The 56,863-nt window shown below is 60.8% G+C and carries 51 protein-coding genes (2 of these 51 running past the window's edge); 35 read left to right on the plus strand and 16 right to left on the minus strand.

The genetic code is table 11. The features are described 5' to 3' along the window. Positions 1 to 1,299, plus strand: the 3' portion of a protein-coding gene (locus tag CKW25_RS17925) for a type II toxin-antitoxin system HipA family toxin (protein ID WP_095081306.1). Its footprint begins 27 nt before the window's first position; 1,299 of the gene's 1,326 nt are visible here — the last part of the coding sequence; its start codon lies beyond the left edge, outside the window; the stop codon is at positions 1,297 to 1,299. Further along, a complete protein-coding gene (locus CKW25_RS17930; RefSeq protein ID WP_095081187.1) occupies positions 1,296 to 1,574 on the plus strand; it encodes a helix-turn-helix domain-containing protein in 279 nt (92 codons plus the stop codon). Before CKW25_RS17925 ends, CKW25_RS17930 begins: the two co-directional genes overlap by 4 nt. A gap of 139 nt (positions 1,575 to 1,713) precedes the next feature. Here the strand turns inward: CKW25_RS17930 and CKW25_RS17935 are convergent, their stop codons facing one another. Genes CKW25_RS17935 through CKW25_RS17945 form a run of 3 tightly spaced genes read right to left on the minus strand, consistent with a single transcriptional unit; the run spans position 1,714 to position 3,481 of the window. Beyond that, a complete protein-coding gene (locus CKW25_RS17935) occupies positions 1,714 to 2,385 on the minus strand; it encodes a GNAT family N-acetyltransferase (RefSeq protein WP_095081189.1) in 672 nt (223 codons plus the stop codon). Positions 2,386 to 2,402: 17 nt separating this feature from the next. Next, positions 2,403 to 2,849, minus strand: a complete 447-nt coding sequence (locus tag CKW25_RS17940; RefSeq protein ID WP_095081190.1) for a GNAT family N-acetyltransferase — start codon at positions 2,847 to 2,849, stop codon at positions 2,403 to 2,405. A gap of 2 nt (positions 2,850 to 2,851) precedes the next feature. Further along, a complete protein-coding gene (locus CKW25_RS17945) occupies positions 2,852 to 3,481 on the minus strand; it encodes an FMN-binding negative transcriptional regulator (RefSeq protein ID WP_095081191.1) in 630 nt (209 codons plus the stop codon). Positions 3,482 to 3,584: 103 nt separating this feature from the next. Here CKW25_RS17945 and CKW25_RS17950 point away from each other — a divergent pair, with 103 nt between their 5' ends. Continuing rightward, entirely contained in the window at positions 3,585 to 5,144 is a 1,560-nt protein-coding gene (locus CKW25_RS17950) for a PLP-dependent aminotransferase family protein (protein WP_095081193.1), read from the plus strand. A 265-nt stretch (positions 5,145 to 5,409) separates the two neighbouring features. After that, positions 5,410 to 5,871, plus strand: a complete 462-nt coding sequence (locus tag CKW25_RS17955) for a hypothetical protein (RefSeq protein ID WP_095081194.1) — start codon at positions 5,410 to 5,412, stop codon at positions 5,869 to 5,871. A 55-nt stretch (positions 5,872 to 5,926) separates the two neighbouring features. Here the strand turns inward: CKW25_RS17955 and CKW25_RS17960 are convergent, their stop codons facing one another. Next, positions 5,927 to 7,027, minus strand: coding sequence for a polyamine ABC transporter substrate-binding protein (locus CKW25_RS17960; RefSeq protein WP_095081196.1), 1,101 nt, complete (start codon positions 7,025 to 7,027; stop codon positions 5,927 to 5,929). A gap of 12 nt (positions 7,028 to 7,039) precedes the next feature. Continuing rightward, entirely contained in the window at positions 7,040 to 8,071 is a 1,032-nt protein-coding gene (locus tag CKW25_RS17965) for a histone deacetylase family protein (RefSeq protein ID WP_095081198.1), read from the minus strand. Between the two features lie 687 nt (positions 8,072 to 8,758). Here CKW25_RS17965 and CKW25_RS17975 point away from each other — a divergent pair. From CKW25_RS17975 to CKW25_RS18040, 14 genes are all read left to right on the plus strand, one after another. Further along, on the plus strand, positions 8,759 to 8,941 hold the full coding sequence (locus tag CKW25_RS17975; protein WP_095081199.1) for a hypothetical protein: 183 nt from the start codon (positions 8,759 to 8,761) through the stop codon (positions 8,939 to 8,941). Between the two features lie 455 nt (positions 8,942 to 9,396). After that, complete coding sequence (locus CKW25_RS17980; RefSeq protein WP_095081201.1) at positions 9,397 to 10,707, plus strand: nucleotide sugar dehydrogenase; 1,311 nt, start codon at positions 9,397 to 9,399, stop codon at positions 10,705 to 10,707. Positions 10,708 to 10,796: 89 nt separating this feature from the next. After that, on the plus strand, positions 10,797 to 12,278 hold the full coding sequence (locus CKW25_RS17985; protein ID WP_095081202.1) for a glycosyltransferase family 2 protein: 1,482 nt from the start codon (positions 10,797 to 10,799) through the stop codon (positions 12,276 to 12,278). A 64-nt stretch (positions 12,279 to 12,342) separates the two neighbouring features. Beyond that, entirely contained in the window at positions 12,343 to 13,518 is a 1,176-nt protein-coding gene (locus CKW25_RS17990) for an alginate biosynthesis protein Alg44 (RefSeq protein WP_305883200.1), read from the plus strand. Continuing rightward, positions 13,515 to 14,900, plus strand: a complete 1,386-nt coding sequence (locus tag CKW25_RS17995; RefSeq protein ID WP_095081204.1) for an SEL1-like repeat protein — start codon at positions 13,515 to 13,517, stop codon at positions 14,898 to 14,900. Before CKW25_RS17990 ends, CKW25_RS17995 begins: the two co-directional genes overlap by 4 nt. Then, positions 14,897 to 16,330 (plus strand): alginate export family protein, encoded by a 1,434-nt coding sequence (locus tag CKW25_RS18000; RefSeq protein ID WP_172736562.1) that lies wholly within the window; start codon positions 14,897 to 14,899, stop codon positions 16,328 to 16,330. The genes CKW25_RS17995 and CKW25_RS18000 overlap by 4 nt, the downstream gene beginning before the upstream one ends. Positions 16,331 to 16,366: 36 nt before the next feature. After that, complete coding sequence (gene algG, locus CKW25_RS18005) at positions 16,367 to 17,926, plus strand: mannuronan 5-epimerase AlgG (RefSeq protein WP_095081312.1); 1,560 nt, start codon at positions 16,367 to 16,369, stop codon at positions 17,924 to 17,926. 11 nt (positions 17,927 to 17,937) lie between these two features. Beyond that, positions 17,938 to 19,350, plus strand: a complete 1,413-nt coding sequence (locus tag CKW25_RS18010; protein WP_172736563.1) for an alginate O-acetyltransferase — start codon at positions 17,938 to 17,940, stop codon at positions 19,348 to 19,350. Positions 19,351 to 19,422: 72 nt separating this feature from the next. After that, entirely contained in the window at positions 19,423 to 20,907 is a 1,485-nt protein-coding gene (locus CKW25_RS18015; protein ID WP_095081314.1) for an MBOAT family protein, read from the plus strand. A 12-nt stretch (positions 20,908 to 20,919) separates the two neighbouring features. Beyond that, positions 20,920 to 22,089, plus strand: a complete 1,170-nt coding sequence (locus tag CKW25_RS18020) for an alginate O-acetyltransferase (RefSeq protein ID WP_095081207.1) — start codon at positions 20,920 to 20,922, stop codon at positions 22,087 to 22,089. Between the two features lie 10 nt (positions 22,090 to 22,099). Next, positions 22,100 to 22,747, plus strand: a complete 648-nt coding sequence (locus CKW25_RS18025; protein WP_095081208.1) for an alginate O-acetyltransferase AlgF — start codon at positions 22,100 to 22,102, stop codon at positions 22,745 to 22,747. Positions 22,748 to 22,756: 9 nt separating this feature from the next. After that, a complete protein-coding gene (locus CKW25_RS18030; RefSeq protein ID WP_095081210.1) occupies positions 22,757 to 23,863 on the plus strand; it encodes a mannuronate-specific alginate lyase in 1,107 nt (368 codons plus the stop codon). 94 nt (positions 23,864 to 23,957) lie between these two features. Next, a complete protein-coding gene (locus tag CKW25_RS18035; RefSeq protein WP_095081211.1) occupies positions 23,958 to 25,415 on the plus strand; it encodes a mannose-1-phosphate guanylyltransferase/mannose-6-phosphate isomerase in 1,458 nt (485 codons plus the stop codon). Between the two features lie 589 nt (positions 25,416 to 26,004). Beyond that, a complete protein-coding gene (locus tag CKW25_RS18040) occupies positions 26,005 to 26,826 on the plus strand; it encodes a MinD/ParA family protein (protein WP_095081213.1) in 822 nt (273 codons plus the stop codon). Positions 26,827 to 26,919: 93 nt separating this feature from the next. Here CKW25_RS18040 and CKW25_RS18045 read toward each other — a convergent pair whose 3' ends face one another. From CKW25_RS18045 to aspA, 4 genes are all read right to left on the minus strand, one after another. Further along, on the minus strand, positions 26,920 to 27,918 hold the full coding sequence (locus CKW25_RS18045) for an AraC family transcriptional regulator (RefSeq protein WP_095081214.1): 999 nt from the start codon (positions 27,916 to 27,918) through the stop codon (positions 26,920 to 26,922). Between the two features lie 337 nt (positions 27,919 to 28,255). Beyond that, the gene (locus tag CKW25_RS18050; protein WP_095081216.1) at positions 28,256 to 29,260 is read right to left on the minus strand and encodes an asparaginase; all 1,005 of its coding nucleotides are present in this window, start codon (positions 29,258 to 29,260) and stop codon (positions 28,256 to 28,258) included. A 98-nt stretch (positions 29,261 to 29,358) separates the two neighbouring features. Beyond that, a complete protein-coding gene (locus CKW25_RS18055; RefSeq protein WP_095081218.1) occupies positions 29,359 to 30,819 on the minus strand; it encodes a sodium:alanine symporter family protein in 1,461 nt (486 codons plus the stop codon). A 441-nt stretch (positions 30,820 to 31,260) separates the two neighbouring features. After that, positions 31,261 to 32,685, minus strand: a complete 1,425-nt coding sequence (gene aspA, locus CKW25_RS18060) for an aspartate ammonia-lyase (protein WP_095081221.1) — start codon at positions 32,683 to 32,685, stop codon at positions 31,261 to 31,263. A gap of 180 nt (positions 32,686 to 32,865) precedes the next feature. Between aspA and CKW25_RS18065 the strand changes: the two genes are divergently transcribed. The 5 genes from CKW25_RS18065 to CKW25_RS18085 all read left to right on the plus strand — a co-directional run bounded on the left by CKW25_RS18065 (position 32,866) and on the right by CKW25_RS18085 (position 36,579). After that, positions 32,866 to 33,783, plus strand: coding sequence for a LysR substrate-binding domain-containing protein (locus CKW25_RS18065; protein WP_095081223.1), 918 nt, complete (start codon positions 32,866 to 32,868; stop codon positions 33,781 to 33,783). Between the two features lie 234 nt (positions 33,784 to 34,017). Next, positions 34,018 to 34,509, plus strand: coding sequence for a 5-(carboxyamino)imidazole ribonucleotide mutase (gene purE, locus CKW25_RS18070; protein ID WP_095081226.1), 492 nt, complete (start codon positions 34,018 to 34,020; stop codon positions 34,507 to 34,509). Positions 34,510 to 34,520: 11 nt separating this feature from the next. After that, on the plus strand, positions 34,521 to 35,606 hold the full coding sequence (locus tag CKW25_RS18075; protein ID WP_095081228.1) for a 5-(carboxyamino)imidazole ribonucleotide synthase: 1,086 nt from the start codon (positions 34,521 to 34,523) through the stop codon (positions 35,604 to 35,606). Positions 35,607 to 35,710: 104 nt separating this feature from the next. After that, positions 35,711 to 35,956: a GlsB/YeaQ/YmgE family stress response membrane protein gene (locus CKW25_RS18080; protein WP_007928514.1), complete on the plus strand. Its 246-nt coding sequence runs from the start codon at positions 35,711 to 35,713 to the stop codon at positions 35,954 to 35,956. A gap of 86 nt (positions 35,957 to 36,042) precedes the next feature. Beyond that, positions 36,043 to 36,579, plus strand: a complete 537-nt coding sequence (locus CKW25_RS18085; RefSeq protein ID WP_095081230.1) for a DUF3299 domain-containing protein — start codon at positions 36,043 to 36,045, stop codon at positions 36,577 to 36,579. 251 nt (positions 36,580 to 36,830) lie between these two features. Here the strand turns inward: CKW25_RS18085 and CKW25_RS18090 are convergent, their stop codons facing one another. Both CKW25_RS18090 and CKW25_RS18095 read right to left on the minus strand, forming a co-directional pair. Next, positions 36,831 to 37,730, minus strand: coding sequence for a D-hexose-6-phosphate mutarotase (locus CKW25_RS18090; protein WP_095081316.1), 900 nt, complete (start codon positions 37,728 to 37,730; stop codon positions 36,831 to 36,833). A 73-nt stretch (positions 37,731 to 37,803) separates the two neighbouring features. Next, positions 37,804 to 38,208: an acyl-CoA thioesterase gene (locus CKW25_RS18095; protein ID WP_095081231.1), complete on the minus strand. Its 405-nt coding sequence runs from the start codon at positions 38,206 to 38,208 to the stop codon at positions 37,804 to 37,806. Between the two features lie 368 nt (positions 38,209 to 38,576). Between CKW25_RS18095 and CKW25_RS18100 the strand changes: the two genes are divergently transcribed. The 8 genes from CKW25_RS18100 (at position 38,577) to CKW25_RS18135 (ending at position 49,253) form a co-directional block, all read left to right on the plus strand. After that, positions 38,577 to 39,875, plus strand: a complete 1,299-nt coding sequence (locus tag CKW25_RS18100) for an MFS transporter (protein WP_095081233.1) — start codon at positions 38,577 to 38,579, stop codon at positions 39,873 to 39,875. A 160-nt stretch (positions 39,876 to 40,035) separates the two neighbouring features. Continuing rightward, positions 40,036 to 41,037, plus strand: coding sequence for a phosphate ABC transporter substrate-binding protein PstS (locus tag CKW25_RS18105; RefSeq protein ID WP_095081235.1), 1,002 nt, complete (start codon positions 40,036 to 40,038; stop codon positions 41,035 to 41,037). Between the two features lie 164 nt (positions 41,038 to 41,201). After that, complete coding sequence (locus tag CKW25_RS18110) at positions 41,202 to 43,484, plus strand: ABC transporter permease subunit (RefSeq protein WP_095081237.1); 2,283 nt, start codon at positions 41,202 to 41,204, stop codon at positions 43,482 to 43,484. Positions 43,485 to 43,499: 15 nt separating this feature from the next. After that, positions 43,500 to 45,170: a phosphate ABC transporter permease PstA gene (gene pstA / locus CKW25_RS18115; RefSeq protein ID WP_095081239.1), complete on the plus strand. Its 1,671-nt coding sequence runs from the start codon at positions 43,500 to 43,502 to the stop codon at positions 45,168 to 45,170. A 164-nt stretch (positions 45,171 to 45,334) separates the two neighbouring features. After that, on the plus strand, positions 45,335 to 46,168 hold the full coding sequence (pstB, locus tag CKW25_RS18120) for a phosphate ABC transporter ATP-binding protein PstB (RefSeq protein ID WP_095081241.1): 834 nt from the start codon (positions 45,335 to 45,337) through the stop codon (positions 46,166 to 46,168). Between the two features lie 121 nt (positions 46,169 to 46,289). Further along, positions 46,290 to 47,051 carry a phosphate signaling complex protein PhoU gene (phoU, locus tag CKW25_RS18125; RefSeq protein WP_095081243.1) on the plus strand — a complete coding sequence of 254 codons (762 nt, stop codon included), beginning with the start codon at positions 46,290 to 46,292 and terminating at the stop codon, positions 47,049 to 47,051. A gap of 163 nt (positions 47,052 to 47,214) precedes the next feature. Next, positions 47,215 to 48,153: a response regulator gene (locus CKW25_RS18130; RefSeq protein WP_095081245.1), complete on the plus strand. Its 939-nt coding sequence runs from the start codon at positions 47,215 to 47,217 to the stop codon at positions 48,151 to 48,153. A 203-nt stretch (positions 48,154 to 48,356) separates the two neighbouring features. Further along, complete coding sequence (locus CKW25_RS18135; protein ID WP_095081249.1) at positions 48,357 to 49,253, plus strand: peptidoglycan DD-metalloendopeptidase family protein; 897 nt, start codon at positions 48,357 to 48,359, stop codon at positions 49,251 to 49,253. A 182-nt stretch (positions 49,254 to 49,435) separates the two neighbouring features. On the opposite strand, the gene CKW25_RS18140 is transcribed toward CKW25_RS18135, so the two are convergent. The 3 genes from CKW25_RS18140 to phoB all read right to left on the minus strand — a co-directional run bounded on the left by CKW25_RS18140 (position 49,436) and on the right by phoB (position 53,018). Continuing rightward, complete coding sequence (locus CKW25_RS18140; RefSeq protein ID WP_095081252.1) at positions 49,436 to 50,776, minus strand: hemolysin family protein; 1,341 nt, start codon at positions 50,774 to 50,776, stop codon at positions 49,436 to 49,438. A 124-nt stretch (positions 50,777 to 50,900) separates the two neighbouring features. After that, complete coding sequence (phoR, locus tag CKW25_RS18145) at positions 50,901 to 52,187, minus strand: phosphate regulon sensor histidine kinase PhoR (RefSeq protein WP_256577062.1); 1,287 nt, start codon at positions 52,185 to 52,187, stop codon at positions 50,901 to 50,903. Between the two features lie 141 nt (positions 52,188 to 52,328). Beyond that, positions 52,329 to 53,018 carry a phosphate regulon transcriptional regulator PhoB gene (phoB, locus tag CKW25_RS18150; protein ID WP_095081256.1) on the minus strand — a complete coding sequence of 230 codons (690 nt, stop codon included), beginning with the start codon at positions 53,016 to 53,018 and terminating at the stop codon, positions 52,329 to 52,331. Positions 53,019 to 53,168: 150 nt separating this feature from the next. On the opposite strand from phoB, the gene CKW25_RS18155 reads away from it, so the two are divergent. Next, positions 53,169 to 53,555, plus strand: coding sequence for a hypothetical protein (locus CKW25_RS18155; protein WP_095081258.1), 387 nt, complete (start codon positions 53,169 to 53,171; stop codon positions 53,553 to 53,555). 55 nt (positions 53,556 to 53,610) lie between these two features. On the opposite strand, the gene ubiA is transcribed toward CKW25_RS18155, so the two are convergent. Both ubiA and CKW25_RS18165 read right to left on the minus strand, forming a co-directional pair. Continuing rightward, a complete protein-coding gene (gene ubiA / locus CKW25_RS18160; RefSeq protein WP_095081260.1) occupies positions 53,611 to 54,501 on the minus strand; it encodes a 4-hydroxybenzoate octaprenyltransferase in 891 nt (296 codons plus the stop codon). Further along, positions 54,501 to 55,064, minus strand: coding sequence for a chorismate lyase (locus CKW25_RS18165; protein WP_095081262.1), 564 nt, complete (start codon positions 55,062 to 55,064; stop codon positions 54,501 to 54,503). The genes ubiA and CKW25_RS18165 overlap by 1 nt, the downstream gene beginning before the upstream one ends. A gap of 201 nt (positions 55,065 to 55,265) precedes the next feature. Between CKW25_RS18165 and CKW25_RS18170 the strand changes: the two genes are divergently transcribed. The 3 genes from CKW25_RS18170 to CKW25_RS18180 form a co-directional block, all read left to right on the plus strand. After that, positions 55,266 to 55,433: a rubredoxin gene (locus CKW25_RS18170; RefSeq protein WP_007954349.1), complete on the plus strand. Its 168-nt coding sequence runs from the start codon at positions 55,266 to 55,268 to the stop codon at positions 55,431 to 55,433. 19 nt (positions 55,434 to 55,452) lie between these two features. Further along, on the plus strand, positions 55,453 to 56,601 hold the full coding sequence (locus tag CKW25_RS18175; protein ID WP_095081264.1) for an NAD(P)/FAD-dependent oxidoreductase: 1,149 nt from the start codon (positions 55,453 to 55,455) through the stop codon (positions 56,599 to 56,601). A 189-nt stretch (positions 56,602 to 56,790) separates the two neighbouring features. Continuing rightward, positions 56,791 to 56,863, plus strand: the beginning of a protein-coding gene (locus CKW25_RS18180) for an HU family DNA-binding protein (RefSeq protein WP_003213368.1). It continues 203 nt past the right edge of the window; the window shows 73 of its 276 coding nt (coding positions 1-73); its start codon is at positions 56,791 to 56,793; its stop codon lies beyond the right edge, outside the window.

Here is a 56,863-nt window from a genome sequence, read left to right on the forward strand (position 1 = left end):
GCCGCCGGAAATTGGCTAGACGCCATGACCCTGGTTTTTGCCGAGCCGCAAAAAGGCTTCGAAGGCCCGTGCCGGTTTGCGTACAAACGGGATTACATCACCGGGAACTTCGACTGCATCCAGTCGCCCTTCGCAAGCGCTGTCAGCGCCAGGTTGCCATTGGATTGGGACAGCGTGTCGCTGAAAAAAGCCCCTGCCTTCCTGCATGACATCGCACCAGCCGGGGCCGCGAGGCGATTCCTGATGGCGCGTATGGGTCAGGAAAAGCCTGAAGAGGTGAGTGCCGATCTGTTTTTGTTGTGCCGAAGCACTCCGGCACCTATTGGCAACATGCGTATCAAGGAGTCGGCTGACGCGCTGGATAGCCGTCCACCGATGGGGTTCCGACGGGAAGAAGTGATTGCCCGTGATAACAGCTTTCTCGAATACGCCTATGAACAAGGCGCGGCCATTGGTGGAGCGACGGGGGCGGGTGGGGAAGCCCCGAAACTGTTGATGAGCGAAAATCCTGAGGGGTTGCTGTACCCCGACGCGGTGTTGGATGACGCAAGAACAGTGCGCCATTGGTTCGTGAAGTTTGCCCGTCACAAGGCAGGCCAGGCTGATCAGGACATTCTCAGAAGCGAATTCCATTACTACAAGGCCTTGCAAGCCCTGGGAATAGAGACCATTGCGGCAGAGGGCCTGGCACTGGAGGAGGCGAACAAACCCAGTTTGTGGATGCAGCGCTTTGACCGAAAAGTAACCGAACAGGGCGTTGAGCGCCTGGCTGTTGAGTCGATTTACTCACTGGCCGGTGTTACAACCCCCGGCAGCTATATGAACCATCTGGAGGTGATTCAGCTTCTTGCCAATCTATGGACGCAGGCTGGTCAAGCAGAGCAGATCCCGGACCTGATGGCGGATTATCTGCGACGTGATTTGATCAACAAGATCCTTGGCAACTCGGATAATCATGGGCGCAACACGGCGATCATCCGCGATGTGGACTCCTTTCGTCTTGCGCCGATCTATGACCTGGCGCCTATGGTGATGGACGAGGACGGTGTGACGCGTACGACCAAGTGGCCGAAGGAACTGGAGGTTGCCGGGGACATTGATTGGCGGGGGGTATGTGAAGCGGTGGAGAGCATCGCCAACTCTCGGCAAGTGTACGAGCGTCTTCGACAAGATGCTGACCATTTACGGGCGTTGCCGGACATTCTGGCCGCCAGCGGCTTGCCTGGCGTCACCCTGAATCACCCGAGTATCGCCTTGAAAAACCTTGAACAACGCTTGAAAAGCTGGGGCTTGAAATGACGCTCACCATAGACGCTCGGGCCCTGTTGATTGAGAGCATTGAGCAAGGACTTGCCGAAGGTATTCTGGAAATAGGTGAGGCCGTTCGACGCTTGCGGGTTGAGGTGACGGGGTTGCATCAGAGTCAGTTTGCAAAGATGTGCAAGATTTCAGTGCGCACGTTGGTGCATATCGAACATGGAGAAGGAAACCAGACGCTCAAATCACTCAACGCTGTGTTCCGCCCGTTCGGGATGAAAATGGGCGTGGTGAGGGTTCGCCGAACGATTAGCTGACGGATGCCAGCCAGTAAGAAGCACCATCGTGGGCAAGCGACACTCTCGTCGATAAAAGTGAAGCTGCCCCCTGTCTGTAGAGAGATGTGCCGATCATTCAGGTGCTGGTGCAACCTGTAATCGTTTACTGTGGGGAGGGTTAGCCTCGGCACTCCACCAGCGTTTTCACCTGCCCCGAGCTCGTCTGATTTTCATCTGACAACCACTTCTCGAACCCCGCGCCAATCACCGGCCACTCCGAATCCAGGATCGAATACCACGCCGTGTCGCGGTTCTGGCCCTTGACCACCATGTGCTGGCGGAACACGCCCTCGAAGCTGAAACCCAGGCGTTCGGCGGCGTACTTGGAGCGGGCGTTGGCGTTGTTGCACTTCCATTCCAGTCGACGATAGCCCAGGGCGAAGGATTCCTTGGCCAGCAGGTAAACCGCTTCGGTACTTTTCGGCGAGCGTTGCATCGGTGCGCCGAAGGTGACGTGGCCGATTTCGATGCGGCCCTGGGCCGGGACGATCGACATCAGGCTGAGCATGCCCTGGACGTCGCCGCTGGCGCGGTCGATGACGCAGAAGAAATACGGGTCGCTGTTGGCTGCATGGTTGTTCAGCCAGTCATTGAAGGCGCTACGCTGCGGGAATGGACCGTAAGGCAGGTAGTCCCAGAGCTTCGGGTCGGCGCCAGGGCCCTGCAGGGCGTTGAACAAACCTTCGGCGTGACGCGCCGGGTCGAGCTTTTCCAGGCGGATGAAGCGCCCTTCGAGCGATTGGGCCGAGGGCGGGGGGACGCCTTTCCAGTCGGCGAGTGAAATCGACATGGTGTTCTCCTTGAACGTTAGAGGCCTTTGCGAAACTGGATGAAACCCGGACGTTCGGCAATGCGCTCGTAGAGCTGGATTGCTGTCGCGTTGGTTTCGTGGGTCAGCCAATGCACCTTGCAGCAGCCGTCGGCCTTGGCGGTACTGTAGACGTACTCGATCAGCTTGCGGCCGACACCGGTACCGCGTGTTTCGGGCGTCACCAGCAGGTCTTGCAGGTAGCAGGAGTTTTCGACGCTCCAGTTCGAGCGATGGTAGATGAAATGCACCATGCCCACCGCTTTACCGTCAGCCCAGGCGAGGGCTGCGTGGGTCGGTTCACCGGGGTCGAGAAAGCGTTGCCAGGTGCTGTGGGTGACCGCCTCTGGCAGTTCTGTGTTGTAGAAGCGCAGGTAGGCTTGCCATAACGGCAGCCAGGCGGCCTGGTCGTCGGCGGTGACGCGGCGTATCTCGATCTGACTCATGTTCATTCCTTGGGCATCAAGTGGGCGAGCGCCTGGTCATGCGGGTCGGGGCTGGTGGCCAACCCTTCGCGCACGCCGGCGATGTCTGCGGTACTGCGGTTCTGGCTGAGCTTGCGCTTGCCTTCCAGGCGCTGGATGGGCAATGCGAAACCGACGATGGCCTTGAGCATGCCGTCGATGTAATGAGCAGGCGCGTCGTCGACTTTCCAGGGTTGGCCCCGGCCCTTTTCGTGGCGATCGGTCAGGGCACTGACCAGGTCGCGCAAGCGCTGGGCGTCGTTGAACACTTCGGCCCGGCCATAGGCGTGCACGGCGATGTAGTTCCAGGTCGGTACGACTTTGCCGTGTTCGGCTTTGGCGGGGTAGAAAGACGGGCTGACGTAAGCCTCGGCCCCCGGGAATATCACCAGCGCCTCGGCACCGCCTTCCAGTTCCCGCCATTGTGGGTTGGCGCGGGCCAGGTGGCCGTAGAGCGTGCCGTTGGCGCCTTGTTCGGGGCTCAGCAGCAGGGGCAGATGACTCGCTTGCAAGCCGTTCTCGCCATGGGTAACGAGCATGGCCAGGCGTGTGTCGAGGATCTGTCGATGCAGGGTGGCGAGGTCGTCGATGGCAAAAGCGCTGGGGGTATACATGGAAATTTTCCTTGGCGAATGCCTGCATCCTAGGCAGGCTATTGGTCTGTTGTAAGAGCCATTACCGGCTAATTTCATAGGTCCATTGCCAAGGTGTCGTGCCATGAGCAACCCGTCACTGTTGCTGTCGTTCAATCCCGCCGGCATCGAGCTTGATCGCCGTCAGGGCCTGAGTCGCCAGCTCTATCAGGCATTGCGCCTGCGCGTGCTCGACGGTCGACTGGCCAGTGGCACCCGTTTACCGGCCAGCCGCGATCTGGCGGCGGCGTTGTCGATTTCGCGCAACAGCGTGGTGCGTGCCTATGACCAACTCTACGCCGAAGGCTTCATCGAGGGGCGGGTGGGTGATGGCACCTATGTGGCGCAATTACCGGCAAACATCCTGCTGGCGGAAAAACTATCCACAAAAGTATCCACAGGGTTTTCAACAGGCTTACCCACAGGGTTATCCACAAAACACCCGGATTTACCTGTAGTTTCATCCAGTAAAGTTATCCACAGCGATGCGCTTCAACGAGTCGAGAAGCACCATTTGCCCAAGCCGCCGAGTGGGCCGCCGAGGGCGTTTCGGGTGGGGGTGCCGGCGTTTGACCTGTTCCCGTTCGAGGTCTGGGCCAAGCTGAATGCGGCTTTCTGGCGCAAGCCGGATTTACAGCAGCTGTGTTATGGCGCACCGGAGGGCGATGCGCGTTTGCGCGGGATGATCGCGGCCTATTTGCGCAGTTCCCGAGGCATGCAGTGCAACGCTGAGCAAATTGTGATCACCAGTGGCGCGCAGCAGGGGATTAGCCTTTGTGCACAGCTGCTGGTGGCGCCTGGTGACGGGGTGGCTGTGGAAAACCCCGGTTACCGTGCGGCGGGTCATGCGTTCGCGCTGGCAGGCGCTAAGTTGCACGGTGTTTCGGTGGACAGCGATGGCATCGATTGCGCCGAACTGGCCGGTCTAAGCGATTGCCGACTGGCCTATGTCACACCATCACATCAATACCCGACCGGTGTGATCATGAGCCTGGCCCGGCGTCTGGAGTTGCTGGCGTGGGCCGAGCGGACAGACGGCTGGATCATCGAGGACGACTACGACGGCGAGTACCGCTACAGCGGTGCCCCGTTGGCCCCCTTGGCGGCGTTGGACCGGCAAGGGCGGGTGCTCTATGTCGGCACGTTCGGCAAGGTGGCGTTTCCGGCATTGCGTCTGGGCTACCTGGTGCTGCCCGTCGACCTGGTGGAAGCATTCGCCCAGCGTCGTGCCGTGGATGTACGTCATTCCGAGGTGAGCACCCAGGCGGTAATGGCCGAGTTCATGGCGGCCGGGCATTTCCAGCGGCATATACGGCGTATGAGGCGCGCAGCGCTGAGCCGGCGCAATACCCTGCTCAATGGTTGGCCTACGGATATCCCGGGAGTTGGCCCGTTGCCTACGGTGACGGCCGGGTTGCACATGACCGTACCGGTCGACGGCGTGGCCCGTGAGCGTGAGTTGATCGAGTTGGCGAGTAGTGTCGATGTCGAGATCAATGGGCTGAGCAGCTATTGGCTGCCGGAGTCCACGACCCCGATCGATCAACGCTCCGGGTTGGTGCTGGGGTTTTCAGCTGTGCCGGAAGCCGCTATCAAGGCAGCGATAGCACGGTTGCGAGGAGTTTGGACCTGTTCGAAAAGTTGACCGAACTATCAGGGCGTCAAACAAGTGGGCATTCACTACATGTCCACTTCATTAGATTTTCAGTTACAAGTTTAATGCTGGGCAAAATTGACACTGTTCGCTCAAGCCTATAAATATTTAGTGAGAGTGCTTAATAAGCACTTTACTCAATGTCATCTAGACGTTCGAATTTTCTTTCGGGAAATTTTACTGGTCACATACTTTCATCGCTCAAGGATGAGGCAATGAGCTGGTTGGATTTTTCCCGGAATAGCCAGGAAAAACTATGAAACTTTCGCACAAAAAATGTATGAAGTTTGCGCTCGACGAACTTAAGAAAGAAACCATTATGCTGTGCGGGCAGCAGGTAGAGGGTGGCCATTTAACGGCACTGATTGATGGCGTACCTTTTGTTGCAGAAGATGTTCGCGGGTTTCACAGCTACGGTGTAAGAATCATCGTGGGGTTGATCGGTGATGCGAGTTGCCGCCGATATATTACCGTGGCCGTCGACGACGACCTTGGCCCGGGTGAGTATGACGTGACTCTTGAAGGGGAAGTTACCATTGGCTATGTAATTGAAAACTCCGACGGATATAAAGAGTACTCGGCAGAACAGGGTAACGCCGGTATTTCCTGTGCGACGGATGATGAGTTTTCCGGCGTATTCTGTGTAACGCTGGGTGAAGACTCTCCCTATCATAAAATAACCGACGCCAGTTTCGCGGTAAGAAATACAACCGATTGACCTGACCGTTAACAGGAAGGAGCTCCCGCCAGTTGCGGCGGGAGTCTTTTCGCATCTACTTCCCGGATTTGATTTTCGTCCAGGCCCGGGTACGTGCCCGCTCGGCATCCCGTGGCAACGGTTGCAGGGTGTACAGCGTGCCCATCGCGGTCTCGGTCGGGTACAGGTTGGGATTGTTGCGAATGGCTGGATCGACCAACTCGGTGGCGTCCTTGTTCGGGTTCGGGTAGCCGACAAAGTCACTGACGGGTGCAATTACCTGCGGTTGCAGCAGGTAGTTGATGAAGGTGTACGCATCTTCCGTGTTCTTCGCCCCTTTCGGGATCGCGAGCATGTCGAACCAGATCGGCGCGCCTTCCTTGGGCAGGCGCATGTCGACGATCACACCGTTCTTGGCTTCCTTGGCGCGGTTGGCGGCCTGGGAGAAGCTGCCGGAGTAACCGACCGCGACGCAGATGTCACCGTTGGCAATGTCGGCCATGTACTTGGACGAGTGGAAGTAGGTGACAGACGGACGGATCTTCATCAGCAGTGCTTCAGCCTTGGCATAGTCCGCCGGCTGCTTGCTGTTGGGGTCCAGGCCCAGGTGTTGCAGGGCCAGTGGCAGGATCTCCGATGGCGAGTCGAGCAGGGCGACGCCGCACTGCTTGAGCTTGCTGATGTTCTCTTCCTTGAAGATCAGGTCCCAGCTGTCCACCGGCGCATTGTCACCCAACACCGCCTTGACCTTGTCCGGGTTGAAGCCGATCAGGATGGTGCCGTACATGTACGGCACGGCGAACTGGTTGCCTGGGTCATTGGCTTCGATCAGCTTCATCAGCTTGGGATCGAGGTGGTTCCAGTTCGGCAGTTTGCTGCGATCCAGGGGTTGGAACACGCCCGCTTCGATCTGCTTGGCGAGGAACACGTTGGACGGCACCACCACGTCATAGCCGGAGTTGCCGGTCAGCAGCTTGGCTTCCAGTGCTTCGTTGGTGTCGAAGATGTCGTAGACCAGCTTGGTCTGGGCGTTCTGTGCCTTGAAGTCTTCCAGGGCCTTGGGGGTGATGTAGTCGAACCAGTTGTATACCCGCAAGGTGCGCTCTTCGGCCTGCACGGCACTGCCGAGCGCCATGGCGCACAGGGTTGGAACGATTAAACGCTTGAATCTGTTCATGGTGCCAATTCCTCATTGGGCGCGTTCAAAACCTTCCAGGACGTTCACGGCATTGATGCCGATTTCTTCCACTGCGTAACCCCCTTCCATCACAAACAGGGTCGGTTTGCCCAAGGCCGCGATGCGCTCGCCCATGGCCAGGTAGTCCGGGCTGTCGAGCTTGAACTGGGAAATCGGGTCGTCCTTGAAGGTGTCCACGCCCAGGGAGACCACGATGATCTCGGCGCCGTATTTCTCGATCTCTGAGCAGGCCTGTTCCAGCGCGGCACTCCAGCGGTCCCAGCCTGAGCCTGCGGGCAGCGGATAGTTGAAGTTGAAACCTTCACCTGCGCCTTCACCGTGCTCGTCTGCGTAACCCAGGAAAAACGGGAACTCGGCTTCCGGGTGGCCGTGAATCGAAGTGAACAGCACGTCGCTGCGCCCATAGAAAATCGATTGGGTGCCGTTGCCGTGATGGTAGTCGACGTCGAGGATCGCGACTTTTTTGTGGCCTTGATCGAGGAACGCCTGGGCGGCGATGGCGGCGTTGTTGAGGTAGCAGTAACCGCCCATCAAGTCGCTGGCGGCATGGTGTCCCGGTGGGCGGCACAGGGCGAATGCACTGTGGGCGCCGTCCTGGATCGCCGCTTGTGCGGTGAGTGCCACTTGCGCTGCGCTGTACGCCGCTTGCCAGGTGCCGGCGGTGATCGGTGCGCCACCGTCGAAGCTGTAGTAACCGAGCTGGCCATGCAGGCTGGTGGGTAGCACACGGCGCAGGGTGCGCGCCGGCCAGGTGTAGGGCAGCAGGTCGCCGTCGGTACCGAACTCGGTCCAGCGGGCCCAGGCCCCTTTGAAGAAGTCGAGGTAGTCGCGGCTGTGAATGCGCTCCACTGGCCCCAGGCCAAAGTCCTGTGGCGCCTGCACCGGGCCCAGGTCGCGGGATTGAACGCGCGCCAGAACGTGGTCGGCCCGTGAAGGCATTTCGAAGCAGGGCTTGAGCTGCCCGTCTATCAATTCGCAGCGGCCGTGGTGCAGATGGTGATCGTCCGAGTAGATCGTCAGCATGTTCTTGTTCTCCGCAGGGCTGGTTCGGTTGAACACAGTCTTGCGGCGGACGCTGATTCAGAGAACGGCAGGAAAGGCCAGAAGGGGATCAATACGGCCAAAACATTTGACCGAAATTCGCCCATTGTTGACGCAACATACCCCCGGTTCAGAATACGGAATGAATTTAGACAATAAAAACCGTCTGGGAACAATGAAATCTGTCTCAGAGGTTCGTAGCTTGCTCGAGCCTCCAACCGCTGCAGCACTTACCTATATTTTGATAAAGTGCTTAATCAGCATCCTGGTCTGTATCGGAAAGCGTTCATTGCCCTGTCTGAATCGCCCCGCGTTACCAATACAGCTATTTACCCGTATTGGCTGCAAGTATCAAAATCGCTTCCGATTAGTATGTCGGAAGCACTAGAGCATTCCAGCACCGATACAGGAGTCTTCGCGCGGAAAATGAGCCTCAAGTGCGCCTCCTTGGCATAGCCTGTAAGCCTCTCCTCACCATCATGAAAAGTTCGGCACATTCTGAGTCCTGCCTGGGAGTCAGCCTCGTTTCCGGCTTGTCTCAGCCTTTCAGCGATGCGCATCAACTCGACAGCCGACCATTTCACGTCGCAGGCGTGCCCTTGAAGGTCGCGGCGCGGTTCTTGGTTTGGCTTAGTCATTCCGATTGCGCTATTTCCCTTGCTGGCACTAATGGATCAGTTTTCGGTCAGCGGCAACACGCTACTTCAGACCACCCTTTCCAAAGAAGTCGCGCAACTGCCCGTCGCAAGAGTCCTTGGCATTGAAGCGTTGACGAAAGCGCAGCGCCATAAAAATAGCATCGAGTGTCATATTTTAGTCGTCATTAATATGGCGAAAAACTTGGCGCGCTAATGTAGCTCGGCTACCGTAAATATATTGTCGCCATAAAGCTGGCAACTAATTTTGTCTTACTATTAAGTTTCTTTGCTGCCGTTGTTTTGGCGCCATTAAGTAAAAGTCATTATTTGTGGTTTATTTTTAATTGCTCTATTGCTTTGCGTTATTTAAGTGCTCACCATGTGTCCCGGCTTGGAGCTACTGAAGAATGGTTTCGTAGCTTCGGGAGTGCTGCACCCACTTTTCTATCGTCTGTCTTGTGCTTGCTGGTACCGTTGTTTGTTATGGCGGTAGTTGGCTCCGTGTGGGTTTTCACAAGAGATATTTAAGTTACTCAGTTGATTTATATAGGGTGGCGTAAATGGCGCGGCCCTACTGGTTACAGGTCGTGGATTCAAATTGCCTGTAAATGGATATGGGAATGTTATAGGGACATTCCATGACCTTAAGTTGCAAGGAGCGTTCGTAGCATGCGAATCAGCATATTTGGTCTGGGTTACGTCGGCGCGGTATGTGCCGGATGCTTGTCGGCAAGAGGGCATCAGATCATCGGGGTCGATGTTCAGGCTCTCAAGATCGATATGATCAACAGTGGCAAATCGCCCATTGTCGAGCCGGGTCTGGGCGAGTTGCTGCAGCAAGGGGTCGCCAGCGGCATGCTGCGTGGCACCCTGGATGTTCGCGAGGCCGTCCTCGAAACCGATATTTCCTTCCTCGCACCGCCGACGCCGAGCAAGCGCAACGGCGACCTCGATGTGTCATACATCGAAGAGGTGTGCCGGCAGATCGGCCAGGTTCTACCGCTCAAGACCACCCGTCACACGGTAGTGGTACGCAGCACGGTGCTACCGGGCACTCTGCGCAATGTGGTGATTCCGACCCTGGAACAGTATTCCGGGCTCAAGGCCGGCGTCGACTTCGGCGTGGCGGTGAACCCCGAGTTCCTGCGCGAGAGTACCGCGATCAAGGACTACGACTTTCCGGCGATGACGGTGATCGGCGAGCTGGACAGCACCTCTGGCGACCTGCTGGAAGAGATCTACCGCGAGCTGGATGCGCCGGTCATCCGCAAGACCATCGAAGTCGCGGAGATGATCAAGTACACCTGCAACGTCTGGCACGCGGCCAAGGTCACCTTCGCTAACGAGATCGGCAACATCGCCAAGGCGGTCGGCGTCGACGGCCGCGAGGTGATGGAGGTGATCTGCCAGGATCGCAAGCTCAACCTGTCCAGTTACTACATGCGTCCGGGCTTCGCCTTCGGCGGCTCCTGCCTGCCCAAAGATGTGCGTGCGCTGAGCTACCGCGCCGGTCAGTTGGACGTCGAGTCGCCGCTGATCGAGTCGCTGATGCGCAGCAACTCCGCGCAGGTGCGCAAAGCTTTCGACATCATCGCCAGTTACGACAAGCGCAAGGTCGCACTGCTGGGGCTGTCCTTCAAGGCCGGTACCGACGACCTGCGTGAAAGCCCGCTGGTGGAGCTGGCCGAGATGCTCATCGGCAAGGGCTTCGACCTCAGCATCTACGACAGTAACGTCGAGTATGCCCGTGTTCACGGCGCCAACCGCGACTATATCGAGTCGAAGATTCCCCATGTTTCGTCGTTGCTGCGGTCCAATTTCGACGAAGTGGTCGCCAATGCCGACGTGATCGTCCTGGGCAACGGCGATGAAGCCTTCGCGCCCCTGGTAGAGCGAGCTTTCGCCGACAAGAAGGTCTTCGACCTGGTGGGGTTTATGCGCCAATCCAGCGGTGGTGGGTTAGAGGGTATCTGCTGGTAGAGCCGTTGCAGTGATGCTCGTGGGGCGCCCTGGCAACAGGCGCGGCGCTCCTGTTGCCATATTGTTGATAAGTCATACAGGTCCGAAACATGGATGTTTTTCAGAGTCGCCTGCGCACTGCCGCAGGGTGGTTACTGCTGGTAACCACGCTCACGGGGATGGCAATGCTGCTGCCGCGTAGCACATTCGACCCGGAGTCCGTCGATTTCATTCTTCTGCTGGGTGTTATTGGCATCTGGCGTTATTCCATGGGCGCCGTGCATTTCGTGCGGGGGATGATCTTCCTCTATCTGGTGTTCCCCTGGTATCGGCGCAAAGTGCGGCAGCTTGGTGCGCAAGCGGCCCCGTCCCACGTGTTCCTGCTGGTCACGAGCTTTCGCATCGAAGCGCTAACCACCGCTCAGGTCTACCAATCGGTGATCCGCGAGGCCATCGCCTGCGGCTACCCGACCACCGTGGTGTGTTCCATCGTTGAGCGTTCGGACGAGCTGTTGATCGAGAGCCTGTGGCGGCAGATGAACCCACCGGAGCGGGTCAGTCTGGACTTCGTGCGCATCGCTGGAACCGGCAAGCGCGATGGCCTGGCCCATGGCTTCCGCGCCATTTCCCGGCACCTGCCCGATGACGATGCGGTGGTGGCGGTGATCGATGGCGATACCGTACTGGAGCAGGGCGTAGTGAAGAAAACCGTGCCCTGGTTCAAGCTTTTCCCCAATGTCGGTGGCCTGACCACCAACGAGTTCTGCGAGGTGCGCGGCAGCTACATCATGAGCGAGTGGCACAAGCTGCGCTTCGCCCAGCGCCACCTCAACATGTGCTCCATGGCGCTCTCCAAGCGTGTGCTGACCATGACCGGGCGCATGTCGGTATTCCGCACCAGCGTGGTGACCAATCCCGGCTTCATCGCTGACGTCGAGACCGACCACCTGGAACACTGGCGCCTCGGACGCTTCCGCTTCCTCACTGGCGACGACAAGTCCAGTTGGTACAGCCTGATGCGCCTGGGCTACGACACTTTCTATGTGCCGGACGCGTCCATCAACACCGTTGAGCACCCGCCGGAAAAAAGCTTCATCAAGGCCAGTCGCAAGCTGATGTTCCGCTGGTACGGCAACAACCTGCGGCAGAACTCCCGCGCCCTGGGCCTTGGCCCGAATCGTTTGGGCTGGTTCACCTGCCTGGTGCTGGCCGACCAGCGCGTATCCATGTGGACCAGCCTGCTGGGGCCCACCGTGGCGATCATTGCCAGCCTCAAGTACGGCTTCGCCTTCCTGATGGTGTACCTGCTGTGGATCGGCCTCACTCGCCTGGCGCTGACTTTGCTGCTGCTGGCCTCGGGGCACAAGGTGGGGCCGGCTTATCCGCTGATCCTCTATTACAACCAGATCATGGGCGCGCTGGTGAAGGTGTACGTCTTCTTCCGCCTCGACCGGCAGTCCTGGACCCGCCAGAACACCAAGCTTAATCGCGACCTGGCCAGCTTTTCGCTCTGGTTCAACACCTGGTCTTCGCGCGCTATGACCTTCTCCGCGGGCAGCGTCTTTCTTGCCCTGCTGATGTTCGTGGTGTGATCGGCGAAAAGGACCAAAAAACCTTGAAGCCAGGTTCAACTTACTAATTTGAAAGGGAAAAATTATGAGTGCAGTGATCAGCCCGGTGGGCAACGCCAATATGGTGCATGAGTCCGAGGCGCAGCGTCAGCATGCGCGCCTGAAGCTGCCGGCGAAGGTCCGGTTCCAAGGCCAGCAGGGGGGTGTCCAGGAAGTCCAACTGATAGACCTGTCCGCTGGCGGTTTCAGCTTCGAGCAGGGCAGCCAGTCGGTGGTCGAGGGCAAGCTCTATCGCGGCAAGCTGATGTTCAAAGTGGAGGGCATCGGCTTCGCCATGGATGTCGAATTCCAGGTGCGTTCCATCATTGGCGGCAAGCGCGTTGGCTGTGAATTTCACAACCTGCGTCCGCGCGAGATGTCGGCGCTGCGCTACATCATCAGCTCCTTCATCGGCGGCGAGCTGGTGAATGTCGGTGGCCTGATCAGCATTCTCCAGCGCGAGAACTTCACCAAGGCCCGTGGCGGCAAGGGGAATGAAAGGCTCAGCCTGCTCGGCCGCCTGCGCGCCATGAGTTTAACCCTGGTGATCCTGGTCGCCGGCCTGAGCGCCTTCGCCTACGTGCTGTACCAGTTCTACGACATCTACTTCGTTACTCACGCTGACTCGGCCCAAGTCAGCGTGCCCGGCACGCAGGTCGCGATGCCGCGCGAAGGGACTGTGCAAAGCCTGGTCACCGTTGGTAGCACGGTCAGCAAGGGCGCGCCGGTGGCCACCTTCACGGCGAATATGCTGGATGCCCTGAAGGGCGCCCTGCCGGAATCGGAGATGACCCCGGACAACCTGGAGCGCCTGTTCAACAAACGCTTCCAAGGCACCCTGACCAGCCCCTGTGACTGCAAAGTGGTCAGCCAACTGGTGGGTGATGGCCAGGTGGCGCCCAAGGGCACTCCGGTGTTCATGCTGGCGCCGGTGGACAGCGTCGCCACCGTCGAAGCACGCTTCCCGTACCGCGCTTTCAACAAGCTGCAACCAGGCACCCCACTGACCTTCCTGGTGGGCGGCGAAACCACCGAACGCGGCGGTCGGATCGCCAGCATCGCCCTGCAGGACGGTGGCCTGGCTTCGGACATCCGCGTGCACATCCAGCCAAACGAGCCGCTTGCCAGCGATCTGGCCAAGCGTCCGGTGGACGTGCGCATTCGCCCGTTGAACGGCGTCTTCGCCAATAACAGCCTGAACAGCCTGGTGTTCGAAAAATGAAGAGCACCGGACTAGCATGCGGGCTGCTGAGCTCGCTCAGCCTCGGTCTGCTGGCCGGTTGCGTGGCGTTGCCCGACCTGCAGTTGGCCAAGACGGCCAAGGGCAGTGGTGACCTCGCGACCGCGGAACAGAATTACCGCGTCCTCGCCAGCGAAGGTTACGTCGAGGCCCAGATCGGTCTCGCCGACCTGCTGATACGCAGTCCTTTGATCGAGCAGCGGATGCAGGGCGAGACGCTGTACCGCCAGGCCCTCGATCGCTCTCCGGCGGCGCCAGCGCGGTTGGGTAAATGGCTGGCGAGCAAGCCGCAGGCGAGTCCTGCCGAGCGCCGGGAGGCCGAGCAGTTGCTGCGCCAGAGCCTGGCGGCCGGCGACAACAGCGCGTTGCTGCCACTGGTGCAGCTGCAACTGCAGGATCCGCAAAAGCTTGCCAGCGGCGAGCTGGAACGCGAGCTGGAGCAATGGCAGGCGCAAGGCATCAGCGAAGCCCGGCTCGGCAAGGTGCTCCTGTACCGTGTGCGCGGTAACTACGAGCAGAAGCTGGACGAGATCGAAGCCATCTGTGAGGGCTGGCTGGACCAGGCCAGCGAATGCTATGTCGAACTGGCCGAGATCTTCCAGCGGCGTGGCAACAAAGACCGCCAGCAGCAGTTGCTGGCGCGGCTGGACTCGGCCTACCAGGCCGGCCTGGTGTCGCCTGAACGTGTGATGAGCGTTGCCAAGGTCCTGGCCGACAGCAGCCTGGGCGAAGCTGATCCAAAGGCTGCCCAAGTGCTCTACACGCGTATTGCGCCGGCCTACCCGGACGCCTGGTGCGGTTTGGCCGAACTGGTCCTGCGCTTCCCCGACCTGGGGGATGGGGCCGTACTCACTGGATACCTGAACAAGGGTATCGAGGCGGGTTCCAGCCGCGCCGCACTGATGCTCGGGCAGCTGTACCTCAAGGGCCAAGTCGTACCGGCCGATCCGCGGGCGGCGGAGCAGTACCTGCTGCAGGCCGCGCCCGGCCACCTCAAAGCGCACCTGCTGCTGGGCCGGTTGTACCGGGATGGCGCGCTGGGCGACATCGAGCCGGAAAAGGCGCTGGAGCATCTGCTGATTGCCGCCCGTGCGGGCGACCCGAGCGCCAACATCGCGCTGGCCCAGCTGTTTGGCGAGGGCAAGGGCGTGCGGATCAACGCCGTCTACAGCTACACCTTCGCCACGCTCGCGTCGCGTCAGGGCGTGGCCCAGGGGCAGGTTTTGATGGAGCGCCTGGCGCCGAGGCTGCAGGCGCAGGACTACCAGCAGGTGGAGAGCCTGCTGGCCCGTGAAATCGAGGCTCGCGGTGGCCAGCAGGTCACCGCCAGGAATCAAGCTGATCAAGCGCAGGAAGTGCTATGACTTCGAAATACCGTCCAGTCACCACGCTGGCCTGCATGGCCGGATTGCTGGCCAGCTCCGTCGTCCTGGGGGCGCAGCCGCAACCCGGCTTGTCTTATGGCGCCAATCTCAAACTCACCGCGCAGTCGATCGATGACCTCGATCTGGGTACCCGCGACGGTGGCGACTTCAATGGCGCCGGCCTCAGCGTGCGGCCCTGGGTCTACAACCGTCAGGGCGACTGGAGCGCCTTCGCGCTCGGCGAGGCGTTCCTCGCCACCGACACCATCGAGTCGGACACCAGCGAATCCGACACCTTCGACCCCAACGACGCCCGTGAGCGAGAGGACCAGTTCCTCGCCATGCACGAGTTCTGGGTCGACTATGGCGGTCTGAGCGCTTATCCGGGAGAGTCCTTGCGACTCGGTCGGCAGAAGATCCGCAGTGCCGACGGCCTGTGGTGGGACAGCAATATCGAAGCCTTGCGCTGGAATTTCGAGACAACCCTGCTCAGTGCCCACGTCGGCATTGCCGAACGTTTCAGTGACTACCGCACGGACCTGGATGAACTGGCGCCCGAGGACGAGGATCGCCTGCACCTGCTCGCCGACCTGTCCTGGCAGTGGCAGCCGGGTCACTGGGCCGGGCTGAAGCTCCATCACAGCGATGATCGCGGCAACCTGCCCGGCAAGGGTGCTTCTGTGGATCAGATGAGCAAGACCGCTACCGGCGAACTCAGCTGGTTAGGGGCTGAGCTCAATGGGGACTTCTACAACGAGCGCAGCAACCTACCGCTCAGCTACTGGGTCGCCGCCACTTGGCTGACCGGCAACGTCGACACCTTGCGCACCAGCACCGTAGCCGGCCGCCGCCAGGCCGATGGCCAGCTCAGCCAGGATGTCGATGCCTGGGCGGTCGACCTTGGCCTGCGCTGGAACATCGACCAGAACTGGCGCGTCGGTACCACCTACATGCGTGCCAGCGGCGGCTCCGACGGCGACGACTCCGAGCAGTTCACACAGACCGGGCTGGAGAGCAACCGCTCCAAATTCACCGGCACCGGGAGTGCCATCAACCGCTTCGGCGAAGCCTATCGCGGTGAGATGAACAACCTGCAGGCGGCCAGCGTGTTCAGCGGCTGGCAGTTGGCCGAGGACTACGACGCCAGCCTTGTCTACCACCGCTTCTGGCGGGTGGATGACCAGGCCGACAGCAGCAGCGGCCTGAAGGCCCAGTTGGTGCCTGGCGAGAAGGATATCGGGCAAGAAGTCGACCTGGTGGTGACGCGCTACCTGAACCGTGGGCAGATACCGGCCGGGATGGAGTGGCTGAGGGCATCCTCCGCGTTGGTCCGCTTCCGGGGCGGGCTGTTCTTTCCGGGCGATGCCTTCGGCAAAGGCACGGATTCGAGTATGCACCGCGCATTCGTTGATTTTGTCTGGCGCTACTGAATGCCGCCTGCCGAGCTGACCATGGAGTTGGACGCTATGTATTTACACACAAGAAACAGGCACCGCTGGGTCGCCGGCGTGGTCCTCGCGGGTAGCCTCGCGTGGGCGGTCGTGGCACCGGCCGGGGAAGACGCCGCACCCGCTTACCAGGTGTCGAGCATTCCCGTCGAGTCGCTGCTGATCGAGCCGCCGAAGCTGCCCGATCTGTCGCCCTATACGGCCGAGGCGGCCACTGCCCGGATCGTTCGCAAGCCCGCTGGCAACGTGGTGCTCAAGCGTATGATCGGCCCGAACCAATTGGTGGAGTTCACCGGTGGCGACGAGCGTCTGCGTGAGTGGGTCAAGCGCCAGGGTGAAATGCCCCAGGCGATTTTCATCGAGGGTGGCTATGTCACGCTGAAGGATCTCGCCCGCAGCCTGCCGAAGAAGTATTTCGAGGAAACCGAGCCGGGTATCTACATCGCTCGCCTGCCGATCGTCGTCAGCCAGGGCGCGACCCTGCACGTCGGCGCCGAAACCCGCGACTTGCGCCTATCCAGCGAGCGCGGCGCGTTCCTGATCAACGACGGCAAGCTGTTCCTCATGTACACCCGCCTTACCGCCTGGAGCGAGACGGAAAACCAGCAGGACTGGTTCAAGAAGAAGGGCAAGTTCCGCCCCTTCCTCAACGCTTGGGGCGGTACCGAGACCTACATCGTCAACTCGGTGGTATCGAGTCTTGGTTACACCGCGAGCAAGTCCTATGGCGTATCCATCTCCCAGTACAGCCCGGCGATGCATCCGACCATGCAGCGCGACCATCCCAGCGGCTGGCTGATTGACTCGATGTTCGACGACATGTGGTACGGCTTCTACTGCTACGAAGCCTATGACGTGGTACTCAAGGGCAATACCTACCGCAACAACCTGGTCTACGGTATCGACCCGCACGACCGCTCGCGACGCTTGATCATCGCCGAGAACACCGCCTATGGCACCCGCGAGAAGCACGGCATCATTGTCTCCCGCGAGGTGAACGACAGCTGGATCTTCAACAACCGCTCCTACGAGAACACCCTCTCCGGGATCGTGGTCGACCGCTCCAGCGTCAATAACGTGCTGGCCAACAACGAGGTTTATCGCAACGGCTCCGATGGCATCACCATCTACGAGAGTGGCGACAACCTGTTGTGGGGCAACCGGGCGTTCAACAACGCGCGGCACGGCATTCGTGTGCGCAACAGCGCCAATGTCGGGCTCTATGAAAACCTCGCGGTGGCCAACGGCCTGCTCGGCATCTACGGGCACGTCAAAGACCTCGTCGGCACACCCCGCGACCTGATACTCGACCCCTTCGACATGAACCTCTCCATGACCGTGGTTGGCGGTCGCCTGATCGGTAACCAGTCGGGCGCTATCTCCGTTGTGTCGCCGCAAAGCGTGAAGCTCTACGGTGTGGAAATGCTGATGCCGACCCAGCCCAGCGGCATCGGCATATTCGGTGCGCTTGCCAAGGAGCAGAGCCGAATCATCGACCTGCTGGTGCGACAGAAGCGGGCCGTGCTGGTCCTGCCGCTCGACAAGTTGGCGCAACTTCAAGTGAGTGACAAACAATGAAACGGAGTTCAATGGGCCGCTTAGCCCAAGGGTGGCTGGCGTGCGCCTCTATTGCGACGCTTTTCACCAGTTCCCTGAGCCTGGCTGCCGAGGCGCCCGAATACGAGATCGAGCGCTGCTGCCAGATCTGCCCGCAGGCGCTGCAGGACAGCAGCTACACCGGTGATCTGGGCGATTTCAGCCAACTGGTACAGGGGCACGAGGATTGGCTTTTTCGCAGCAAGATCGACTTCATGACCAACATCGGCACCACGCCCGAGGGTTTCAAACTGCTCCAGGATCTGCGTGATGCGCTGAAAGCCAGGGGCGTGGAACTGGTGATGGTCTACCTGCCACCGCGTGGCCTGCTCGTCACTGAGATGCTCAACCCGCAGGAGCGCAGCAGCTTCAATGCCGAACTGTCGCGCCGCAATTACCTGGCTACCATCGAGCGCCTGCGCAGCCTGGGTATACGCGTGCCGGACCTATCGGCAGTGCTGGACCTGCCGGCCGAAGTGCGCAGGAAATTCTTCTTCAAGCGCGATAATCACTGGACGCCGCAAGGCGCTGAGCTGACCGCGCAGTTGCTGGCCGCCGAGATTGGTAAGTCGAGGGTCTTCAAGGGGATTGCACGCAAGGAATTTGCCACGCGCATGGAAGGCAACCTGTACAAGGCCGGCTCACTCAACCAGGCATTCGGCAAAATCTGTGGCAGTGGTTACGCCAATGAGTATTTCACGCGCGCAGTGACGGAGCCTAAAGAAGAGAGCAATGAGCTGTTTGGCGATACCGAACGGCCCGATGTGGTGCTGGTCGGCACCAGTTTCAGTTCCGCACAGTACAACTTCGACGGCTTCCTCAAACAGTACGCCAGCGTCGACGTGGATAACCGCTCGGTGACAGGCGGTGGCTTCCACAGTGCCATGCTGCAGTACCTCGGCACCCAGGACTTCCGGGACAAACCGCCGAAGGTACTGATCTGGGAGGTCAACAGCTATTACGACCTGGCCATGGCGACTTTCTATCGCCAGGCCATGCCCCTGCTGGATAACGGTTGCCGGGACGTAACGGCGGACATAGACCAGAAGCTGACCCTGCGGCCCGGCAGGAACGAGGTGTTGGTCAACACGGGGGTCAAGCCGATCCGCAGTGAGGACGCCGTCGTCGAGATCCAGTTCAGCAAGCCCGAGATCAGCGATTTGCGCAGTACCGTCTGGTACATGAGCGGCTCGAGGGAAAACCTGTTGATCAGTCGGTCGCGGGAAGTCGAGTCGAACGGCCGCTTTGTTTTCCGCTTGCGTGAGGACGCCGAGTGGGCGGGGCAGACGCTGCTGTCCCTGGAGATCGATATGCCGGCAGACATGCCCCCGGGGCTGCAGGTCGAGGCGAAGATCTGCCGCAGGGCGGACAAACCCGCAAGCGTGATGCAAGCCAAGGCCGATTGACCTGATGGAGCCATGCGCCTGGCGCATGGGCTCCTTAGGGCAACGATGATCATTCAAAAGGAGATTGAGAGCGTGGTTTTTTCTTCCAACGTGTTCCTGTTCCTGTTCCTGCCGATTTTCCTCGGCTTGTACTACCTGGTCGGAACGCGCTATCGAAACCTGCTGTTGCTGGTCGCTAGCTACATCTTCTATGCCTGGTGGCGCATCGACTTCCTGGCGCTGTTCGCTGTCGTGACAGTGTTCAACTTCTGGATTGGCCTGCGCATCGGCGCGGCCGGAGTGCGCACGAAAACTGCGCGGAAATGGCTGCTCCTCGGCGTGGCGGTGGACCTCGGCGTACTCGGCTATTTCAAGTACGCCAATTTCGGCGTCGACAGCCTCAACGCGATCATCACCTCGTTCGGCATGGAGCCGTTCGTGCTCACGCACATCCTGCTGCCGATCGGGATCTCTTTCTACATCTTCGAGTCCATCAGCTACATCATCGACGTCTACCGCGGCGACACCCCAGCCACCCATAACCTGGTGGACTTCGCCGCCTTTGTGGCGATCTTCCCGCACCTGATTGCCGGCCCGGTACTGCGTTTCCGTGACCTGGCGGACCAGTTCAATCACCGTACCCACACGGTGGACAAGTTCACCGAGGGCTGTACGCGCTTCATGCAAGGCTTCATCAAGAAGGTCTTCATCGCAGACAGCATCGCGCCCATCGCCGACCATTGCTTCGCGCTTTCCGACCCCACCACGGGCGACGCCTGGCTGGGTGCGCTGGCCTATACCGCGCAACTGTACTTCGACTTTTCCGGCTACAGCGACATGGCCATCGGCCTGGGCCTGATGATGGGCTTCCGCTTCATGGAAAACTTCAAGCAGCCGTACATCAGCCAATCCATTACCGAGTTCTGGCGACGCTGGCACATCAGCCTTTCCACCTGGCTGCGCGACTACCTGTACATCAGCCTGGGCGGCAACCGCGGAACCGCTTTCCAGACCTACCGTAACCTGTTCCTGACCATGCTGTTGGGCGGTCTGTGGCATGGCGCCAACTTCACCTACATCCTCTGGGGCGCCTGGCACGGCGTCTGGTTGGCCATTGAGCGTTTCTGGGGCGTGAACGCCGCGCCACGGGTGCTCAACCCGCTGAAGTGGGTCTTCACCTTCATGCTGGTGGTGATCGGCTGGGTGATTTTTCGTGCCGAGAACCTCGACGTGGCCTGGCGCATGTACGTTGCCATGTTCAGCTTCGCCGACTGGCGGCTCTCCGAGCTCTACCACGCTCAGCTCACCAGCCTGCAGATCGCCACCTTGGTGCTGGCCTATGTCGTGCTGGCCATCTTCGGCATCCGTCAGTTCTACGCCCAGCCGTTGGCCGGCGGACCCAAGGCCCGCGCCCGCGAAGACCACGGCATCATGATCAACGCCAACGGCAGAGCCGCCGTGGCGCGCCTGCGGATAGGCGCCGTGGCCTTCCACGCTGCCGTGCTCCTGCTGTTCACCGTCTCGGTGCTGAAGCTCTCGGCGCAAAGCTTCTCGCCCTTCCTGTACTTCCAGTTCTGAGGGGAACCGACTATGAACAGAACCCTGAACCTGCTCTACAGCCTGCTCTTCTGCAGCCTGCTGCTGGCGCTCTGCCTGTGGTCCCTACGCGCGGTATTCGGCTTCTCCACAGCCAGTGAAACCAGCGTGCTGGACGGCAAACTGGCGCTGGCCTTCGAGAAGCACTACGACGCCCAGTTCCCGGTCAAGCAACTGGGCACCAATCTCTGGGCGCTGGCGGACTACACGCTTTTCGGCGAAGGCCGCCAGGGCGTGGTCATCGGCCAGGACGGCTGGCTGTTCTCGGACGAGGAGTTCAAGCCGGCGAGCAAACCCGATCAGTTGCAGGACAATTGGCGGTTGGTGAGCGCCGTACGGGCGGAGTTCGAGCGTCGTGGGGTGACGCTGGTGCTGGCGCTCCTGCCAGCCAAGGCTCGACTCTATCCGGAGCATCTGGATGACGAGCGACCCGTGCTGACTCAGCAGAGCCTGTACCCGAAGGTCCTCGACATGATGCGCCAAGCCGGGTTGAGCGGGCCGGATCTGTTGCCTGCGCTGCAGCAGGCGAAGGCGCAGGAGCCAGTGTTCCTGCGTACCGACAGCCACTGGACCCCCTTCGGCGCAGAGGTCGCGGCCAGGAGTCTGGCCGAGCATCTGGCGCGGCAGGGTATCTGGCAGCATGGCGACCAGACCTTCGTCACCGAGGCTGTCGCCAGCCGGGAGCACAAAGGCGACCTGCTGAGCTTCCTGCCCCTGGAGCCGTACTTCGCCGACCTGCAACCACCGGCCGAGCGCCTGCGCCCGCGTCTGACCCGGGCCGCCGAGGGACAGGAGGCGAGCGCCGAGGATGCGCTGTTCGTCGACGCCCTGCCATCGATCGCGCTGGTCGGGACCAGCTACAGCGCCAACCCGGACTGGAACTTCGCCGGTGCCCTGAAACAGGCCCTGGGCAGCGACCTGCTCAATTACGCCGAGGAGGGCAAGGGCCCACTGGTGCCCATGCTGAACCTGCTGCAGCAGGGGGAAAAAGAGCTCGCCGGGCTGCGCCTGGTGATCTGGGAGTTCCCCGAGCGCTACCTGATGCTACCAAGCGACCTGTCCGGATTCGACGCGGCCTGGCTCGCCCGGCTGAACAACGGCGAGGAGCCGGTCAGCCGCGCGCTGCACACCGCCACCTCCACTAAGTCCATCCTGCAATTCTAGGAGCACCTGTATGTCCCTTTTTTCCTCGATGTCCTACACCCTGCGTTTGGGCAGCCTGTTGCTTGGCCTGTCCGCCCCGTGGGTGATGGCTGACGAAGCGGCGCTCTACGGTCCGGCGGCACCGTATGGCTCGGCCTTCGTGCGCGGCTTCAACGCCGCAAACAGCAGTTTTGACGCCAACCTCGGCCCTGTCCGCATCAATGACCTGGGCGCCAAAAGCAGCAGCGATTTCGCCTTCCTGCCGGCCGGTAAATACACCGTCAGCGCAGATGGCAAGAGCCTGGCAGTGAAGCTCGACGCCGAGCGCTACTACACACTGGTGCAGATGCCGGATAGGGCGCTGGAGCTGGTGGAGGAGCCGCCGTTCAAGAATCGCCAGAAGTCCCTGCTGCGCCTGCAGAATCTATCCGACACCGCCCTGTCGATTAAAACCGCCGACGGTCGTACCGAGGTCATCCGCCCGGTCTCGGCTAACGCCCGTGGCGAGCGCGAGATCAACCCGGTCAAGGTGCGCCTGACGCTGTTCGCTGGCGACCGCAAGATTCGTGACCTCGACCCGCTGGTGCTGGAGCGTGGCGAAGTGGTCAGCCTGTTCGTCACCGGTTCCGCCGACAAGCTGTCTCCGGCCTGGGTCAAGCGTCCGGTCGCGACCAACTGAGGAATGGCTATGAAACCCTGGCTGATCTGTTCGCGGATGGCGCTAGCTGGCCTGGCCCTGTTGCTGGCCGCCGGCTGCAGCAAGCCCCTGGAACGTAACGCCGGCACCAGCCTGGTGCCGCCCAGCGGCTTCTACCTGGCCGCTCCGTCCCCCAAGGACAAGGTGCCGGCCTGTCCCGGGGCACCCGCGCCCTATTCGGGCGACCTGCTGTTCCCGAGCAAATACGAAGGTTCGGACTCGGCCAGGGACAAGCTCAACCCGCAGGCCGCCGCGCGCTACAAGCGGCTGACCGGCGATGTGCGTACGCTGGAAAGCGGCGTGAGCAAACTGGTCGGCAAGTATCTCGAGGATGGCCGGCAGGAATACGCCGACTGCGCCCTGACCTGGTTGAGCACATGGGCCGAAGCCGACGCGCTGCTCAGCCGAACCTACAACCACACCGGCAAGTCGGTGCGCAAATGGGCGCTGGGCAGCCTGTCTGCCGCCTATCTGCGGCTGCAGTTCGCCGGCTCCGAACCCTTGCGTGGGCATGAGGCCGAAACTCGCGCCATCGAGCAGTGGTTCGCCCGGCTCGCCGACCAGGTGGTGCACGATTGGAACGAGCAACCGCGCGAGCGGCGCAACAACCACCAGTACTGGGCTGCCTGGGCGGTGATGGCAAGCGCCGTGGTGCTCGACCGTCAGGACCTGTTCGACTGGGCGGTCGAGCAGTACCGCCATGGTATGGAGCAGGTCGACGCCGAGGGCTACCTGCCGCTGGAGTTGTCCCGGCAAACCCGGGCGCTTGCCTACCACAACTACAGCCTGGGGCCGCTGATGATGATCGCGGCATTCGCCGAGGCCAACGGGCTGGATCTGCGTGGCGACAACGGAGGTGCCCTGCAGCGGCTCGCCCAGCGGGTCGAAAGTGGCGTGCACAACCCGCGCCTTTTCGAGGCCCGGTCCGGCTACCCGCAGGAGCTGGAGGATTTGCAGGAGAACGGCAAGTTCGCCTGGCTGGAGCCCTACTGTGCACTTTATCGCTGCTCGGCCGAGACCGACGCCTGGCGGCGCTCCCTAGAGCCCCTGGAGACCTATCGGCTAGGAGGGGATGTCACCCAGTTGTTCAACCCTTGATCGCATCGATGCATTCACTCTCCCGGTAGTCCGAGGCAGGGCCTCGGCGGGGACAAGTATTAATTTGAAATGGAACTTTAATGAGGCTTCTCCCATGATTCCGGTAATCCTTTCTGGTGGTAGTGGTTCGCGCTTGTGGCCCCTTTCGCGCAAGCAGTATCCAAAGCAGTTCCTCGCCCTGACCAGCGAGCTTTCGCTGTTCCAGCAGACCCTGCAGCGCCTGGACTTCGAAGGCATGCAGAGCCCGCTGATCGTGTGCAACCATGAGCACCGCTTTATCGTCAACGAGCAACTGGAGCGGATCGGCGTCGAGGGGCACTCGACACTGCTCGAACCCTTCGGCCGCAATACCGCGCCGGCCGTGGCTATGGCCGCCTTGCAACTGCTGGCCGACGGCCGCGACGAACTGATGCTGGTGCTGCCGGCTGACCATGTGATCGAGGATCAACCGGCGCTGCGCGAGGCACTGGAAGTGGCGCGCGCGGTGGCCGAGGAAGGGGAGATGGTGTTGTTCGGCATCCCCGTCAAACGTCCCGAGACCGGCTTCGGCTACATCAAGGCGACCCGCGCAGGTGACGCCGACGGCATGCATCCCGGCGTCTACCGGGTCAGCCACTTCGTCGAGAAGCCCAATGCAGAACTGGCCCGCGAGCTCGTTCGCACGGGCGGCTATTACTGGAACAGCGGCATGTTCCTGTTCCGTGCCAGCCGTTATCTGGACGAGTTGCTCAAGCATGCGCCGGGCATCTACGACGCTTGTGCGCTGGCCCTGGAGCGCAGCCACCGCTGCGGCAATGTCATGACCATCGATACCGACACCTTCGAGTGCTGCCCGGACAACTCCATCGACTACGCGGTGATGGAGAAGACCTCCCGCGCCTGCGTGGTGCCGCTCGCCGCCGGCTGGAGCGACGTGGGCAACTGGTCCTCTCTGTGGGACGTGCATGAGAAGGACCAGGCCGGCAACGTGCTCAAGGGCGATGTGCTGACCCACGACAGCCGCAACAGCTTCGTACACAGCAGCAGCAAGCTGGTGACCTTGGTCGGTGTGGACGATCTGGTGGTAGTAGAAACCAAGGATGCGGTGATGATTGCCCACAAGAATTCGGTTCAGGACGTCAAGGCACTGGTCAACAGCCTGGATCTGAAGGGCCGTTCGGAAACCCAGAGCCATTGTGCGGTAAATCGTCCTTGGGGCTGCTACGACTCGGTGGACAACGGTATTCGCCATCAGGTCAAGCGCATCACCGTGAAGCCCGGCGCGCAGCTGTCGCTGCAGATGCACCACCACCGCGCCGAGCACTGGATCGTGGTATCCGGCATCGCCCAGGTGACGTGTGACGATAAGGTGTTCCTGCTTGCCGAAAACCAGTCCACCTACATCCCGATCGCCTCGGTGCACCGCCTGGCCAACCCTGGCAAAATCCCGCTGGAGATCATCGAGGTGCAGTCCGGCAGCTACCTGGGTGAGGACGACATCGAGCGCCTGGAGGATGTCTATGGGCGGACCGGCGAGGCGCTGCTTGCACCCAAACTGGTCGCCGGCGGTTGAGCCAAAGCACCCGAACCAGCCGGTGGATCCATGCACGCCGACCCCTTGGCTGATTACCGATGCACGTCAGGTGCTGCTCAATGCAGCGCTTGAACGTTGCCTGGCCCCTGGCGCAGGTGCTGGGCGAGCTGTGGCAGCGCAGTTGGGCGCGCTCCAAGTCGTTGCGCTGCCATTCGCAGCCAGCCTTGCAAGATTTCGGCATCGGGCAGCTGCAACGGGTCGCGACGCTGGCGCCTCTTGGCACAGTGCCATCACCCTGCGCACAATCAGGGCATGTCCGGGTGTGCTGTCCCCGTTTCAGTTTTATACATCGATGACAAGGAAGTTTACCGTTGTTAAAAAAGAAAATATTGTCCGCTTTGATCTTGGCCAGTGTGTCAGTCTTTACAGTATTCAACTTTTTCAGCCTGTTTATTTCTGGATATTAGCCATCCATTCGGCGATCAGGAGGTCTGATCGGCGAGAGCGAACTTATGTGCGGCGGTTGTGGCTGAGCAGTCGTTAAGGGCTAATCTTGGAAGACTTAGAACTTGATGCTTTAAGGATTTCAATTGCTTGTCAGCGTTAAATATGGAGTTGAAAAGTCAGTATGGATACCGTGCACTCTGTACAAGTTATCGCTATCGCCAGCGGTAAGGGCGGCGTAGGCAAAACTACTGTGGCTGTGAATCTGGCATTGGCGCTGGCAGAGCTTGGGCGCCGAGTCGTTTTGCTGGATTCAAATCTTGAGTTCCCGAATGTCGACGTCCAATTGGGGCTTGTGCCACGGTATACGCTTGTCGATCTAATCGAGGGTCGCTGTGAATTGTCCGATACCCTGATGGAAGGACCGGGAGGAGTGCGCATAGTCGCATCTGGTTCAGGTGTTCCGAGTATGGTGCGCCTGTCGCCGGCTCAGCATTCAGGCCTAATACAGGCATTCAGCGAGATAGTGGACAGCCTGGACGTGCTGGTGATCGACACCGCCACGGGTATTGGCGAACCGGTAGTCAGCTTCATTCGAGCTGCCCATGAAGTCTTGGTGATTGTATGCGATGAGCCGACTTCCATCTCCGGTGCTTACGCTTTGATCAAAGTACTTAATCATGAGCACGGGATGAAGCGCTTCAGGGTTTTGGCCAGCATGGAGAGCAACCCTCTAGAAGGGCAGAGTTTGTTTGCCAAGCTTATTAAACTCACGGACCACTTCCTGGATGTTTCCCTGCAGTATGCGGGAGCAATTCCTTACGATGAATATGTACGTAATGCCGCGCAGACACGGCGGGCGGTTTACGAGAGACATCCGCGATGCAAATGCAGCAAAGCCTTTCAGGAGGTTGCGCTCAAGGCTGACGCTTGGCCATTGCTGGGCGCTCCAAGAGGGCATGTAGAGTTTTTTGTCGAGCGACTTGTTAGCCACTCAAAAAGGTAACAGCTCTCTGGTACTTCGTGTGATCACTCGGGCGTCATCATCACCGCGAGCGTCATCTTGATAAGCATCGCCGGAAAGCCCGCTTCCACAGGGTTATCCGTGTGGCCTGAACTGACTCGGCGCCACTCCGCTCCAGCGTACAAAGGCATGGCGAAAGCTTGCGGTCTCGCTGAAACCCAGGGCTTCGGCAATGCGGTAGATCGGTAGTTGGTCCTCGCAGAGCATTTGCTTGGCTTGCTCGAAGCGTAGTTCGTCGAGCAACTCCTGATAGCTGCAACCCAGGTCTTTGAGGTGCCGGCGCAGGGTGCGCGGCGAACAGTTCATCTGCTGCGCCAGTCCGTCCAGCCCCGGGGCCGCATTCAGCTGTGCACTGAGCAATTGACGAATCCGTCCCAGCCACGCCTGACGTCCGGTGAACTCGATGTTCTGCTTGCGGCAGCGTTCGGCCATGGCCTGATGGGTGATGACATCGGCCAATGGCAGCGGTTGATCGAGCCAGCGCCGGTCAAAGGCGAAAGCGTTGTCCTTGGCCTCGAAGTGCAGTGGGCAAGCGAAGTGTTCGGCGTACCGGTCGCGGTAATCCGGCGCCACATGCTCAAGCCGGGCGGCGAGCAGGGGCAGGGAATGGCCGAGCAAGTCATCGCAGATAACCCTCAGCGACACCAGGCAGAACTCGGCATTGAACACGGCCAGTGCCGGGTTCTCCCGGTAATCGGCGGCCACAAACCAGACCTGCTCGCCGTCCTCTTCCAGGCTCAGCTCGTAAAGTGTTCCCAACAGCGCCGGATACCGCATAGCCAGACGCAAAGCGTCACCGAAGGTGGCACTGGTGAGCAGGGCATAGCCGAGCATGCCGTAGGACGATACGTGCATCCGTCTGCCCAATTCCAGGCCGATATCGTGCTTGAGGGCGACGGCGTTGGCGCAAACCTGCATTTCCTGGTGGGTGGTGATGCGTGTGTCCGCCCGGCTCAAGTCCGCGGTATTGATACCGCTGCCGGCCAGCAGTGCGTCACTCGACAAGCCTTCGGCCTTGAAGACATTGAGCGCCAGTGAGACAGCGTTGAGGGTGGTGAGGTGGGAGTGGAGCATGGGCGGTTCCAGCCTTGGGGTGCTGGAACAAGAGCAAGTTGTGTGCCTGACGACGATCTTGTGGGGGGAGCTGTATTGATCACAGGGCGGATGCCTGACACATACCCTGTGGCGAGCGAGCTTGCTCGCGCTGGACTGCGCAGCAGTCCCAAAACCGGTCACCGGGTTTTATCTGAAACCCTGCAATAGTCATGTTGGGGGCGCTTCGCACCCCAGCGCGAGCAAGCTCGCTCGCCACGGGGCCGCGTTCACGCTTGATTGAACGGCAGGAGTGCATGCGCGGCCGAGTCTTGGCGGGCAAGCCCGTTCCCATCGGACTTGGTGTCAGGTTTGAAGGTCAGCCCAGTTCGCCACAGAGGTCGAGTTCGACCAATCGCCGCACTTCAGCCGTTTCAAGGCCTGCACCCAACAGCGCGTGTAACTTGCCGAACGCAGCCTCACGGGTCATGCCGCCACCCGAAAGCACGCCGACGCCCCGCAGCCGACTGCCCGCTTCGTATACGTCCAGTTCGACGCCCCCTTCATGGCATTGCGTAACCGCCACCACCACAATGCCCTTGTCCCGCGCCCGTGCCAGGCTCGCCAGGAATGCGGGGTTGTCGCTGGGACCGGTGCCACTGCCGTAGCACTCCAGCACCAGGCCTTGAATGCCGCTGTCGATCAGGCCATCGAGTATCTCGGCGCCGATGCCGGGAAAAAGCGGCAGTACCGCGACGTTCGCCAGCTGCCTGGGTTGGTCGTGATTCAGGTGCGCGGGTATTGAAGATGCTTTCACACCACCACCCTGACGCTCCAGGCGTTTGAACGGATGCCGGCCGAAACTGCGCACTTTCGCGCAACGGGTCGGGTCCAGCAGCTCGCCATGAAAATACAGGTGCACGCCCGGGGCCAGGCCCTGGCCGAGGGCGACCAGCGCGCCGCTGAGGTTTTCCCAGGCATCGCTGTCGGTCACGCCGGCCGGCAGCATCGAGCCGGTAAACACCACGCGGGCGTGCAGGCCCAGCAGCTGGAAACTCATGGCCGCCGAGCTGTAGGCCAAGGTATCGGTGCCATGCAGGATCAGCACGCTGTCACAGCCCTGGACATCCACCGCCTCCACCACCGCCTCGCGCAGTTGCTGCCAATAGGCCGGGGTCATGTTGGCGCTGTCGATCAGCGGCGACATCTCGCGAAAGCGCCACTGTGGCACCACCAGTTCAGGTTGGCTGTGCAGGTAGTCGCGCATCCGCGCTTCGAAACCGGATGCCGGGGCTAGGCCATGGGCGCTGGATTGCATGCCGATGGTGCCGCCGGTGTAGAGCACCATGACGTGCTGGGCGGCAGGGTAGGTCGAGGAATTCATGGAGGTTCTCCGAAACGATGACGGCTTGCAGTCGAGCATGACGCTGACTGCAAGCCGTGTCACGTCGGGCGCAGGGGATGCGCCCGGTTTTATACCGATCAGCGTTGCGCTGCGGTGTCGCCTTGCGGTTCAGCCTGAGCCTTGGCCTGAGTATTAGCGGCGGCTGGCGGGTTGGCCGGCCAGGCTTTGCGGTCCAGGTCCAGGTCCGGGAATTTGCTGGAATCGAACACGGGGGTCTTGATGCCGGCTGCACGCTGGTCATCGTAGTCACGCAGGATGCGCATGCCGATGTTGAACAGCAGGAACAGCGCGATCAGGTTGACGAACGCCAGCATCGTCATGGTGATGTCGGCGAAGGCAAACACCGTGCCGAGGTTCTCGATGGCACCCCAGAAGATCAGCACCAGTACCAGGGCGCGGTAGCCAATCAGCGCCTTGCGGTTGTCGCCGATCAGGAAGCGCAGGTTGCTCTCGCCCAGGTAGTAGTTGTAGAGGATCGAGGTGAACACGAACAACGCCAGCGCCACGGAGATGAACATCCGGCCCCATTCGCCGACCACGGCAGCCAGGGAGTTCTGGGTCAGGGCAATGCCGTCGCCTTCGAAGCCCGGGGTGTAGAAGCCCGAGAGCAGAATCAGCAACGCGGTGCAGGTGCAGATCACGAAGGTGTCGAGGAACACGCTGAACGCCTGGACCACGCCCTGTGCAACCGGGTGCTCGACCTGTGCCACGGCGGCCACGTTTGGCGCACTGCCAAGGCCGGCTTCGTTGGCGAACACGCCGCGTTTCACGCCCATGATGATGGCACTGCCGATCAGGCCGCCGAAGGCCTGGTCCAGGCCGAAGGCGCTTTTGACGATGGTCATCAGCATGCCCGGCACCTGGTCGAATTGCAGCACGATCACGTAGATGGTCACGGCGATGTAGGCCAGGGTCTTGACCGGGACCAGCAGGTCAGCGATGCCCGCGATGCGCTTGATGCCGCCGATGAATACCAGCCCCAGCAACACCGCCAGGCCGATACCGGTGTAGGTGGTGTCCAGGCCGAAGGCATTGTTCAGCGAGTGGGTCACGGCGTGGGCTTGCAGGCCGTTGAAGGCGAAGCCGAAGGTGATCAGCAGCAGGAACGCCATGATCATGCCCAGCCAGCGTTTCTGCAGGCCGTGCTGGATGTAGTAGGACGGGCCGCCACGGTACAGGCCTTCGGAATCGCAGCGCTTGTAGAGCTGGCCGAGGGAGCATTCGAAGAAGCTGCTGGACATGCCGACCAGCGCGGTCACCCACATCCAGAATACGGCGCCCGGGCCACCGAGGGTCACGGCGATGCCGACCCCGGCAATGTTGCCCGCACCCACGCGCCCGGCGAGGCTGAGCATCAGGGCCTGGAAGGAGCTGAGTTGGCCGGCGCTGCTCTTGAGGCTGTCGCGGAACACCGCGAACATGTGGAAGAAGTGACGCAATTGAACGAAACGCGAGCGGATCGTGAAGTAGCTACCGAGCCCGACAATGAGCACGATCAGTACTTTCCCTGAGAGGAAGTCGTTAATGACTTCGAGCATGGAGTATTCCTCGCTGTTTTTTGTGTAGGCAAATGCTGGCCAGGCAGACACATCGCGTTACACCCGTTTGCGCACGGCACAACAGGCGAGACGGAGGTCGTCCCGGCTTCCTTTCGCGGGTTTGTTATTAGTTCGGGTTTCGCATGGCTTGGGGTCTCGCTACCGACGACCGCTCATGCGAAGAGGGGCGGCACTATACCTATCGGGGCGCCGTCCGTCTGCACTGTTGTGGTGCGGGTGCCGAAGCGAGCCCTTCGAAGCACCTGGCCTTTTCGGGATCAGGCGGTTGTCGGAGCGGGCGAACTCGCTCCCACAGCGCCTGTGTCGTTGCAAAAAACCCAAAAAAAAGGGCCTGGAGAATGATCTCCAGGCCCTCAAAAGGTGAGAGGTGTCTAGTCCCTCGACCTGGTGAGCGGTGGCTCTTCGTTGAAAGAGCGGGCGTCAGGCCTTCAAGGGCACCAGACGCGGAGCAATCATGTTTTCCGGACGCAGGATGTCGGCGAGCATGTCTTCGTCGAGCAAGCCTTCTTCGCGTACCAGTTCCAGCACGCCGCGGCCGCTTTCAAGGGCGATACGGGCGATGCGGGTGGCGTTCTCATAGCCGATGTACGGGTTCAGCGCAGTGACCAGGCCGATCGAGTGCTCGACCAGTTCGCGGCAGCGGGCTTCGTTGGCGGTGATGCCGACGATGCAGTGCTCGCGCAGCATGTCCATGGCGCGTTGCAGCAGGCGGATCGAGTCGAAGATCTTGAAGGCGATCAACGGCTCCATCACGTTCAGCTGCAGCTGGCCGCCTTCGGCCGCGATGGTCAGGGCCAGGTCGTTACCGATGATCTGGAAGGCCACCTGGTTAACGGCTTCCGGAATTACCGGGTTGACCTTGCCTGGCATGATCGAGCTGCCTGGCTGACGCGCTGGCAGGTTGATTTCATTGATGCCGGTACGTGGGCCGCTGGACAGCAGGCGCAAGTCGTTGCAGATCTTCGACAGCTTGACCGCGGTGCGCTTGAGCATGCCGGAGAACAGCACGAAGGCGCCCATGTCGGAAGTGGCTTCGATCAGGTCGGCAGCGGGTACCAGCGGTTGACCGCTGATCAGTGCCAGGCGCTCAACGGCCAGGTGCTGGTAACGCGGGTCGGCGTTGATGCCGGTGCCGATCGCGGTGCCGCCCAGGTTGACTTCGGTCAGCAGCTCCGGAGCCAGGGTCTTCAGGCGTGCCAGGTCTTCGCCCAGGGTAGTGGCGAAGGCCCGGAATTCCTGGCCAAGAGTCATCGGCACAGCGTCTTGTAGCTGGGTACGACCCATCTTCAGGACGTGGTTGAACTCCTGACCCTTGGCAGCGAATGCCTGGATCAGGCTGTCGAGGCTGGCGAGCAGGGCGTCGTGACCCAACAGCAGACCCAGGCGGATGGCCGTCGGGTAGGCGTCGTTGGTCGATTGCGCCATGTTCACGTCGTTGTTCGGGTGCAGGTACTGGTATTCGCCTTTCTGGTGACCCATGGCCTCCAGCGCGATGTTGGCGATGACTTCGTTGGCATTCATGTTGGTTGAAGTGCCAGCGCCGCCTTGAATCATGTCCACCACGAACTCTTCGTGGAAATCGCCGCGGATCAGACGGGCACAGGCTTCGCTGATGGCAGCGTGCTTGGCTTCGCTGAGGTGACCCAGCTCACGGTTGGCGTCGGCAGCAGCCTGCTTGACCATCGCCAGGCCCACTACCAGCTTCGGGTAATGCGAAATCGGAACGCCGGAGAGACGGAAGTTATTCACCGCTCGCAGGGTCTGGATGCCGTAATACGCTTGAGCTGGTACGTCGAGTACGCCAAGCAGGTCTTTTTCTGTGCGGAAAGATGCAGCGGAGGACATGATAGAAATCATCTCGATATGGACCCGGTCTGTGCCGGAACGCTGTGAATGCTAGGCTTGTGGAGAATTTTGGGCCAATGCTGTTAAGCACTGGCCTATGCATATTCGGCATAATGCCCATGTGACGCCGTGTGCGCGACGAACGTGTGACCTAAATTGGTGCGTGTCCGGGAGGACGTGATGAATCTGGAAAGCAAATGGCTTGAGGACTTTAGTGCCCTGGCCGCCACCCGTAGTTTCTCGCAGGCCGCCGAACGGCGCTTCGTGACCCAACCGGCCTTCAGTCGGCGGATCCGTAGCCTCGAGGCTGCGTTGGGGCTGACGCTGGTCAACCGTTCACGCACGCCCATCGAACTCACGGCCGCCGGGCAACTGTTCCTGGTGACGGCACGCACGGTGGTCGAACAGCTGGGCGAAGTGTTGCGCCACCTGCATCACCTGGAAGGCGGGCAAGGGGAGGTGATGCAAGTTGCGGCCGCCCACTCGCTGGCCCTGGGTTTCTTTCCGCGCTGGATCGCGCAACTGCGCAACGAGGGCCTGAACATTGCCACGCGATTGGTCGCCACCAATGTGGGCGACGCCGTGCATGCGCTGCGCGAAGGCGGTTGCGACCTGATGCTGGCGTTCTATGACCCGGACGCCGCCCTGCAAATGGACCCGGAGATTTTCCCGTCGCTGCACCTGGGCCATACCGAAATGCTCCCGGTGTGCGCAGCCGATGCCGACGGCAAGCCGCTGTTCGACCTCGAAGGCGAGGCCAGCGTGCCGTTGCTGGCCTACAGTGCCGGCGCGTTTCTGGGGCGCTCGGTGAACATGCTGTTGCGCCAGCGCGCCCTGCGCTTCACCACCGTCTATGAAACGGCGATGGCCGACAGCCTGAAGAGCATGGCGCTGGAAGGGCTGGGGATCGCATGGGTGCCACAACTGAGTGCGCGGGCTGAACTGGCGCGCGGTGAGCTGGTGGTCTGTGGCGGACCGCAGTGGCATGTGCCGCTGGAGATCCGCCTGTATCGCTGTGCGCTGGTACGCAAGGCCAATGTGCGGTTGTTGTGGCGCAAGCTCGAGGGCGGCGCGGCGCAGGGAACCCCGAATACATGAGTTTGGGGCCTCGCCGTGGGGCCCCTGTCCGCTGACCTTGAAGTCAATAAAACCGGCACTTGGAGCCGTATGACAGATGGTCGTACAGGGGGCTGTTTATCTGCGGTATTACGGTATACTGCGCGGCCTTCGGCCGGCTTATCTGGCCATAATTCGTACAATCAAGCCACGCATTCTGCGTGGCTTGTTGTTTTTTGACGCGCCTGCGGGCGCCCAGAGAGAAGAGGCGCGACGATGAGTGCACTGGTTGGCGTGATCATGGGCTCCAAGTCCGATTGGTCCACCCTTAGCCACACCGCCGATATGCTGGAAAAGCTCGGCATCCCTTACGAGGTGAAAGTGGTCTCGGCCCACCGCACCCCGGACCTGCTGTTCCAGTACGCCGAAGAGGCCGAGTCGCGTGGCATCGAGGTGATCATCGCCGGCGCCGGTGGCGCGGCGCACCTGCCAGGCATGTGTGCGGCCAAGACCCACCTGCCGGTACTGGGCGTTCCGGTGCAGTCGTCGATGCTCTCGGGTGTCGATTCGCTGCTCTCTATCGTGCAGATGCCTGCGGGCATTCCGGTTGCCACCCTGGCCATCGGCAAGGCCGGCGCGATCAACGCCGCCCTGCTGTCGGCGAGTATCCTGGGCGCCAAGCATCCGCAGTTCCACGCGGTGCTCAAGACCTTCCGTGCTGAGCAGACAGACAGCGTTCTGGACAATCCAGACCCACGCATCGCCTGAGGTTGTTGACGATGAAGATCGGTGTAATCGGTGGCGGCCAGTTAGGTCGCATGCTGGCCTTGGCGGGGACTCCGCTGGGCATGAACTTCGCTTTCCTGGACCCCGCGCCGGATGCCTGCGCAGCCGCGCTGGGTGAACACCTGCGGGCCGATTACGGCGATCAGGATCACCTGCGTCAACTGGCGGACGAAGTCGACCTGGTGACGTTCGAATTCGAAAGCGTCCCGGCTGAAACCGTGGCCTTTCTGTCGCAATTCGTCCCGGTGTACCCGAGCGCCGAAGCGCTGCGCATCGCTCGCGATCGCTGGTTCGAGAAGAGCATGTTCAAGGACCTGGGCATTCCGACCCCGGCCTTCGCCGACATCCAGTCGCAAGCCGACCTGGACGAAGCCGTTGCCGCCATCGGTCTGCCGGCCGTGCTGAAAACCCGTACCCTGGGTTACGACGGCAAGGGCCAGAAGGTTCTACGCAGCGCAGAAGACGTTGTGGGCACCTTCGCCGAGCTGGGCAGTGTCGCCTGCTTGCTGGAAGGCTTCGTGCCCTTCACCGGTGAAGTGTCGCTGATTGCCGTGCGCGCTCGCGATGGCGAGACGAAGTTCTACCCCCTGGTGCATAACACCCACGACAGCGGCATTCTCAAGCTGTCCGTGGCCAGCACCGACCACCCGTTGCAAGCCCTGGCCGAGGATTACTCCAGCCGCGTGCTCAAGCAGCTGGAGTATGTGGGCGTGATGGCGTTCGAGTTCTTTGAAGTCGACGGTGGCCTCAAGGCCAACGAAATCGCCCCGCGTGTCCACAACTCCGGACACTGGACCACCGAAGGCGCCGAGTGCAGCCAGTTCGAAAACCACCTGCGCGCCGTTGCCGGCCTGCCGTTGGGTTCGACCGCCAAGGTGGGCGAGAGCGCCATGCTCAACTTCATCGGTGTGGTGCCGCCGGTTGAGCAGGTCGTCGCCATCAGCGATTGCCATCTGCACCACTATGGCAAGGCGTTCAAGGTTGGCCGCAAGGTCGGTCACGCCAACTTGCGCTGTGCCGACAAGGCCACGCTGGAGCGGCAGATCCTCAAGGTCGAAGCGCTCATCGCCGAGCAATAATCCACAGGCCCGGTGGGAACCTTCGGTGACCACCACCCTCTGATGGCAGGATGCCAAAGTCTGGCTAGGCTTTGAGCAATCCATTTCATTCAGAGGGAAGCGCCATGGGAATTATTGGAACCATCTTCATCGGATTGATCGTGGGCCTGCTGGCTCGATTCCTGAAACCGGGTGATGACAGCATGGGCTGGATCATGACCATCCTGCTCGGTATCGGTGGCTCTCTGGCGGCTACCTACGGCGGTCAGGCGCTCGGCATCTACCAGGCGGGTCAAGGTGCAGGCTTTATTGGTGCCCTGGTGGGCGCGGTGGTGTTGCTGGTGATCTACGGCCTGGTGAAAAAGAACTGATTCAAGCGACAAAGCCCTCTCTGCCGCGCAGGCGGGGCGGGCTAGAATGCTCGGCGATTGACCGTCCCTTCCTACCGAGCACTTTCATGCGCCGTCTTCTGCTGACTCTTGTATTGCTGGGCACAGGCCTTGCCCACGCCGGCGAACTGCCGGAAACCGACTGGCTTGAGCTGATGCCCAAGTCGGACCAGAAGGCTCTCGAAGCCATGCCCGAAATCGACCACGACTCCCCCGAAGCCACTGGCACCTTTACCGACAAGGGGGGGCTGAAGCAAAGCAAGGGCCTACCGGCGGTGATGTATTCAAGCAAGACCGTGGCCTCGATGAACGACAAGCACATCCGTCTCGGCGGCTATCCCGTGCCGCTGGAAACCGATGGCAAGGGCCGCAGTACGCTGTTCTTCCTGGTGCCGTACCCGGGCGCCTGCATCCATGTGCCGCCACCACCCCCCAATCAGCTGGTGCTGGTGCGCTTTCCCAAGGGGTTGAAGCTGGACGACATCTACACGCCGTTGTGGGTGACCGGAACGCTGAAGATCGAGACGGTCAGCAACGACCTGGCCGATGCGGCCTATGCGCTGGATGCGGCGCAGGTGCGGGTGGTGCAGGAAGCGGATCTGTAGGCATGCAGATGTGGGGATGCCGAACACATGCCCTGTGGCGAGCGAGCTTGCTCGCGCTGGGCTGCACAGCAGCCCAAAAACCGGTCCCGGGGTTTAGCTGAAAGCTTGCAATCGTCGTGTTGGGGGCGCTTCGCACCCCAGCGCGAGCAAGCTCGCTCGCCACGGGACAGCGTTCACGCCTGATTGAGCAAAATGAGTGCATGCGCGCTCAGTGTGGGAGATGCCGTCTTGATCACATGGGTGTTGCGCTGTCAGAGCGGCTTGCTACCGATGCTCACGCCCAGGGTATGACTCGCTCCCGGTGCCAGGGTCACGATGTCATCCATCACATTGGCGGTCTCGATGCACAGCATGCGCTGCCAGCCATCATCCGCCATGTCGCTGAATGCCGCCGCGCGCGCGATCCACGGGTTCCAGATCACCGCCGTGCGTGAACCGTTGCTGGTCAGCTCGATGCGACGCTCCCAGGCGGGGTCGACAATGCTCAGCGTCGGCGGGGTATCGAGGTAGATACGGTCAGTCTCACCGGTAAAATGCAGGTCGCCGGATTGAGTGACAGTGCTCCAGTTATCCAGGGTCTCGATGTAGTTCAGCCCGTCCAGCCCTTCGACGTGCACGTTGCGCACATCGCTGACCGCGAAGTAGCTGTGCAGCGCCTGGCTGATGCTCACCTTGTCGGCGCCGCGATTGAGACTGGTCAGGTTGATGTGCAACTGCTCATCCAGGCGAATGCTCAGTCTCACATCGACCTGGTGGGGCCAGCCCGGCAATCCGCCTTCGGGGCAGGGCAGGAGGAATTCGACGTTCAGGGCTTCGCCTTCGGCTTCTATGGCCCCCAGCTCCCAGTCCATCGCCCGCACCAGCCCGTGAGCCGTAGCAGGTAGCTCGCTCACGCGCATAGCCTGCACGCTGGGCGGGTTGCGGTCCAGATTGCCAAACCACGGCCAGCACACCGGCACGCCGGCGCGGATGCTTTTGCCGGTCTTGAACACCGCCTCGTCATTGAGCCAGATCAGTGGCGGTTGCCCGGCCAGTTGATAGCTAAGGATGTGCGCGCCTTGCTGTACCACCAGTAATTCGGCCTGACCGTGGCGAATGCGCCAGCAATTCAGATCGTCCAGTTTCACTGTTTCAACATTGGGCGTAGGCATGATGCACATCTCGTTCAGGATCAATGACGGCAATGGACCGCAAAACGGCCGCCGGGTTTAACGCTTCCCAGGTTCAACGAGCCCTGGACGGAACCGAACGGGTACGGCCGCTGCCATCGATGGCGACGAACACAAACACCGCTTCCGTTACTTTGCGCCACTCACTGGACAACGGATCGTCGCTCCAGACCTCGACCATCATCTGAATCGAGCTGCGACCGATGTCCAATGCCTGAGTATAAAAGGATAGCTGAGCGCCCACGGCGACAGGGACCAGGAAGGCCATGCGATCAATGGCGACCGTGGCCACGCGACCACCGGCCACTTTGCTGGCCATTGCCGTGCCGGCCAGGTCCATCTGCGATACCAGCCAGCCGCCGAAAATATCGCCAAAGCCGTTGGTTTCACGAGGAAGTGCGGTGATTTGCAGGGCCAGGTCGCCTTGCGGAATCGGATCTTCTTGTTCGAGTTCTATCATGCCGGGGGTGCCTCTGACCCGTGACTCTTCGTTGGTATTTCAGGTGAATAGCCGTCTCCAGGAAAAACGATTCAGCCCCGAACATACTACGTTCGTCACGTTTTCCATAAGGCGAACTAAGGGGAAACTCTGCGAAATCGGCTGGTAGAGCCAGCAGCGTCTTCGCACAGCAACCCCTTCCGAGGTATTACAGACTGCGAGTATATCGAGCGGTAGACCGCGCGACGACCGTCCGGTTCTCATTTTGACCGTCAAATACGCGCTTCCATGTGCTTTTTCGAACAATTTGCTATCGTGCCAAACCTGCCCAAGCCCCTGCCAGCGTTGTTGGGGTTGCAGATCTGACTATAAGAAGAGAAGCCCTTGCCATGATCACAGCGCCATCGAGCATAGCGACACCCGCGCAGCCCGCACGTCCCTTGACCCGCAACGATTACAAGACTCTGTCGCTCTCCGCCCTGGGCGGTGCGCTGGAGTTTTACGACTTCATTATCTTCGTGTTTTTCGCCACGGTCGTCGGGAAGCTGTTCTTTCCGGCGGACATGCCCGAGTGGCTGCGCTTGATGCAGACCTTCGGCATTTTTGCCGCCGGTTACCTGGCGCGCCCATTGGGCGGTATCGTCATGGCGCACTTCGGCGACCTGCTGGGGCGCAAGAAAATGTTCACGTTGAGCATTTTCATGATGGCTGTGCCGACTCTGATCATGGGCCTGCTGCCCACGTACGCACAGGTTGGCATGTGGGCTCCCATCCTGCTGTTGCTGATGCGGGTGATTCAGGGCGCGGCCATTGGCGGTGAAGTGCCGGGTGCCTGGGTATTCGTTTCCGAACACGTGCCCGGGCGGCACATCGGTTACGCCTGCGGCACGCTGACGTCGGGCCTCACGGCGGGCATCCTGCTGGGTTCGCTGGTCGCCACGGCGATCAACAGCATTTATACCCCGGAGCAGGTGTCCGATTACGCCTGGCGGATCCCGTTCCTGTTGGGCGGTGTATTTGGCCTGTTTTCGGTCTACCTGCGTCGCTGGCTGCACGAAACCCCGGTGTTCGCCGAGCTGCAACTGCGCAAGGCGCTGGCCGAAGAGGTGCCGTTGCGCGCGGTGCTGCGCGACCATCGCGGCGCTATCGCCATCTCGATGCTGCTGACCTGGCTGCTGTCGGCGGGGATCATCGTGGTTATTCTGATGACGCCCACGGTGCTGCAGACGGTCTACCATTTCCCGGCGACCACGGCGCTGCAGGCCAACAGCCTGGCGATCGTATTCCTGAGCCTGGGCTGCGTGGCGTCTGGTGCCTTGGCCGACCGTTTCGGTGCCGGTCGGGTATTCGTGTTCGGTAGCGGCTTGCTGCTGTTGAGTTCGTGGACCTTCTACCACAGCCTGTTCAATCACCCTGACTGGCTGTTCCCGATGTACTCCCTGACCGGCCTGCTGGTCGGCACCATCGGTGCCGTGCCCTATGTCATGGTCAAGGCGTTCCCGGCGGTGGTGCGCTTCAGCGGCCTGTCGTTCTCCTACAACCTGGCCTATGCGATCTTCGGTGGCCTGACCCCGATGGTCGTTACCTTGTTGCTCAAGGAGAGCCCGATGGGACCGGCCTACTATGTTGCGATCATCTGCGGCGTGGGAATCGTGGTGGGGGGCTATCTCTGGAAGAAGGGTCGCTGACGCTCCGATGATTGCATGGGCGGCATGTCCCTCTGTGAAGGCCAGCATTCTTGTCGAGTGCTGGCCTTTCATCTAATTGTCATATTCAAGTCATAGAGTGTTCACACGGCCCTCCGATACTTGGCCCCGACTTAACACACCCTATTACCAGGAGTAAGGCATGAAACTGAAGCGTTTGATGGCGGCAATGACCTTTGTCGCTGCTGGCGTTGCGACTGCCAACGCAGTTGCCGCTGTTGATCCTGCGATCCCGAGCTACACCAAGACCACTGGTGTGTCGGGCAACCTGTCCAGCGTCGGCTCCGATACCCTGGCCAACCTCATGACCCTGTGGGCCGAGCACTACAAAAAAGAATACCCGAACGTAAATATCCAGATTCAGGCGGCCGGTTCCTCCACCGCGCCACCCGCGCTGACTGAAGGCACCGCTAACCTGGGCCCGATGAGCCGCAAAATGAAGGACAACGAGCTGCAGGCCTTCGAAACCAAATACGGCTACAAGCCGACCGCTATTCCGGTTGCCGTGGATGCCCTGGCCGTGTTCGTGCACAAGGACAACCCGATCAAGCACATGACCATGGAGCAGGTCGACGCGATCTTCTCTTCGACCCGCCTGTGCGGCAGCAAAGCCGACGTCAAGACCTGGGGTGACCTGGGTGTGACCGGCGACCTGGCCAACAAGCCAGTCCAGCTGTTCGGTCGTAACTCGGTATCCGGCACCTACGGCTACTTCAAGGAAGAAGCCCTGTGCAAAGGCGACTTCAAGCCAAACGTCAACGAACAACCAGGCTCGGCCTCGGTTGTGCAGTCGATCAGCTCTTCGCTGAACGGCGTTGGCTACTCGGGCATCGGTTACAAGACCGCTAGCGTCAAGACCGTCGCCCTGGCCAAGAAAGGCAGCACCGAGTTCTTCGAAGACACCGAAGAAAACGCACTGAACGGCAAGTACCCGCTGTCGCGTTTCCTCTACGTGTACGTCAACAAGGCCCCGAACAAGCCTCTGGCCCCGCTGGAAGCCGAGTTCGTGAAGCTGGTTCTGTCCAAGCAAGGCCAGGAAGTTGTAGTGAAAGACGGCTACATCCCGCTGCCAGCCAAAGTTGCCGCCAAGGCACTGGCTGACCTGGGTCTGCAAGAAGGTGGCACTGAAGTCGCAAAAAAGTAAAACCCTGAGTCCGGTTTGATATCTCCGGACTCACGTGAGGGGCGGCAGGAGTCGCCCCTCACACACCTCTAATTCTCTATCCACCGCCAGTACCTGCTGGAGGCGGATTTGTCGCGTCACTGCATTGTCATCTTTCTGTCATACAGGATCGCTAGGGTGTGCGCATGAATGATCTGGCCAATTCCAACATGACTACTAATCCCCCCAAGCGAATTGATTTCAATACGCCTGAGCTGCAACGCAAGCGTCGCATTCGCGCGCTCAAGGATCGCCTGACCCGCTGGTATGTCCTCATCGGCGGCCTTGCCGTACTCGGCGCCATCACCCTGATCTTTTTCTTCCTTGCCTACGTCGTCGCGCCCCTGTTCCAGGGCGCCGAGCTGACCAGCAAGGACGCGATCACCCCGGCCTGGATGCAAGACGCCGGCAAGCCGCTGATGATCTCCCTCGAAGAACAGAACCAGGTCGCCCTGCGGGTTTCCGACAAGGGCCAGGCATTGTTCTTCGATATCGACAGTGGCGCGGAACTGCGCCGTGTTGACCTGGCGATCCCGGCCGGTATCAGCGTGACGTCCATTGGCAAGGATCAGCCAGGTCATCCGCTGGTTGCCGTGGGCCTGTCCAACGGTCAGGCGCTGGTGTTCCGCCATACCTATAAAGTCAGCTACCCGGACGGCAAGAAAACCATTTCGCCGGCCATCGAGTATCCGTACGGCGAAACGCCGATCGTGTTGAACGAGCAGGGCGGTGCGCTGGAGCACGTCAGCCTCAACGCCACGGATTCGACCCTGTTGCTTGCCGGCTCTACCGGCGCTCAGTTGCATGTGCTGTCGCTGACCAGCGAAGAGAACATGATGACCGGCGAGGTCACCAACGAGCAGAAGCGCATCGAGCTGCCGCAGATGACCGAGCCGGTGAAGAACATCTTCGTCGACCCGCGTCAGCAGTGGCTGTACGTGGTCAACGGGCGTGCCCAGGCCGACGTGTTCAACCTGCGCGACAACAGCCTCAACGGCCGCTACAAACTGCTCGAAAACGGCGAGACTGAAATCACCGCCAGTACCCAGTTGGTGGGCGGCATCTCGCTGATCTTCGGTGATTCCAAAGGTGGTCTGGCCCAGTGGTTCATGGCCCGTGATCCGGATGGCGAACAACGCCTGAAGCAGATCCGCACCTTCCAGATGGGGTCTGCGCCGATCGTTGAGATCACCGCCGAAGAGCGCCGCAAAGGTTTTGTTGCCCTCGATGCGTCCGGCAAGTTCGGCGTGTTCCACAGTACCGCCCACCGCACCTTGCTGGTGGACCAGGTGGTCGACGGCCAGGGGCTGTTCGGTCTGTCGCCACGGGCCAACCGTGTGATCGTGGAGCAGGGCGGCAAGCTGCAACCGCTGCTGCTGGACAACCCGCACCCGGAAGTTTCGTGGAGCGCGTTGTGGAGCAAGGTCTGGTACGAAAACTACGACGAGCCTAAGTACGTCTGGCAATCGACCGCCGCCAATACTGACTTCGAACCCAAGATGAGCCTTGCGCCACTGACCTTCGGTACCCTGAAGGCGGCGTTCTACGCCATGTTGCTGGCTGCCCCACTGGCCGTCGCCGCCGCGATCTACACCGCCTACTTTATGGCTCCGAGCCTGCGTCGCAAGGTCAAGCCGGTGATCGAGCTGATGGAAGCGATGCCGACGGTGATCCTCGGTTTCTTCGCCGGCCTGTTCCTGGCGCCGTACGTCGAAGGGCACCTGCCGGGGATCTTCAGCCTGCTGTTGCTGATGCCGGTGGGCATCCTGGTGGCCGGGTTCACCTTCAGTCGCCTGCCTGAGTCCCTGCGCCTGAAAGTGCCGGACGGCTGGGAAAGCGCGATCCTGATCCCGGTGATCCTGTTCGTGGGCTGGTTGTCGTTGTACATGAGCCCGTACATGGAAACCTGGTTCTTCGGCGGCGACATGCGCATGTGGATCTCCCATGACCTGGGTATCACCTACGACCAGCGCAACGCCCTGGTGGTTGGCCTGGCCATGGGCTTCGCGGTGATCCCGAACATCTACTCGATCGCTGAAGACGCCGTGTTCAGTGTGCCCCGCGGCCTGACCCTGGGCTCCCTGGCCCTTGGCGCCACGCCGTGGCAGACCATGACTCGCGTGGTAATCCTCACCGCCAGCCCGGGCATCTTCTCGGCACTGATGATCGGCATGGGCCGTGCGGTCGGGGAAACCATGATCGTGTTGATGGCTACCGGTAACACCCCGGTCATGGAAATGAACCTGTTCGAAGGCCTGCGTACCCTGGCTGCCAACGTTGCGGTGGAAATGCCGGAGTCGGAAGTCGGCGGCAGTCACTACCGCGTGCTGTTCCTCTCGGCGCTGGTGCTGCTGTTGTTCACCTTCGTCATGAACACCCTCGCGGAGCTGATTCGTCAGCGTCTGCGCAAGAAATACTCGTCGCTTTAAGAAAGGTAGAAGTCTGTGAAACAGAACTCCCTGAAAGGATGGTTCAAGAGCGGCGCCCCGGGCGTCTGGATCAGCGGTGGCGCGGTGGCCATCGCGGTCATCATGACCATTGGCTTGCTGGCAGTGATTGCCGTGCGCGGTCTGGGCCATTTCTGGCCGGCAGACCTGATACATGCCCAGTACCAGGTGCCGGGCCAGGCCAACCAAGTCGTGGTTGGCGAAGTGGTGCAGAAAGAAGAAGTGCCACGCGAGCGCCTGAAAAGCGCTGGCCTGCCGGTACCCGACGAGGGTCCGGAGTTCATGACGCGCGAGCTGATCAAGGTTGGCAACCGTGACTTGAATGGCAGTGACTTCACCTGGATCGTCGGTGAGTGGCTGACCAACCAGACCACACCGCGGGAACTGATGGTTATCGAGCGCCGTGAGTGGGGCAATTTCTACGGTAACCTGGTCAACATCAAGCAGGACGGCAAGGTCATCGCCGAAGGCGAGGCGGCATGGCCTGAGCTGCAAGCGCGGATCAAGCGGGTCAGCCAGCTGGCAGCCCAACTCAAGACCCTGGAAAAAGTCGACATCGGCGCGATCAACGCCGGTCTGGAGCGCGTTCGTCTGCACGGTCGCAAACTGGAGCTCGACGGTAACCTCGATGCTGCCGCACAGGCAGACATGGAGTCTGAGCGCGCTGAACTGAATGCCCGCTATCAGGACATCGAAAAGCGCCTTGGCGAACTGCATGCGCAGGTCAATCGCGACAGCCTCACGGCGCGTGATGCCAGTGGCAAGGAAATCGAAATCGAACTGGGCAAGGTGGTTCATGCCTTCCAGCCGAACGCGATGGGGACCTTCACCAAGATCGGCTTCTACTTCAGCAAGATCTGGGAGTTCCTGAGCGACGATCCGCGTGAAGCCAACACCGAAGGCGGGATCTTCCCGGCGATTTTCGGTACGGTGATGATGACCCTGATCATGGCGATGATCGTCACGCCGTTTGGTGTGCTGGCAGCGGTCTACCTGCGTGAATACGCCAAGCAGAACACCCTGACCCGGGTGATCCGCATCGCGGTGAACAACCTGGCGGGTGTTCCGGCCATCGTTTACGGGGTCTTCGGCCTGGGCTTCTTCGTCTATGTACTGGGCGGTTCGGTTGACCGGCTGTTCTTCCCGGAAGCCTTGCCGGCGCCGACCTTCGGCACCCCTGGCCTGCTCTGGGCCTCGCTGACCCTGGCGCTGCTGGCGGTGCCGGTGGTGATCGTGGCCACCGAGGAAGGCCTGGCGCGGATCCCTCGCACCGTGCGTGAAGGCTCCCTGGCCTTGGGCGCGACCAAGGCTGAGACCCTGTGGAAAATCGTCCTGCCGATGGCTAGCCCGGCAATGATGACCGGCATGATCCTCGCCGTGGCCCGCGCCGCGGGTGAAGTGGCGCCGCTGATGCTGGTGGGGGTGGTGAAACTGGCACCGTCGCTGCCGCTGGACGGCAACTACCCGTACCTGCACCTGGATCAGAAGATCATGCACCTGGGTTTCCACATTTATGACGTCGGCTTCCAGAGCCCGAACGTCGAAGCCGCGCGACCGCTGGTGTACGCCACGGCGTTGCTGCTGGTGCTGGTGATTGCCAGCCTGAACCTGTCGGCGGTCTACATCCGGAACCACCTGCGCGAGAAATACAAAGCGCTGGATAGCTGATAACCCCTGTAGGAGCGAGCTTGCTCGCGATGGTAGTCCAGGCACAGAAATTGTGATGGCTGTCCCCTCTTCGCGAGCAAGCTCGCTCCTACAGAAAGAATTGTGTAACCGCAGGCCTTGGCCAGCGGTAAACGAACCGAATTTGTTAGCACAGGGAGCCTCCCATGCAGCACGAAGCACATACCCACGGCATCAACATGTCGGCCCTGGGTCGCGACAAACAGAGCCTGAACCTCGAGCAGGAAACCGTAGCCATCGAAGTGCCGGGCCTGAGCCTGTACTACGGCGACAAGCAAGCGCTGTTCGATGTCAGCATGAATATTCCCAAGCAGCGCGTGACCGCGTTCATCGGTCCGTCCGGCTGCGGCAAATCCACGCTGCTGCGTACCTTCAACCGCATGAACGACCTGGTGGACGGTTGCCGCGTAGAAGGCGAGATCAACCTCTACGGCAACAACATCTACCGCAAGGGCGAAGACGTGGCTGAGCTGCGTCGTCGTGTCGGCATGGTGTTCCAGAAGCCGAACCCGTTTCCGAAAACCATCTACGAAAACGTGGTCTACGGCCTGCGTATCCAGGGTATCAACAAAAAGCGTGTGCTCGACGAAGCGGTCGAGTGGGCGTTGAAAGGTGCGGCCCTGTGGGATGAGGTCAAGGATCGTCTGCATGAGTCGGCCCTGGGCTTGTCCGGTGGCCAGCAGCAACGTCTGGTAATTGCCCGCACCATTGCCGTGGAGCCGGAAGTGCTGTTGCTCGACGAACCGTGCTCGGCACTCGACCCGATCTCGACGCTGAAAGTCGAAGAGCTGATCTACGAACTCAAATCCAAGTTCACCATTGTCATCGTGACCCACAACATGCAGCAAGCCGCCCGGGTTTCCGACTACACGGCGTTCATGTACATGGGCAAGCTGGTGGAGTTCGGCGACACCGACACCCTGTTTACCAATCCGTCGAAGAAGCAGACCGAAGACTACATCACCGGTCGGTATGGCTAGTTGAGGCAGCTACAAGCCGCAAGCTTCAAGTCAGAAGCCATGCGGTTTCGAGTTCACCACAACACAGCTTGCAGCTTGTAGCTTGCAGCTCTTGGTTAAACGCTTTTACGGAGCGAACACAATGATTTCTAAGGAAGGCCTTACCCACCACATCTCCCAGCAGTTCAACGCCGAGCTTGAAGAGGTGCGCAGCCACCTGTTGGCCATGGGCGGGCTGGTAGAGAAACAGGTCAACGACGCGGTGACCGCGCTGATCGAGGCCGACTCGGGCCTGGCCCAGCAAGTGCGCGAGATCGACGACCAGATCAACCAGATGGAACGCAACATCGACGAAGAATGCCTGCGCATTCTGGCCCGTCGTCAGCCGGCGGCGTCCGACTTGCGCTTGATCATCAGCATCTCCAAGTCGGTGATCGACCTGGAACGCATCGGTGACGAAGCCACCAAGATCGCCCGCCGTGCCATTCAGTTGTGTGAAGAAGGCGAGGCGCCACGGGGTTACGTCGAAGTGCGCCACATCGGCGACCAGGTGCGCAACATGGTGCGTGATGCACTGGATGCCTTCGCTCGATTCGACGCCGACCTGGCGTTGTCCGTGGCCCAGTACGACAAGATCATCGACCGCGAATACAAGACGGCGCTGCGTGAACTGGCGACCTACATGATGGAAGATCCTCGCTCTATCTCGCGGGTGTTGAACATCATCTGGGTCCTGCGTTCGCTGGAGCGTATCGGCGACCACGCGCGCAACATCTCTGAGCTGGTGATTTACCTGGTGCGCGGCACGGATGTGCGCCACATGGGCCTCAAGCGCATGAAGGAAGAAGTTGAAGGCACCAGCGGTGAAACCGCTAATGTTCCGGGCGAAGCTGACGATAAGTAAGATTGCCCACGTAAAGCGCCCGGCCTTTTGGCCGGGCGTTTTTGTTTGGGCCTTTGGATTTCAAAGCACCCGCGAACGAAAAAGTCCCGGCGTGACTGAAGAGTTTTGGCAAAGTGCCATCAGCCAGGCGTTATGCTGGTCGGGATTATAAAAGGGGTGTTCGATGAGTAAGGTCAGTGTGTTGGTCGTGGACGATGCTGCGTTCATTCGTGACCTGATGAAAAAGTGCCTGCGTAACTACTTTCCGGGCATACGCATCGAAGACGCGGTCAACGGCAAAAAGGCCCAGGCCTTGCTGGCACGAGAAGCCTTTGACCTGGTGCTGTGTGACTGGGAAATGCCGGAAATGTCCGGCCTTGAGTTGCTGACCTGGTGCCGTGAGCAGGACGCACTCAAGGCCATGCCATTCGTGATGGTCACCAGCCGCGGCGACAAGGAGAACGTGGTCCAGGCAATCCAGGCGGGCGTCTCGGGTTATGTGAGCAAGCCATTCACCAATGAGCAATTGCTGACCAAGGTCAAGCAGGCCCTGAACAAGGTCGGCAAGCTTGACGCCTTGATGAACGGTACGCCGCCCAAGATGACGTCGGCGTTCGGCAACGACTCCCTCAATGCCCTGACGGGCGGCAAGGCCCCCGTGTCTACCACGGCGGCTCCGGCGCCCAATGCCTACCTGCAAAACACGGCCGCGCCAGTCACGGCTGCAGCGCCGGCCAAGGGTTTGCTCAACAGCCCTGCGGTCAAGGCCGCGCCATCGGTAATCGATGGCCGTGGCCAGGGCCAGTTGCGCCTGCCAAGCGGCATACAGCAATGCGTGATCAAGGCCTTGAGCATCAAGGAAGCGCTGCTGGTGGTGAAGCGCACCGACACCTTGCCGCAAGTGCTCGACAGTGCCGTGCTTGACCTGGAGCAGGGCGACAACGCCGAAGTCGCGCGCTTGAACGGTTACCTGCACGCTATCGTCGCCCACGAGCCGAAACCTGACAGCGAGTGGCTGCAACTGACCTTTCGCTTCGTCGACCAGGACGCGCAAAAGCTCGACTACATCTCCCGCCTGATCGCCCGGGGCACGGCGCAGAAGCATTTCGTGCCGGGTGCGTAATTGTTTAATGCTGATCGTTCCCACGCTTCCGCGTGGGAATGCCTCTCTGGACGCTTCGCGTCCGTTTCGAGCGGGGCACAGAGCGTCCCTGGCGGCATGCCCGCACAGAGCGTGCTAACGATCATTTGAAACATCTGCCCACAACGCGGGTCAGTTCTGGCTGCTAGGCTCCTTTCCAGGCCTTCCTCGACAGAACTTTGCCCATGCTCGCGCGATTGCTGGTTTTCTGTGGTCTTTTCATTGCCGCCGCCTCGGCCATGGCCGTGACTATCTACAAGTCCAAGGACGCCTATGGCGTGGTGTCCTACAGCGATCGACCCTCGCGTGGCGCCAAGGTGCTTGTATTCCGCGACCGGATGGACGAACGCCTCGAGGGTCAGGTCCATCTCTCGGTAAAGAAACACAAGGGCACCCACAGTCTGTTTGTGCGTAACGACCTGTATGCACCGGTAGAGGTCGAGTTGAGTGTGGGCGGTCTGAAGAATGTCAGGGGGGCGCCAGCGCAGCCGATCCGCCGGGTAGTGCCAGCGCGCAGCAATACGCGCCTGGTGCAGCTCACGGCGATCCGTGCCGGTAAGCCGCTAGCCTATACCCCCAAGCTCAAATACTCCCTGGGCGACCCCACAGGCGCCACGCTGGCCTATCGGTACCCACTGCCGTGGCGTGGAGGGCCGTTTCGCCTGAGTCAGGGTGCCAATGGCCAATACAGTCACTATGGGCCCAAGAATCGCTATGCCATGGACATCGCCATGCCCGAAGGCACACCGATCATTGCGGCGCGCAGTGGCATCGTGGTGAAAACCGAGAACCGTCAGAGTGGGCGCGGCACCAACCCCTCGGGCAACTTTGTGCGGGTTTTGCACGACGACGGAACCATGGGGGTGTACCTGCACCTCAAGCGCGGCTCGGTCAGGGTACGGGAGGGGCAGCGGGTTATGGTGGGCAGCGCATTGGCGCTGTCGGGCAATACCGGCAACAGCAGCGGGCCCCATCTGCATTTCGTGGTGCAGCGCAATACCGGGCTGGGGCTGGTGTCGATTCCGTATCAATTCAGCCAGCCGGTGGGCAGCCTGCCGAACTTTGCGCTCGGCCGGCAGTAGTCTCATTCACCGCGATGACCTGTGGCGAGGGAGCTTGCTCCCGCTGGACGGCGAAGCCGTCCCAAAACAGATCAGCGTGGTGTATCAGGATAAATTCAGCGGGTGGGGGATTGGGGCCACTTCGCGGCCCAGCGGGAGCAAGCTCCCTCGCCACAAGAGCCTGATTGTCATAGAGCCTGGGGTCAGTCGAGCATCAGCACCTTGGCCAGGACAATTTTCGGGCCTTTCATCTTTTTGATGATGATCCGCAGGCCTTCGACTTCCAGTACTTCTTCCTCTTCCGGCACGCGCTTGAGGCTTTCGTAGACCAGCCCGGCAAGGGTTTCGGCCTCGACGTGATCCAGATCGATGCCCAGCAGGCGTTCGACCTTGAACAGCGGGGTGTCACCGCGTACCAGCAGCTTGCCCGGCTGGTAAGCCAGGATGCCGCGCTCGGCCTTGCGATGCTCGTCCTGGATGTCGCCTACCAGCACTTCCAGCACGTCCTCCATGGTCAGGTAGCCGATGATATTGCCGTCGGCTTCCTCCACCACGGCAAAGTGCGAGCCGCCCTTGCGGAATTGTTCCAGCAGTTGCGACAGCGGCATGTGCCGCGATACGCGCTCCAGCGGACGGGTCAGCTCCGCCAGGTTGAACGATTCGGGAATGTGGTCCAGGGCCGCCAGTTCCAGCAGCAGGTCCTTGATGTGCAGCAGGCCGACGAACTCCTGGCGTTGGCTGTCGTACACCGGGTAGCGGCTGAATTTATGACGGCGGAACAGCGCCAGGATTTCCTTGAGCGGTGCGTTGAACTCCAGCGTGACCAGGTCTTCCCGGGAGTTGGCCCAGTCGACCACTTCCAGCTCGCCCATTTCCACGGCCGAGGCCAGTACGCGCATGCCTTGGTCGCTCGGGTCCTGACCACGGCTGGAGTGCAGGATCAGTTTCAGTTCTTCACGGCTGTAATGGTGCTCGTGGTGCGGGCCGGGTTCACCCTGGCCGGCGATGCGCAAGATGGCGTTGGCGCTGGCGTTGAGCAAGTAGATGGCCGGGTACATGGCCCAGTAGAACAGGTACAGCGGCACCGCTGTCCATAGCGACAGCAGCTCGGGCTTGCGGATGGCCCAGGATTTCGGGGCCAGCTCACCCACCACGATGTGCAGGTACGAAATGATGAAGAAGGCGGTAAAGAACGACACGCCTTTGACCACTTCCGGCGAGTCGACGCCAACGGCGCTCAGGACGGGCTCGAGAATATGGGCAAACGCCGGCTCACCGACCCAGCCCAGGCCCAGGGAGGCAAGGGTGATGCCCAGTTGGCAGGCAGAGAGGTAAGCGTCGAGCTGACTGTGTACCGTGCGCAGGATGTGCCCACGCCAGCCGTTCTTGTCAGCGATGGCCTCGACTCGGGTCGAGCGCAATTTGACCATGGCAAATTCAGCGGCAACGAAGAAGCCGTTGAGCAGAACCAGGATCAGTGCAAAAAGAATCATGCCGAAATCGGCGAAGAGTGTTGCGAGGGACAAGCCAGGGGAAGGGTCCATGATGGGGTTTTGCGGGTTCCGTATTGTCGAAAAAAAGGGGGATCCACGAGCCTGAAAGGCAGGCCCAAGTCGACCAATGTAGCGGCTGACAGGGGGCTTGCCTAGAGGTAAGTGGGTTGTACGGCTAGTCGGTCAGGCTGCCGGCGCGCAATTTTGTGACCTGCGCGGGCACGAAATGGCAGGTGAACGTGCTGCCATGGCCCGGCACGCTGCTGATCTCCATGCGTGCACGGTGGCGCAGCAGAACGTGTTTCACGATCGCCAGGCCAAGCCCGGTGCCGCCCGTGTTGGAGTTACGGCTGGAATCCACGCGGTAGAAGCGTTCGGTCAGGCGCGGCAGGTGTTTGTTGTCGATGCCGATCCCGGAGTCCTGCACGCTCAGGTGCGCGCCGTGCTCATCGCCCCACCAGCGAATGCGGATGTTGCCTTCGGCGGGGGTGTACTTCACGGCGTTGAACACCAGGTTGGAAAACGCGCTGCGCAATTCGGCTTCACTGCCCTTGAGCTGGATGGACGGGTCGGCTTCCAGGGTGATCTTCTGATTGCGCTGCGCGGACAACGCCACCGCGTCGCTCTTGATCGACTGCAGCAGGCCGTCGATGGCAACCGGCTGGTTGTCTGACGGGTAATCGGTGGCTTCCAGCTTGGCCAGCAACAGCAAGTCATTGAGCAAGGTTTGCATGCGCCCGCCTTGCTGCTGCATCTGCTGCAGTGCGCGGGTCCAGCGTGGGTTCACGTCTTCGACGTTGTCGAGCAGGGTCTCCAGGTAACCACTGATCACCGTCAAGGGCGTGCGCAGTTCATGGGAAACGTTGGCGATGAAGTCTTTGCGCATTTGCTCCAACTGATGGATGCGCGTCACGTCGCGCACCAGCATCAGGTGCTCGTTGTTGCCGTAGCGGGTGATGTACAGCTGAATGCGCACCCGGTCATTGGTCGGTGACGGAATTTCCAGCGGCTCGGCGTAGCTGTCCTGCTCGAAATATTCCTTGAAGCGCGGGTGGCGCACCAGGTTGGTCACGGGTTGTCCGCTGTCCTGGGGTGTCTTGAGGCCCAGCAAGGTTTCGGCGGCGCGGTTCCACCACTCCAGGTTGCCGTCGCTGTCGAGCATCACCACCGCATCTTTCAGTGCCGCGGTGGACTCCTGGACCCGGTCGATCACTGCTTGCAGGCGCCCGCGCACACGTTGATCGCGGCGCTGCAGGTGGTAGATGCTGTCGAATACTTCGCCCCACAGGCCGTAGCCATCGGGCGGTGCCTCGTCAGGCTTATGCAGTCGCAGCCACTCGTGCAGACGCAGCAGTTGCTTGAGGGTCCAGGCCAGGTAGATGCCCAGGCCCGCGGCCAGGCTCCAGCCGTAGTAGCCTGTGATCAGGCCGATTACCAGGCAGCCGGTGACCAGCAACAGCATGTGGCGGATCAGGGTGCCATGCCAGTTTTGGTTCACGGAAAATATGCGTCCTTGAATGTGGGGCAATGACCAGTCTCAAACGGCAAGCTACAAGCGGCATCCAACTTGCCGCTTGTAGCTTAACGCTTGCAGCTACCGCTATCAGGCCTTGGTCGAAAAACGATAGCCGGTGCCGCGCACGGTTTGTACCAGATTCTCGTAGGCATCACCCAGGGCTTTGCGCAGGCGACGGATATGTACATCGACGGTGCGCTCTTCGACATACACATTGCCACCCCAGACCTGGTCCAGCAGTTGGCCACGGGTGTAGGCGCGCTCCTGGTGGGTCATGAAAAACTGCAACAGGCGATATTCGGTCGGGCCCATCTCGGCCGGGCTGCCGTCGATGGTCACGCGGTGGCTGACCGGGTCCAGCAGCAAGCCACCGACTTCAATCGGCGCTTCGCCATCGCTGGGGCCAGTGCGACGCAACACAGCCTTCAGGCGCGCGACCAGTTCGCGTGGTGAAAAGGGTTTGGTGATGTAGTCATCGGCGCCCACTTCCAGGCCCTGGATCTTGTTGTCCTCTTCGCCCTTGGCCGTGAGCATGATGATCGGGATGTCCTCGGTCAGCTCATCGCGCTTGAGGCGGCGGGCCAGTTCGATGCCCGAGGTCCCGGGGAGCATCCAGTCGAGCAGGATCAGGTCGGGCTTGCGGTCGATGATGATGGCATGGGCCTGTTGCGAATTCTCGGCCTCCAGGCAGTCATAACCAGCCATTTCCAACGCAACGGCGATCATTTCGCGAATGGGCGCTTCGTCGTCGACGATCAGAATGCTCCTGCCAACCATGCCTTTCTCCTCTTGTCATTTAACTGTCTTGCGCCGCATTAGATAACGGAATTATTGCAGTCGTGTGACAGTATTTTAGTGCCTCTGCGATTGCTGCGATCCTGAACTACGCTTTAAGTCCGAATCCTGACAACCACAAAGGAAGGTTCCATGACTCATTACGCTCAAACCTTTAAAGCCTTGGCACTGGCGGCCGCATTGGCATTGCCCTCCATGGCCTTCGCCGCCGATCCGGCGATGATGAAAGACGGCATGATGGTCGATCACAAGGGCATGACGGTGTACACCTTCGACAAGGACGCAGGTGGCAAGTCGATGTGCAGTGGCGATTGTGCCAAGAACTGGCCGCCGATGATGGCCCCGGCAGATGCCAAGGCGGACGGTAAATGGTCGGTCATCAAGCGTGACGACGGCATGATGCAATGGGCGTACGACGGCAAGCCGCTGTACACCTTTGTCAAAGACGAAAAACCTGGAGAAATGAAAGGCGACGGCATGAAGAGCGTCTGGCACGTTGTGCACATGTCGCAGAAGTAACCACTGCCGGGCCGGTAGCAGCTGGCTGTGCCAGCTGCTACCGACGGTGCCTCTATCAGCGCAGCGCGTAGTCCAGCACGATCCCCACGAAAATCGCCAAGCCGGCCCAGTGGTTGTGCAGGAACGCCTGGAAGCACTTGAGGCGATCCCTGTCGCGGGTGTACCAGAATTCCCAGGCAAAGCACCCGGCCGCCGCCAGCAAGCCGAGGTGGAACCAGCCGCCCAACTCGAATGTCGAGCCGGCCAGCATCAGGCAGGCCAGCGCCAGCAGTTGCAGCGTGAGAATGATCACCCGATCGGCATCGCCAAACAGGATCGCCGTGGATTTCACGCCGATTTTCAGATCGTCATCGCGGTCGGTCATGGCGTAGTAGGTGTCGTAGCCCACCGTCCACAGCAGATTGGCAATCCATAGCAGCCAGGCACTGGCCGGCAGTTCACCGGTTTCGGCGGTGAACGCCATCGGCATACCCCAGGAAAACGCCGCGCCCAGTACCACTTGCGGGTAGTAGGTGTAGCGCTTCATGAACGGGTAGGTAGCGGCCAGGGCCAAGCCACCGAACGACAGCCAGACCGTGGGCGCGTTGGTGCACAGCACCAGCAGGAAACTCACGCCCATCAGCAGGGCGAAGAACACCAGCGCTTCCCTGGAGCTGATCCTGCCGGCGGCCAGCGGCCGTTGTGCGGTGCGCTTCACATGGCCGTCGACCTTGCGGTCGGCCCAGTCGTTGATCACGCAGCCGCCGGCGCGGGTCAACACCACGCCGAGGACGAAAATCGCAATGTTGGCCAGCGACGGCGAGCCTTTGCCAGCAATCCACAGTGCCCACAGGGTTGGCCAGAGCAGCAGGTAAATGCCGATCGGCTTGTCCATGCGCGTCAACTGAATGAAGTCCCAGGCGCGCGGGTTCAGGCGATTCAGTGATTTGAGCAGACTCTGGTACATCAGCGATGATCCCCATCCAGGTTGACGGCCTGCCACAGCGCCGGCAGGAATACCTCGGCGACCAGCACGCTCAGGCCTCCCCGATCAAAACGCGAACGCCGGCCCCATAGCTCGGGAGTCCGGGCGGCTTGCGGCAACCATTGCAGCGGGTAGTGACACACCTCGATGGCACGGCGCTGGAACGCCTGGTCGCAAAACAGCAGTTCGCCCAGTGAGCGGCTGCCCAACTCATCCATATTCAACCCGCCATCGCGCGCCGAGCTGCGTGCCGCGACACTACGGGCAAATACCCAGGCCTGGCCATGTCCGCGCAGATAGACCTCGCGCACCCAGCCTTCGCTGCCCTCCGGCAGGTCCAGTGCCGTGCATTCATCGGCGCGCAGTGGCTGCCAGCCTTCGAACAGCGGCATCACGCTGAAGCCGTCATCCGACAAACGGGTCAGGCGGCGGGTGAGCGAGCCTTCATCGAACAGCCAGTCGAGGGTTGGGGCATCGGGAAGGGGCGTCAGCTGGCTGTGTGTCAGCCACAACGGAGCAGGGGGCAGGGGGTTTGAGTGCGGCACAGTGAGTCATTATTGGCAGCAAATGAGGCGGTGAGCTTACCATGTCGGTGGCCGGGATTGGCTGGTCCGGCGGGGTTGCGGCGTCGAACGGGCTTGCATCTGCCGGTCTCGATCAGTACAAGACGCCCTGAGCCGGAGGGCGGACCTTTACCTGGCGACCGTCCGGCCTGCAAAAAGCCTGAGAATCTGAGGAAGCAAGTAATGAAGAAGTGGCAATGCGTGGTCTGTGGGCTGATTTACAACGAAGCCGACGGCTGGCCGGATGACGGCATCGCACCGGGTACCCTGTGGCAGGACGTGCCCGAAGACTGGCTGTGCCCGGACTGCGGCGTAGGCAAGATGGATTTCGAAATGATTGAAATCAACTAAGACTCAAGAGGAGTAGGGAATGAACGCACCTGTCGTGATCGTTGGCACTGGGCTGGCTGGCTACAACCTGGCTCGGGAGTTTCGCAAACTGGATGGCGAAACCCCGCTGTTGCTGATTACCGCAGATGACGGACGCTCCTACTCCAAGCCGATGCTCTCCACCGGCTTTGGCAAGAACAAGGACGCCGATGGCCTGAGCATGGCTGAGCCCGGCGCGATGGCCGAGCAACTCAAGGCCGAGGTGCGGACCCATACGCGCATCAGCGGCATTGATCCGGGCCATAAGCGCCTGTGGATCGGCGAAGAAGCCGTGGCCTATCGCGACCTGATCCTGGCCTGGGGCGCCGAAACCGTGCGAGTGCCGGTGGAAGGGGATGCCCCAGAAGCGATCTTCCCGATCAACGACCTCGAAGACTACGCACGCTTTCGTGCGGCAGCGGCGGGCAAGCGTCGGGTGCTGCTGTTGGGCGCCGGCCTGATCGGTTGTGAGTTTGCCAATGACCTGATCCTCGGCGGCTACGAGGTGCAACTGGTGGCGCCGTGCGAACAAGTCATGCCGACGTTGCTGCACCCGGCCGCCGCCGCCGCGGTACAGGCCGGGCTGGAGGGACTGGGGGCGAAATTCCATCTGGGGCCGGTCCTCACTCGATTGCAGCGCACTGCTGCTGGACTCGAAGGGCACTTGTCCGATGGCCAGGTGATCCCGTGTGATGTGGTGGTGTCGGCCATTGGCCTGCGTCCGCGTGTCGACCTCGCGGCGGCGGCCGGTTTGCAGACCAATCGGGGCGTGGTGGTCGATCGCCTCCTGAAAACGTCTCACGCCAATATCTACGCCCTGGGCGATTGTGCCGAGGTCGATGGCCTGAATTTACTGTATGTCATGCCCCTGATGAGTTGCGCCCGTGCGCTGGCGCAAACCCTGGCCGGTAACCCGACAGCGGTCAGCTACGGTGCCATGCCGATTACAGTGAAAACCCCGGTCTGCCCGCTGGTGGTTTCCCCGCCACCACGGGGTTGCGAGGGTGTCTGGACGGTCGAAGGGCAGGGCACTGACATCAAGGCGTTGTGCCGTGATGCCCACGGAAAACTGCTGGGCTACGCCCTGACAGGGGCGGCGGTGATGGACAAATTGGCTCTAAACAAGGAGCTTCCGGCCCTTCTGGCATAAATACTGGTCGTTCTGTCGGAATCACCCCGCTTTTGCCCTTACAAAGGTGGCGCCGAGACTGGCGCCGCCCGTAACCGCGTGCCATCCTCACTCCCGTCTGCCGCAGAGTAGAGCCTGCGGCGCCTTGGGCGCTGTTCCATTCGGGCAGCACGGACATAACAACAAAAAACCGTCAAAGGGGCTTCACTAATGCGTAAACCAGAACTCGCCGCTGCAATTGCTGAAAAAGCAGACCTCACCAAAGAGCAGGCCAACCGCGTTC

This window comes from Pseudomonas sp. Irchel s3h17 (genome assembly GCF_900187505.1).
Lineage (GTDB): Bacteria > Pseudomonadota > Gammaproteobacteria > Pseudomonadales > Pseudomonadaceae > Aquipseudomonas.

What these genes read in the sequence shown, in the direction of transcription:
- CKW25_RS17930 (WP_095081187.1), top strand. Translation starts at nt 1,296, where the DNA reads ATGACGCTCACCATAGACGCTCGGGCCCTGTTGATTGAGAGCATTGAG.
- CKW25_RS17935 (WP_095081189.1), bottom strand. Translation starts at nt 2,385, where the DNA reads ATGTCGATTTCACTCGCCGACTGGAAAGGCGTCCCCCCGCCCTCGGCC.
- CKW25_RS17940 (WP_095081190.1), bottom strand. Translation starts at nt 2,849, where the DNA reads ATGAGTCAGATCGAGATACGCCGCGTCACCGCCGACGACCAGGCCGCC.
- CKW25_RS17945 (WP_095081191.1), bottom strand. Translation starts at nt 3,481, where the DNA reads ATGTATACCCCCAGCGCTTTTGCCATCGACGACCTCGCCACCCTGCAT.
- CKW25_RS17950 (WP_095081193.1), top strand. Translation starts at nt 3,585, where the DNA reads ATGAGCAACCCGTCACTGTTGCTGTCGTTCAATCCCGCCGGCATCGAG.
- CKW25_RS17955 (WP_095081194.1), top strand. Translation starts at nt 5,410, where the DNA reads ATGAAACTTTCGCACAAAAAATGTATGAAGTTTGCGCTCGACGAACTT.
- CKW25_RS17960 (WP_095081196.1), bottom strand. Translation starts at nt 7,027, where the DNA reads ATGAACAGATTCAAGCGTTTAATCGTTCCAACCCTGTGCGCCATGGCG.
- CKW25_RS17965 (WP_095081198.1), bottom strand. Translation starts at nt 8,071, where the DNA reads ATGCTGACGATCTACTCGGACGATCACCATCTGCACCACGGCCGCTGC.
- CKW25_RS17975 (WP_095081199.1), top strand. Translation starts at nt 8,759, where the DNA reads ATGGATCAGTTTTCGGTCAGCGGCAACACGCTACTTCAGACCACCCTT.
- CKW25_RS17980 (WP_095081201.1), top strand. Translation starts at nt 9,397, where the DNA reads ATGCGAATCAGCATATTTGGTCTGGGTTACGTCGGCGCGGTATGTGCC.
- CKW25_RS17985 (WP_095081202.1), top strand. Translation starts at nt 10,797, where the DNA reads ATGGATGTTTTTCAGAGTCGCCTGCGCACTGCCGCAGGGTGGTTACTG.
- CKW25_RS17990 (WP_305883200.1), top strand. Translation starts at nt 12,343, where the DNA reads ATGAGTGCAGTGATCAGCCCGGTGGGCAACGCCAATATGGTGCATGAG.
- CKW25_RS17995 (WP_095081204.1), top strand. Translation starts at nt 13,515, where the DNA reads ATGAAGAGCACCGGACTAGCATGCGGGCTGCTGAGCTCGCTCAGCCTC.
- CKW25_RS18000 (WP_172736562.1), top strand. Translation starts at nt 14,897, where the DNA reads ATGACTTCGAAATACCGTCCAGTCACCACGCTGGCCTGCATGGCCGGA.
- algG (WP_095081312.1), top strand. Translation starts at nt 16,367, where the DNA reads ATGTATTTACACACAAGAAACAGGCACCGCTGGGTCGCCGGCGTGGTC.
- CKW25_RS18010 (WP_172736563.1), top strand. Translation starts at nt 17,938, where the DNA reads ATGGGCCGCTTAGCCCAAGGGTGGCTGGCGTGCGCCTCTATTGCGACG.
- CKW25_RS18020 (WP_095081207.1), top strand. Translation starts at nt 20,920, where the DNA reads ATGAACAGAACCCTGAACCTGCTCTACAGCCTGCTCTTCTGCAGCCTG.
- CKW25_RS18025 (WP_095081208.1), top strand. Translation starts at nt 22,100, where the DNA reads ATGTCCCTTTTTTCCTCGATGTCCTACACCCTGCGTTTGGGCAGCCTG.
- CKW25_RS18030 (WP_095081210.1), top strand. Translation starts at nt 22,757, where the DNA reads ATGAAACCCTGGCTGATCTGTTCGCGGATGGCGCTAGCTGGCCTGGCC.
- CKW25_RS18035 (WP_095081211.1), top strand. Translation starts at nt 23,958, where the DNA reads ATGATTCCGGTAATCCTTTCTGGTGGTAGTGGTTCGCGCTTGTGGCCC.
- CKW25_RS18040 (WP_095081213.1), top strand. Translation starts at nt 26,005, where the DNA reads ATGGATACCGTGCACTCTGTACAAGTTATCGCTATCGCCAGCGGTAAG.
- CKW25_RS18045 (WP_095081214.1), bottom strand. Translation starts at nt 27,918, where the DNA reads ATGCTCCACTCCCACCTCACCACCCTCAACGCTGTCTCACTGGCGCTC.
- CKW25_RS18050 (WP_095081216.1), bottom strand. Translation starts at nt 29,260, where the DNA reads ATGAATTCCTCGACCTACCCTGCCGCCCAGCACGTCATGGTGCTCTAC.
- CKW25_RS18055 (WP_095081218.1), bottom strand. Translation starts at nt 30,819, where the DNA reads ATGCTCGAAGTCATTAACGACTTCCTCTCAGGGAAAGTACTGATCGTG.
- aspA (WP_095081221.1), bottom strand. Translation starts at nt 32,685, where the DNA reads ATGTCCTCCGCTGCATCTTTCCGCACAGAAAAAGACCTGCTTGGCGTA.
- CKW25_RS18065 (WP_095081223.1), top strand. Translation starts at nt 32,866, where the DNA reads ATGAATCTGGAAAGCAAATGGCTTGAGGACTTTAGTGCCCTGGCCGCC.
- purE (WP_095081226.1), top strand. Translation starts at nt 34,018, where the DNA reads ATGAGTGCACTGGTTGGCGTGATCATGGGCTCCAAGTCCGATTGGTCC.
- CKW25_RS18075 (WP_095081228.1), top strand. Translation starts at nt 34,521, where the DNA reads ATGAAGATCGGTGTAATCGGTGGCGGCCAGTTAGGTCGCATGCTGGCC.
- CKW25_RS18080 (WP_007928514.1), top strand. Translation starts at nt 35,711, where the DNA reads ATGGGAATTATTGGAACCATCTTCATCGGATTGATCGTGGGCCTGCTG.
- CKW25_RS18085 (WP_095081230.1), top strand. Translation starts at nt 36,043, where the DNA reads ATGCGCCGTCTTCTGCTGACTCTTGTATTGCTGGGCACAGGCCTTGCC.
- CKW25_RS18090 (WP_095081316.1), bottom strand. Translation starts at nt 37,730, where the DNA reads ATGCCTACGCCCAATGTTGAAACAGTGAAACTGGACGATCTGAATTGC.
- CKW25_RS18095 (WP_095081231.1), bottom strand. Translation starts at nt 38,208, where the DNA reads ATGATAGAACTCGAACAAGAAGATCCGATTCCGCAAGGCGACCTGGCC.
- CKW25_RS18100 (WP_095081233.1), top strand. Translation starts at nt 38,577, where the DNA reads ATGATCACAGCGCCATCGAGCATAGCGACACCCGCGCAGCCCGCACGT.
- CKW25_RS18105 (WP_095081235.1), top strand. Translation starts at nt 40,036, where the DNA reads ATGAAACTGAAGCGTTTGATGGCGGCAATGACCTTTGTCGCTGCTGGC.
- CKW25_RS18110 (WP_095081237.1), top strand. Translation starts at nt 41,202, where the DNA reads ATGAATGATCTGGCCAATTCCAACATGACTACTAATCCCCCCAAGCGA.
- pstB (WP_095081241.1), top strand. Translation starts at nt 45,335, where the DNA reads ATGCAGCACGAAGCACATACCCACGGCATCAACATGTCGGCCCTGGGT.
- phoU (WP_095081243.1), top strand. Translation starts at nt 46,290, where the DNA reads ATGATTTCTAAGGAAGGCCTTACCCACCACATCTCCCAGCAGTTCAAC.
- CKW25_RS18130 (WP_095081245.1), top strand. Translation starts at nt 47,215, where the DNA reads ATGAGTAAGGTCAGTGTGTTGGTCGTGGACGATGCTGCGTTCATTCGT.
- CKW25_RS18135 (WP_095081249.1), top strand. Translation starts at nt 48,357, where the DNA reads ATGCTCGCGCGATTGCTGGTTTTCTGTGGTCTTTTCATTGCCGCCGCC.
- CKW25_RS18140 (WP_095081252.1), bottom strand. Translation starts at nt 50,776, where the DNA reads ATGGACCCTTCCCCTGGCTTGTCCCTCGCAACACTCTTCGCCGATTTC.
- phoR (WP_256577062.1), bottom strand. Translation starts at nt 52,187, where the DNA reads ATGCTGTTGCTGGTCACCGGCTGCCTGGTAATCGGCCTGATCACAGGC.
- phoB (WP_095081256.1), bottom strand. Translation starts at nt 53,018, where the DNA reads ATGGTTGGCAGGAGCATTCTGATCGTCGACGACGAAGCGCCCATTCGC.
- CKW25_RS18155 (WP_095081258.1), top strand. Translation starts at nt 53,169, where the DNA reads ATGACTCATTACGCTCAAACCTTTAAAGCCTTGGCACTGGCGGCCGCA.
- ubiA (WP_095081260.1), bottom strand. Translation starts at nt 54,501, where the DNA reads ATGTACCAGAGTCTGCTCAAATCACTGAATCGCCTGAACCCGCGCGCC.
- CKW25_RS18170 (WP_007954349.1), top strand. Translation starts at nt 55,266, where the DNA reads ATGAAGAAGTGGCAATGCGTGGTCTGTGGGCTGATTTACAACGAAGCC.
- CKW25_RS18175 (WP_095081264.1), top strand. Translation starts at nt 55,453, where the DNA reads ATGAACGCACCTGTCGTGATCGTTGGCACTGGGCTGGCTGGCTACAAC.